The 56680-nt window shown below is 68.0% G+C and carries 56 protein-coding genes and 1 tRNA gene (1 of these 57 cut by a window edge); 22 read left to right on the top strand and 35 right to left on the bottom strand.

The genetic code is table 11. The annotated features are described in order from the left end of the window. Positions 1–465 carry the 5' portion of an alkyl hydroperoxide reductase AhpD gene (gene ahpD, locus AU072_RS06550; RefSeq protein ID WP_064413026.1) on the bottom strand. It extends 69 nt beyond the left edge of the window, so only the first 465 of its 534 coding nucleotides appear in the window; it begins with the start codon at positions 463–465; its stop codon lies off the left edge, out of view. 2 nt (positions 466–467) lie between these two features. Beyond that, on the bottom strand, positions 468–1055 hold the full coding sequence (locus AU072_RS06545) for a peroxiredoxin (protein WP_064394629.1): 588 nt from the start codon (positions 1053–1055) through the stop codon (positions 468–470). A 216-nt stretch (positions 1056–1271) separates the two neighbouring features. On the opposite strand from AU072_RS06545, the gene AU072_RS06540 reads away from it, so the two are divergent. The 3 genes from AU072_RS06540 to AU072_RS06530 are packed head-to-tail and all read left to right on the top strand — an operon-like array spanning position 1272 to position 3613. Then, on the top strand, positions 1272–1526 hold the full coding sequence (locus AU072_RS06540) for a hypothetical protein (RefSeq protein WP_064413025.1): 255 nt from the start codon (positions 1272–1274) through the stop codon (positions 1524–1526). A 23-nt stretch (positions 1527–1549) separates the two neighbouring features. Continuing rightward, entirely contained in the window at positions 1550–2809 is a 1260-nt protein-coding gene (locus AU072_RS06535) for an acyl-CoA dehydrogenase family protein (RefSeq protein WP_064413024.1), read from the top strand. Next, positions 2810–3613: a tyrosine-protein phosphatase gene (locus AU072_RS06530; RefSeq protein ID WP_064413023.1), complete on the top strand. Its 804-nt coding sequence runs from the start codon at positions 2810–2812 to the stop codon at positions 3611–3613. Positions 3614–3620: 7 nt separating this feature from the next. Here AU072_RS06530 and AU072_RS06525 read toward each other — a convergent pair whose 3' ends face one another. The 9 genes from AU072_RS06525 to AU072_RS06485 all read right to left on the bottom strand — a co-directional run bounded on the left by AU072_RS06525 (position 3621) and on the right by AU072_RS06485 (position 11937). Next, positions 3621–4784 carry an LLM class flavin-dependent oxidoreductase gene (locus tag AU072_RS06525; protein WP_064413022.1) on the bottom strand — a complete coding sequence of 388 codons (1164 nt, stop codon included), beginning with the start codon at positions 4782–4784 and terminating at the stop codon, positions 3621–3623. Positions 4785–4793: 9 nt separating this feature from the next. After that, positions 4794–5279 carry a DUF456 domain-containing protein gene (locus AU072_RS06520; RefSeq protein ID WP_064413021.1) on the bottom strand — a complete coding sequence of 162 codons (486 nt, stop codon included), beginning with the start codon at positions 5277–5279 and terminating at the stop codon, positions 4794–4796. Positions 5280–5288: 9 nt separating this feature from the next. Beyond that, positions 5289–6032, bottom strand: a complete 744-nt coding sequence (locus tag AU072_RS06515) for a methyltransferase domain-containing protein (protein ID WP_064413020.1) — start codon at positions 6030–6032, stop codon at positions 5289–5291. A 77-nt stretch (positions 6033–6109) separates the two neighbouring features. Further along, entirely contained in the window at positions 6110–6817 is a 708-nt protein-coding gene (locus AU072_RS06510; RefSeq protein WP_064413019.1) for a haloacid dehalogenase type II, read from the bottom strand. 2 nt (positions 6818–6819) lie between these two features. Next, on the bottom strand, positions 6820–7782 hold the full coding sequence (locus tag AU072_RS06505; RefSeq protein WP_064413018.1) for an NADPH:quinone oxidoreductase family protein: 963 nt from the start codon (positions 7780–7782) through the stop codon (positions 6820–6822). Between the two features lie 5 nt (positions 7783–7787). Next, a complete protein-coding gene (locus AU072_RS06500; RefSeq protein WP_064413017.1) occupies positions 7788–8651 on the bottom strand; it encodes an SDR family oxidoreductase in 864 nt (287 codons plus the stop codon). A gap of 61 nt (positions 8652–8712) precedes the next feature. Beyond that, positions 8713–10113, bottom strand: a complete 1401-nt coding sequence (locus tag AU072_RS06495) for an aldehyde dehydrogenase family protein (protein WP_064413016.1) — start codon at positions 10111–10113, stop codon at positions 8713–8715. A 192-nt stretch (positions 10114–10305) separates the two neighbouring features. Continuing rightward, a complete protein-coding gene (locus AU072_RS06490; RefSeq protein WP_064413015.1) occupies positions 10306–11241 on the bottom strand; it encodes a class I SAM-dependent methyltransferase in 936 nt (311 codons plus the stop codon). A gap of 60 nt (positions 11242–11301) precedes the next feature. Then, positions 11302–11937, bottom strand: coding sequence for a TetR/AcrR family transcriptional regulator (locus AU072_RS06485; RefSeq protein WP_064413115.1), 636 nt, complete (start codon positions 11935–11937; stop codon positions 11302–11304). Positions 11938–12082: 145 nt separating this feature from the next. Between AU072_RS06485 and AU072_RS06480 the strand changes: the two genes are divergently transcribed. Together AU072_RS06480 and AU072_RS06475 are read left to right on the top strand one after the other, a co-directional pair. Continuing rightward, positions 12083–12649 (top strand): TetR/AcrR family transcriptional regulator, encoded by a 567-nt coding sequence (locus AU072_RS06480; protein ID WP_064413014.1) that lies wholly within the window; start codon positions 12083–12085, stop codon positions 12647–12649. Positions 12650–12663: 14 nt separating this feature from the next. Further along, the gene (locus AU072_RS06475; protein ID WP_064413013.1) at positions 12664–14832 is read left to right on the top strand and encodes an FUSC family protein; all 2169 of its coding nucleotides are present in this window, start codon (positions 12664–12666) and stop codon (positions 14830–14832) included. On the opposite strand, the gene AU072_RS06470 is transcribed toward AU072_RS06475, so the two are convergent. Next, on the bottom strand, positions 14813–15781 hold the full coding sequence (locus tag AU072_RS06470) for a pirin family protein (RefSeq protein WP_064413012.1): 969 nt from the start codon (positions 15779–15781) through the stop codon (positions 14813–14815). The genes AU072_RS06475 and AU072_RS06470 overlap by 20 nt on opposite strands. A 95-nt stretch (positions 15782–15876) precedes the next feature. Here AU072_RS06470 and AU072_RS06465 point away from each other — a divergent pair, with 95 nt between their 5' ends. Further along, positions 15877–16146, top strand: a complete 270-nt coding sequence (locus tag AU072_RS06465; RefSeq protein ID WP_064413011.1) for a hypothetical protein — start codon at positions 15877–15879, stop codon at positions 16144–16146. A gap of 69 nt (positions 16147–16215) precedes the next feature. Here the strand turns inward: AU072_RS06465 and AU072_RS06460 are convergent, their stop codons facing one another. Beyond that, positions 16216–16524 (bottom strand): hypothetical protein, encoded by a 309-nt coding sequence (locus AU072_RS06460; protein WP_064413010.1) that lies wholly within the window; start codon positions 16522–16524, stop codon positions 16216–16218. A gap of 271 nt (positions 16525–16795) precedes the next feature. Here AU072_RS06460 and AU072_RS06455 point away from each other — a divergent pair, with 271 nt between their 5' ends. The 3 genes from AU072_RS06455 (at position 16796) to AU072_RS06445 (ending at position 19412) form a co-directional block, all read left to right on the top strand. Continuing rightward, positions 16796–17095: a hypothetical protein gene (locus AU072_RS06455; RefSeq protein WP_064413009.1), complete on the top strand. Its 300-nt coding sequence runs from the start codon at positions 16796–16798 to the stop codon at positions 17093–17095. A 104-nt stretch (positions 17096–17199) separates the two neighbouring features. After that, positions 17200–18582 carry an acyl-CoA dehydrogenase family protein gene (locus tag AU072_RS06450; RefSeq protein WP_064413008.1) on the top strand — a complete coding sequence of 461 codons (1383 nt, stop codon included), beginning with the start codon at positions 17200–17202 and terminating at the stop codon, positions 18580–18582. A 17-nt stretch (positions 18583–18599) separates the two neighbouring features. After that, the gene (locus AU072_RS06445; RefSeq protein WP_064413007.1) at positions 18600–19412 is read left to right on the top strand and encodes a DUF427 domain-containing protein; all 813 of its coding nucleotides are present in this window, start codon (positions 18600–18602) and stop codon (positions 19410–19412) included. Between the two features lie 12 nt (positions 19413–19424). Here AU072_RS06445 and AU072_RS06440 read toward each other — a convergent pair whose 3' ends face one another. Further along, entirely contained in the window at positions 19425–20903 is a 1479-nt protein-coding gene (locus tag AU072_RS06440) for a neutral zinc metallopeptidase (protein WP_064413006.1), read from the bottom strand. 90 nt (positions 20904–20993) lie between these two features. Continuing rightward, on the bottom strand, positions 20994–22169 hold the full coding sequence (locus AU072_RS06435; RefSeq protein ID WP_082681024.1) for an FHA domain-containing protein: 1176 nt from the start codon (positions 22167–22169) through the stop codon (positions 20994–20996). 647 nt (positions 22170–22816) lie between these two features. Here AU072_RS06435 and AU072_RS06430 point away from each other — a divergent pair. The 4 genes from AU072_RS06430 to AU072_RS06415 all read left to right on the top strand — a co-directional run bounded on the left by AU072_RS06430 (position 22817) and on the right by AU072_RS06415 (position 27864). Next, the gene (locus AU072_RS06430) at positions 22817–23632 is read left to right on the top strand and encodes a sensor domain-containing protein (protein ID WP_064413004.1); all 816 of its coding nucleotides are present in this window, start codon (positions 22817–22819) and stop codon (positions 23630–23632) included. A 30-nt stretch (positions 23633–23662) separates the two neighbouring features. Next, positions 23663–24397 carry a sensor domain-containing protein gene (locus AU072_RS06425; RefSeq protein ID WP_064413003.1) on the top strand — a complete coding sequence of 245 codons (735 nt, stop codon included), beginning with the start codon at positions 23663–23665 and terminating at the stop codon, positions 24395–24397. A 165-nt stretch (positions 24398–24562) separates the two neighbouring features. Continuing rightward, positions 24563–25768, top strand: a complete 1206-nt coding sequence (locus AU072_RS06420) for a DUF7373 family lipoprotein (protein ID WP_064413002.1) — start codon at positions 24563–24565, stop codon at positions 25766–25768. A 71-nt stretch (positions 25769–25839) separates the two neighbouring features. Next, positions 25840–27864 carry a serine/threonine-protein kinase gene (locus AU072_RS06415; protein ID WP_064413001.1) on the top strand — a complete coding sequence of 675 codons (2025 nt, stop codon included), beginning with the start codon at positions 25840–25842 and terminating at the stop codon, positions 27862–27864. 10 nt (positions 27865–27874) lie between these two features. Here AU072_RS06415 and eccD read toward each other — a convergent pair whose 3' ends face one another. The 13 genes from eccD to AU072_RS06350 form a co-directional block, all read right to left on the bottom strand. Next, a complete protein-coding gene (eccD, locus tag AU072_RS06410) occupies positions 27875–29401 on the bottom strand; it encodes a type VII secretion integral membrane protein EccD (RefSeq protein ID WP_064413000.1) in 1527 nt (508 codons plus the stop codon). Further along, a complete protein-coding gene (locus AU072_RS06405; protein WP_064412999.1) occupies positions 29398–30795 on the bottom strand; it encodes a MinD/ParA family ATP-binding protein in 1398 nt (465 codons plus the stop codon). Before AU072_RS06405 ends, eccD begins: the two co-directional genes overlap by 4 nt. A gap of 83 nt (positions 30796–30878) precedes the next feature. Beyond that, a complete protein-coding gene (locus AU072_RS06400; RefSeq protein WP_064412998.1) occupies positions 30879–31178 on the bottom strand; it encodes a WXG100 family type VII secretion target in 300 nt (99 codons plus the stop codon). 27 nt (positions 31179–31205) lie between these two features. Continuing rightward, positions 31206–31505: a WXG100 family type VII secretion target gene (locus AU072_RS06395; RefSeq protein ID WP_064412997.1), complete on the bottom strand. Its 300-nt coding sequence runs from the start codon at positions 31503–31505 to the stop codon at positions 31206–31208. 85 nt (positions 31506–31590) lie between these two features. Beyond that, positions 31591–32889: a PPE family protein gene (locus tag AU072_RS06390; RefSeq protein ID WP_064412996.1), complete on the bottom strand. Its 1299-nt coding sequence runs from the start codon at positions 32887–32889 to the stop codon at positions 31591–31593. Positions 32890–32936: 47 nt separating this feature from the next. After that, positions 32937–33230, bottom strand: coding sequence for a PE family protein (locus tag AU072_RS06385; RefSeq protein WP_064412995.1), 294 nt, complete (start codon positions 33228–33230; stop codon positions 32937–32939). Between the two features lie 167 nt (positions 33231–33397). Continuing rightward, positions 33398–35155, bottom strand: a complete 1758-nt coding sequence (gene eccCb / locus AU072_RS06380) for a type VII secretion protein EccCb (protein ID WP_064412994.1) — start codon at positions 35153–35155, stop codon at positions 33398–33400. Next, entirely contained in the window at positions 35152–37383 is a 2232-nt protein-coding gene (eccCa, locus tag AU072_RS06375; RefSeq protein WP_064412993.1) for a type VII secretion protein EccCa, read from the bottom strand. The genes eccCb and eccCa overlap by 4 nt, the downstream gene beginning before the upstream one ends. Next, positions 37380–38855: a type VII secretion protein EccB gene (eccB, locus tag AU072_RS06370; protein WP_064412992.1), complete on the bottom strand. Its 1476-nt coding sequence runs from the start codon at positions 38853–38855 to the stop codon at positions 37380–37382. Before eccB ends, eccCa begins: the two co-directional genes overlap by 4 nt. A gap of 2 nt (positions 38856–38857) precedes the next feature. After that, entirely contained in the window at positions 38858–40579 is a 1722-nt protein-coding gene (gene eccA, locus AU072_RS06365; RefSeq protein WP_064413114.1) for a type VII secretion AAA-ATPase EccA, read from the bottom strand. Further along, a complete protein-coding gene (locus tag AU072_RS06360) occupies positions 40572–41048 on the bottom strand; it encodes a hypothetical protein (protein ID WP_064412991.1) in 477 nt (158 codons plus the stop codon). The genes eccA and AU072_RS06360 overlap by 8 nt, the downstream gene beginning before the upstream one ends. Further along, positions 41041–41820, bottom strand: coding sequence for an ESX secretion-associated protein EspG (locus tag AU072_RS06355; RefSeq protein WP_120270967.1), 780 nt, complete (start codon positions 41818–41820; stop codon positions 41041–41043). Before AU072_RS06355 ends, AU072_RS06360 begins: the two co-directional genes overlap by 8 nt. A 56-nt stretch (positions 41821–41876) precedes the next feature. Beyond that, complete coding sequence (locus AU072_RS06350) at positions 41877–42203, bottom strand: type VII secretion target (RefSeq protein ID WP_064412989.1); 327 nt, start codon at positions 42201–42203, stop codon at positions 41877–41879. A gap of 503 nt (positions 42204–42706) precedes the next feature. Between AU072_RS06350 and AU072_RS06345 the strand changes: the two genes are divergently transcribed. Next, a complete protein-coding gene (locus tag AU072_RS06345) occupies positions 42707–44020 on the top strand; it encodes a MinD/ParA family ATP-binding protein (RefSeq protein WP_064412988.1) in 1314 nt (437 codons plus the stop codon). A 9-nt stretch (positions 44021–44029) separates the two neighbouring features. Here the strand turns inward: AU072_RS06345 and AU072_RS06340 are convergent, their stop codons facing one another. Then, positions 44030–44761 carry a helix-turn-helix domain-containing protein gene (locus tag AU072_RS06340; protein WP_064412987.1) on the bottom strand — a complete coding sequence of 244 codons (732 nt, stop codon included), beginning with the start codon at positions 44759–44761 and terminating at the stop codon, positions 44030–44032. A gap of 309 nt (positions 44762–45070) precedes the next feature. Here AU072_RS06340 and AU072_RS06335 point away from each other — a divergent pair, with 309 nt between their 5' ends. Beyond that, complete coding sequence (locus tag AU072_RS06335) at positions 45071–45361, top strand: WhiB family transcriptional regulator (protein WP_064348537.1); 291 nt, start codon at positions 45071–45073, stop codon at positions 45359–45361. A gap of 186 nt (positions 45362–45547) precedes the next feature. On the opposite strand, the gene AU072_RS06330 is transcribed toward AU072_RS06335, so the two are convergent. Next, positions 45548–47116: an acyl-CoA carboxylase subunit beta gene (locus AU072_RS06330; RefSeq protein WP_064412986.1), complete on the bottom strand. Its 1569-nt coding sequence runs from the start codon at positions 47114–47116 to the stop codon at positions 45548–45550. 96 nt (positions 47117–47212) lie between these two features. Between AU072_RS06330 and AU072_RS06325 the strand changes: the two genes are divergently transcribed. From AU072_RS06325 to AU072_RS06310, 4 genes are read left to right on the top strand one after another with little or no spacing between them, the layout of a single operon-like run. Continuing rightward, the gene (locus AU072_RS06325) at positions 47213–47629 is read left to right on the top strand and encodes an EVE domain-containing protein (RefSeq protein ID WP_064412985.1); all 417 of its coding nucleotides are present in this window, start codon (positions 47213–47215) and stop codon (positions 47627–47629) included. Between the two features lie 16 nt (positions 47630–47645). Continuing rightward, positions 47646–48611 carry a pirin family protein gene (locus tag AU072_RS06320; RefSeq protein ID WP_064412984.1) on the top strand — a complete coding sequence of 322 codons (966 nt, stop codon included), beginning with the start codon at positions 47646–47648 and terminating at the stop codon, positions 48609–48611. 7 nt (positions 48612–48618) lie between these two features. Continuing rightward, positions 48619–48951, top strand: coding sequence for a GNAT family N-acetyltransferase (locus tag AU072_RS06315; protein ID WP_064412983.1), 333 nt, complete (start codon positions 48619–48621; stop codon positions 48949–48951). Positions 48952–48978: 27 nt separating this feature from the next. After that, positions 48979–49782 (top strand): acyl-CoA thioesterase domain-containing protein, encoded by an 804-nt coding sequence (locus AU072_RS06310; protein WP_064412982.1) that lies wholly within the window; start codon positions 48979–48981, stop codon positions 49780–49782. A 50-nt stretch (positions 49783–49832) separates the two neighbouring features. Here AU072_RS06310 and AU072_RS06305 read toward each other — a convergent pair whose 3' ends face one another. The 5 genes from AU072_RS06305 to AU072_RS06285 form a co-directional block, all read right to left on the bottom strand. Beyond that, positions 49833–50792: a coiled-coil domain-containing protein gene (locus AU072_RS06305; RefSeq protein WP_064412981.1), complete on the bottom strand. Its 960-nt coding sequence runs from the start codon at positions 50790–50792 to the stop codon at positions 49833–49835. A gap of 127 nt (positions 50793–50919) precedes the next feature. Next, positions 50920–51399 (bottom strand): nitroreductase family deazaflavin-dependent oxidoreductase, encoded by a 480-nt coding sequence (locus AU072_RS06300; RefSeq protein WP_064412980.1) that lies wholly within the window; start codon positions 51397–51399, stop codon positions 50920–50922. Positions 51400–51403: 4 nt separating this feature from the next. Then, entirely contained in the window at positions 51404–51904 is a 501-nt protein-coding gene (locus tag AU072_RS06295; RefSeq protein WP_064412979.1) for a pyridoxamine 5'-phosphate oxidase family protein, read from the bottom strand. 59 nt (positions 51905–51963) lie between these two features. Continuing rightward, positions 51964–53142 carry a DUF7373 family lipoprotein gene (locus tag AU072_RS06290; protein ID WP_064412978.1) on the bottom strand — a complete coding sequence of 393 codons (1179 nt, stop codon included), beginning with the start codon at positions 53140–53142 and terminating at the stop codon, positions 51964–51966. A gap of 114 nt (positions 53143–53256) precedes the next feature. After that, positions 53257–53339: transfer RNA gene (locus tag AU072_RS06285), tRNA-Leu, on the bottom strand. 249 nt (positions 53340–53588) lie between these two features. Between AU072_RS06285 and AU072_RS06280 the strand changes: the two genes are divergently transcribed. The 3 genes from AU072_RS06280 to AU072_RS06270 form a co-directional block, all read left to right on the top strand. Continuing rightward, positions 53589–55061 (top strand): FhaA domain-containing protein, encoded by a 1473-nt coding sequence (locus AU072_RS06280; protein WP_064412977.1) that lies wholly within the window; start codon positions 53589–53591, stop codon positions 55059–55061. Between the two features lie 127 nt (positions 55062–55188). Then, positions 55189–55656, top strand: coding sequence for an FHA domain-containing protein FhaB/FipA (locus tag AU072_RS06275; protein WP_064394676.1), 468 nt, complete (start codon positions 55189–55191; stop codon positions 55654–55656). Further along, on the top strand, positions 55653–56680 hold a 1028-nt coding region (locus AU072_RS06270; protein WP_064412976.1), incomplete at its 3' end, for a PP2C family protein-serine/threonine phosphatase. The genes AU072_RS06275 and AU072_RS06270, both read left to right, overlap by 4 nt.

Genomic DNA, 56680 nt, shown 5'->3' with positions numbered 1-56680 from the left:
GATCGCCTCGAAGATCACCGTGCGCGACACGTCGGCATCGCGCAGGGTCTTCTCGTGCGCGGCGACACAGTGGCCGCATCCGTTGATCGCCGACACCGCCAGCGACCACAGCTCGAAATCCTCCTTGGCGACACCGGGATTGCCGATGATGTTCATCCGCAACCCGGCACGCAGGTCGTCATAGGCGCCGTCGAGCTGGCCCTTCGTGCGGTAGAAGACGTTGTTCATCCCCATGATCGCGGCCGCGCCGAGAGCGGCGTTGTAGGCCTCCTGGCTGAGGATGTCCAGGGCGTCCTCGGCGATCTCGCGCAGGAGTCGCTCGTTCTTGGTCGCCGCGGCGGTCGCCACCAGGGCGCCCCACAGCTGCTCCTCGGACAGCTCGGTGCTCTTGACGATGCTGCCGAAGTTCAGCTTCAGATCCTTGGCGTACTCCGGCAGCGCTTCCTTGATGTTGTCGATGCTCATGGTCACACCGCCTCTGCCAGCAGCTCGGCCGGCTTGATCGTGGGATCGCCCTTCTTCCAGTTGCAGGCGCACAGCTCGTCGGACTGCAGCGCGTCGAGCACCCGCAGCACCTCGTCGACGTTGCGGCCCACGGACCCGGCGGTCACCGACACGAACTGGATCTCGTTGTTCGGGTCGATGATGAACGTCGCCCGGTCGGCCACGCCGTCGGCGTTGAGCACACCGGTCGCCAGCGAGAGCTCACGCTTGAGGTCCGAAGCCATCGGGAACGGCAGCTTCTTGAGGTCCTCGTGCTGGGCGCGCCACTGGAAGTGGACGAACTCGTTGTCGACCGACACGCCGATGACCTTCGCGTCGCGGTCCTCGAAGTCGTCGTTGAGCTTGCCGAACGTGGCGATCTCCGTCGGGCACACGAAGGTGAAGTCCTTCGGCCAGAAGAAGACGATCCGCCACTTGCCCTCGTGGTCCTCGCTGGTCACGCGGGTGAAATAGTCGTCGGGCTGCTTGGCATCGACCTCAGAGAGGTCACCGCCGACCACCGCCGCCATGTCGTACCGGGGGAACTGGTCACCGATTGTCAACAATGCCATCGCGAGCACCATCCTTATCGCTTAGTTTGGATTCAGTCCAGATTACCTACTCGATACTCGACCTTTCTCGATGCGAAGGCAAGCTAAACGAACGTGATTGTGGCCACACCGCCACCCTGAAATAGGTTCGCTGTCAGCGTATTTCGGGGCCCGGTGGGACGCAGTCATCGAAGAGCGCGCGCACCGTCGCGACTACGACGTTGCTACGGTCGATGGATGTCGAACATCTCCGAGAACGACCGCATCGAGGACGTCACGCCCGGCGACATCGTCCTCGTCGACCGGGGCGCCGAATCCGTCCCCTGCAAGGTGGTGCACAAGGACGTCAACGACGGCACTGCCGTCATCACCTACGAGCTCGACGACGGTACGACGTTTCAGCTCGAGTACGCCGCGGGCGCCCGGGTGACCCGCAGCCTGGAGGCCAAGTGGGAGTCCGGGCAAAGCCCGACGCAGCACAAACCCGTCTGAGGAGGTGACATATCGTGGCGGGCATGGACTTCGCGATGTCGGCCAAGGCCTCCGACTACCACCAGCGCCTGGGCGATTTCATGACGGAATTCGTCTTCCCCGCCGAAGCCGAGTACCACCGCTACCGCGAAGAGGCGGGTCCGAAGGACCACACCGTCCCGCCGATCGTCGAGGAGCTCAAGAAGCTCGCCAAGGAACGCGGGCTGTGGAACCTGTTTTTGCCCGCCGAGTCCGGTCTGACCAACCTCGAGTACGCGCAACTGGCCGAGCTGACCGGCTGGAGCATGGAGATCGCGCCCGAGGTCACCAACTGCGCGGCCCCCGACACCGGCAACATGGAGACGCTGCACCTGTTCGCCAATGAGCAGCAGCGCAAGCAGTGGCTCGAACCGCTGCTGGCCGGCGAGATCCGCAGCGCGTTCGCGATGACCGAACCCGCGGTCGCCTCCAGCGATGCCCGCAACATCGAGACGACGATGCTGCGCGACGGGGACGACTACGTCATCAACGGTCGCAAGTGGTGGATCACCGGCGCGGCCGATCCGCGCTGCAAGATCATGATCGTGATGGGCCGGACCAACCCGGATGCGGCCAGCCACCAGCAGCAGTCGATGATCCTGGTGCCCACCGACACCCCGGGCGTCGACATCCAGCGTTCGCTGCCGGTGTTCGGCTGGCAGGATCAGCACGGGCATTGCGAGATCGTCTTCGACAACGCGCGGGTGCCCGCCGAGAACCTGCTCCACGAAGAGGGCAGCGGGTTCGCGATCGCCCAGGCCCGCCTGGGCCCCGGCCGGATCCACCACTGCATGCGCGCGATCGGCGCCGCCGAGCGGGCGCTGGCGCTGATGATCGACCGGGTGCAGACGCGGGTGGCGTTCGGCAAGCCGCTGTCCGAGCAGGGCGTGGTGCGCGAGTCGATCGCCAAGTCGCGCAACCAGATCGACCAGGCCCGCCTGTTGTGCCACAAGGCGGCGTGGACCATCGACCAGCAGGGCAACAAGAGCAAGGACGCGCAGGTCCTGGTCGCGCAGATCAAGGCGGTCGCCCCGCAGATGGCGTGCGACGTCATCGACCGCGCCATCCAGGTGCACGGAGGCATGGGAATCTGCGACGACGTGCCGTTGGCGCGGTTGTACGCCTGGCACCGCGCGATGCGGCTGTTCGACGGGCCCGACGAGGTGCATATGCGGACGATCGCCCGGGCCGAACTGGGCAGGGAGAAAAGCGCTTTCGCGACGGCGGCGACTGGCGGCCCCGCGGCGACGGGCGGGGCTCGGTAGGTGGCGGGCAACCCCGACGCCCTGTCAGGGGCGTGGAACTTCCGCGACATCGCCGAGGAGACCGGCATCAGACCCGGGCAGTTCTTCCGGTCGAGCGAGCTGAGCGGTCTGGACGAGACCGGCCGGGAGCTGTTGCGCCGCTTGAACATCACCGATGTCGCCGATCTGCGCTCGGATCGTGAGGTCGAGCGGCGCGGGCCGGGACGGGTGCCCGATGGCGTTGCGATACACCGGCTGCCGTTTCACGAGCTGGCCAAGCCCGGCGCCGAGGCCCCGCATGAGCAGAGCTTCCAGCGCATGATGACCGAGAAACCCGATGACGAGGACGTGGCGGTGGCGGCGGGGCGGTTCATGACCGAGGAGTACCAGAAGTTCCCCACGCTGCCCGGTGCGCACCTGGCCGTGCGCCAGGTGATTACGATGCTCGCCGGGCAACGCCCGGTCATCGCGCACTGCTTCGCGGGTAAGGACCGCACCGGCTTCACGGTCGCGACGGTGCTCGAGGCGGTCGGTGTGGAGCGCGACGCCATCGTGGCCGACTTCCTTCGCAGCAACGAGGCGGTGTCACAGCTGCGCGAGAGCATCCTCGAGTCCATTCGCAACCGGTCCGAGGACGCCACCGACGAGATCGTCACCTTCGCCGAGGCGCGACTCACCGAGGAGGTCCTCGGTGTGCGCGAGGATTACCTCGAGACCGCGCGACGTTCGATCGTCGAGAACTACGGCTCGGTGCGGGGCTACCTCGAAGCCGCCGGCGTCACCGACGACGAGGTCGTGCGCCTGCGCGCCGTCCTGCTCGGCTGAAACCCCGTCACTTCCCGCCTTTTTCGGCCTCGTACTTCTGATTCATGTGCTCGATCGCGGACAGCTGCGTCTGGGCCAGCTCCTGGCGCACATCGCGGGCGCGCTCCGCGGCGTCGAGCGTCGGCTGGGCCTGACCCTGGAAGTGCGGTATGACCTCGGCGGCGAACAGCTCCGCCGAGCGCTTGGTGGCGGCCGGGTTGGCCCATTCATGCCCCATCTGCAGCATGCACCCGAAGCCGCCGGACTGGTCCCACAGCCGCTGCACCTGGGCGCGGGCTTGTTCCGGCGTTCCGATGACGCCGGCGCCTGCGCCGTTGATGATGTCGACGACCTCGTCGATGTTCTCGCCGGGCACCTCCATCTGCGGGAACGCCGCGACCTTCTGGAAGTATCGGTACCAGTGCTCGATGCCGAAGCGGACGTCGGCGCGTGCCTGCTCCTCGGTTTCGGCGATGTGCATGGGGCACACCAGCGACCAGTTGCGGCGATCGACCGTGGTGCCGAACGCGGCCGCGCGTTCCTCGGCGATTCCCCAGTGATGCGCGAGCGCGTCGAATCCCTCGACAACCAGCGTCGCCCCGATCGACAGCAGCCCGATCCCGTGCTTGCCGGCCAGCCGCGCACCGGTCGGCGAGGCCACCGCGGCGACGGCCAGCGGGATGCCGTCCTCCGCATACGGCGCCAGTTGCAGCCTGGCGTCGTGGAGTTCGTGGGTGGCGGTCTTGGCCGAGACCGTTTCACCCTTGAGCAACCGCACGACGATGTCGAGGTTGGTCTCCAGGAGTTCGCGGGTGTCGGTGGGCGTCAGGCCGATCATCGCCGAGTCGGTGGGCAGCGAGCCGGGCCCCATGCCGCCGATGATGCGGCCGTGGGTGAGGTGGTCGAGCAGCATCAGCCGGTCGGCCGCCCACAGCGGGTTGTGATACGCCAGCGAGATGACCCCGGTGCCGAACCGGATCCGCTTGGCGCGCTGCGCGGCCGCCGCAATGAACACTTCGGGTGAACTGATGATCTCGCTTCCCGCCGAATGGTGTTCGCCGATCCACGCCTCGTCGAAGCCCAGCGCGTCGAGGTGCTCGATGAGCTCGAGGTCGCGCTGCAGCGCGAGCGTCGGGTTGGTGCCGGCGCGGTGGAACGGTGCGATGAAGTATCCGAAACGCAGCTTGCCCATGCCTGCAAGCTACTGCGTCAGGTACACCCCGATGACCCAAACGACGGTGGCGAGCAGCGCTCCGGCCATTTCGACGCCGACCGACAGGGCGACGCCCTTGAGCGCGTGCTTCGTCGACGTCCACGCCGCGCGCCGGTCGTGGCGGTTGGTGAGTTCGGCGAGATAGACACCCAGTACGAAACCGATCGCCAGCCCCAGAACGGGAATCACGAAGAAGCCGATCACGCCGAGCACCCCGCCCGCCAGCAGGCTCGGGGTGCGCACATCGGCCTCGCGCATCCGCCGCACCGGCCACGTGTACTTGATCAGCGCCGCTGCGCCGAGCAGCACCGTCGCCACGGCCAGCGTCACCCACGCGGTGGGCTCGCTCTCGACGACGGCCCACACCGCGATCGCCCCGAAGACCAGCAGCGTGCCGGGAAGCAGCGGCACCACGATGCCGACGATGCCGACCGCGATGGCCAACGCGACAAGCACGATCCCACCGGCGCTCATGCGTCGAATTTACGGGTGCTGGGCCCGCACCCACTGCATGTTGCCGATGGTCTTGGTGCGCACGCGCTCGAATCCGCGTTGTTCGAACAGGTCGCCCAGCTCGTCTTCGGCGAAGAAGCGCGCCCCGCCCCGCGACAACCATCGCAACGGCGGGGGCACGCTGCCGACGGTCGGCACCATGATGGCGATCCGTCCGCCGGGCCGCAGCACCCGGTGCATCTCGGCCACCGCCGAGGCGGGCTCGGGGATCAGCTGCACCACCGCCAGCGACGTCACCGCGTCGACGGTCGCGTCCCGGAACGGCAACCGCTGGGCGTCCGCGCGCAGGAATCCGACGTTGGGCCCGGCCTGTGCGCTGACGGCCCGCGCCAGCATCGGCCTGGAGATGTCGATGCCCAGCGCCAGCCCGTCGGGTCCGGCCGCGCGGGCCAGCGAGGCGGTCACGTTGCCCGGCCCGCTTCCGATGTCGAGCGCGACACCGCCCTTCGGGATGTCGAGCCACTCGATCGGCAACTGCCATGCGCCCACGAATCTGCGGGCAAAGCCCTGCGCGTAGTCGTAGAACATCGACCCCGGACCTGAGGCCCACACGGCCTGGATCAGACCCTTGTTCTCGGGCGGAGCCTGGTTCGGCGATGCCGCGTCGTCGAGCAGGTCCAGGTAGCCGTCGCGCAGATCCAGACGCGTCGGCGGATCGGCGAACAGCTCGACCGCCCGGCGCAGCGCCGGCGGCAGCGAGGATGCATCGGTCACGCTTCCACGCTACCCCCGCGACTTGTGAGTGATTCCGTTCGCTGTGCGAGCGTTTTCACTCACAAATCCCCACTGCGCTACGCCCCGAGCTGGTCGGCCAGATCGACGAAATCTGCTGCCATGACGTCAAATTCACCGTCTTCGATCTTCGAGGGGCGGCGTCGGCCGGCTCCGTATTCCAGCGGCCGATCCACGTAGGCCGTCATCAGGCCCGCGCGCTTCGCACCGCGCAGATCGCTGGCGTGCGCGGCCACCAGCATCAACTCGCCGGGCGCAACGTCGAGCAGCTCGGCGCACCCCAGATACGCCTCGGGATCGGGTTTGTAGTGGCGGAACAGCTCGGCGGAGATCACGCAGTCCCACGGCAGTCCCGCCCGCTTGGCCATGTTCGTCAGCAGCGAGACGTTGCCGTTGGACAGCGTCGTGATGAGGTAGCGGGCCTTCAATCGGGTGAGACCCTCGACAGCGTCGGGCCACGGGTCCAGGCGGTGCCAGGCCCGGTTGAGATGGTCGACGGCGGCGTCGTCGACGCCCTCGATGCCCGCCGCCTCCAGCAGCTCGACGAGGATCATGCGGTGCAGGCCGTCGATGTTGGTCCACGGCAGCTCACCGCGGCGCACCCGATCCATGGCGGGCGGATAGCCGGCCCGCCAATCGTCGGCGATCCCGGCCCAGTCCCGTTGCACGCCATGGGCTGTGCCGAACTCCTCGAGTTCGCGGATGATGCTCGACCGCCAGTCGACCACCGTGCCGAACGTGTCGAACGCCAACGCGCGCGGCGGCATCGCTACGGCTCCAGCACGACCTTGCCCAGCACCCCGCCGTCGGCGAGTGCCTGCAACGCGTCGGCGCCCTTTGACAGCGGATAGCGCATGGGCGGCGGCGGGCGAAGACCGGCCTCGACGAGTTGTGCCACGCCGAACTCGAACACCGACTGCGAACCGGGCTTGCGGTTCACGTACTCGCCGTAGCCCACACCGATCACCGCGACGTTGCGCAGCAGCAGCCGGTTCACCTTCACCGTCGGAATACCGCCCGCGGCAAAGCCGATCACCAGTAGCCGGCCCTCCACGGCGAGCACACGGATCGCATCGTCGAACGCGTCACCGCCGATCGGGTCGACCACCAGATCGACGCCGCGGCCGTCGGTCGCCTCCTTGACCGCCTTCAACCACCCGTCGGTCAACGGCAGCACGACATCGGCGCCCAGCGACTCGACGAACTCCATGGCATGCGGCCGGTGCACCAACGCGATAACCCTGGCGCCCAACGCCTTCGCGATCTGGATGCTCGCCACCCCGATGCCGCCCGCCGATCCGAGCACCAGCACCGTCTCACCTGGCCGCAGCGCACCGCGCTTGGCCAGCGCGAAGTACATCGTCTGGTAGTTACCCAGCAGCGCAACGGCTTGCGCGTCGTCGAGGCCGTCCGGAGTGGGCGTCAGATTGTCGGGCGAGACCGCCACCTGCTCGGCCCATCCGCCGAGCATGGACAGCGCCGTCACCCGTTGCCCGGGCTGGTATTCCGACTCGTACGGCGCCGAGCGCACCACCCCGGCGACCTCCATGCCGGGGACGAACGGTGGCTCGAGCCGCAGCTGGTATTCGCCGCGCAGCAGCAACAGGTCGGGGAAGCTGACCCCGGCCGCACCGACGTCGACGACAACGACGTCCTCGCCGCCGACATCATCGACGTCGGTGTAGACCAGCCCGGCGGGCCCGGTGAGTTCCTGCGCGACAAGCGCTTTCATCGAACTCAGCCGAGGCTGAACGTCGCCCGCTGCGCCGCCGACAGGTCGGTGATCTCGCCCCACTTCGCGGCGATGTCGTCGACAGAGGGAACCTCGGAGAAGGTGATGCCCTCGTTCTGGAACAGCGCGGTGCGCTGGACCTTGCCGCCGCCGACGATGAACACCGAGGCGGTGTCGGGCAGTTCCTCGGTCATCAGGTAGGCCACCACCGGCGCAACATATTCCGGCGTCAGTTTCTCGAACACCTCCGGCGGCAGGATGTCCTGCGTCATCCGGGTGGCCGCGATCGGGGCGACCGCGTTGGCCTTGATGTTGTACTTCGCGCCCTCCTGGGCCAGCGTGTTGATCAGGCCGACGAGGCCGAGCTTGGCGGCGCCGTAGTTGGCCTGGCCGAAGTTGCCGAACAGGCCGCTGGTCGAGGTGGCCACGACGATGCGCCCGAAGCTGTTCTCCCGGAAATGCGGCCAGGCCGCGCGGATCACGTTGTAGCCGCCGTAGAGGTGCACCTTGAGCACCGCGTCCCAGTTCTCGAACGTCATCTTGTGGAACGTGCCGTCGCGCAGGATGCCCGCATTGGAGACCACGCCGTCGATCTTGCCGAACTCGTCGAGAGCGGTCTTGATGATGTTCTCGGCACCCTCGGACTCGGCGACCGAGTCGTAATTGGCCACCGCCCGGCCACCGGCGTCCTTGATCTCCGCGACGACCTGGTCGGCCATGTTGTGGCCGGCGCCGGTGCCGTCACGAGCACCGCCGAGGTCGTTGACGACGACGCTGGCGCCTTCCTTGGCGAGCGTCAACGCGTATTCGCGCCCGAGCCCACCTCCGGCCCCGGTGACGACGATGACGCGATCCTGCACTCCTGGCATGGGGTTCCTTTCTGAACATTCCGCGGTTTCGGATCAGATGCGCCGGGCGCCACCGGAACCGCTAGAACAGGCGTTTGGCGAGCTTCAGCGCCTTCTCTGTATACGGGGGATAGATGAACGCACCGACATCGGGTCGGGTCGGCTTGGTCATCACGGTCTTCTTGTGACTGAACTGCTCGAAGCCGTACTTGCCGTGGTAGGCGCCCATGCCCGAGGGGCCGACGCCGCCGAACGGCAGCTTGTTGGTGGCGAAGTGGAACAGCAGGTGGTTGACCACCATCCCGCCCGCGGGCACCTCCTTGATCACCCGTTCCCTGATGCTCTTGGTCTTGGTGAACAGGTAGGCCGCCAGCGGCTTCGGACGCGAATTGACGAAACTGATTGCGTCGTCGAGTGATTGGACCGTCACGACCGGCAGGATCGGGCCGAAGATCTCGTCGGTCATCAGCGGTTCCGCCGGGTCGGGATCGACGACGACGGTCGGCTGGATGCTGATCTTCGACGCGTCCGAACCGCCGCCGACGACCACCTCACCCTTGGTCGCGGCCAACGCTTCGGTCAACCGCCCGAAGTGCCGTTCGTTGACGATGCGCTTACCGTCGGGATTCTCCGACTCGAACGTCGTCACCGCCTCTTTGATCTTGTCGACCAGCTTGTCGCGGATCTTCGCGTCGGCCAGCACGTAATCGGGCGCGATGCAGATCTGCCCGGAGTTGATCAGCTTGGTCCACGCGATGCGCTTGGCCGCGACGTCGATGTCGGCGTCGGCGGAGACGATCACCGGGCTCTTGCCGCCGAGTTCGAGCGTGACCGGCGTCAGATGCGGTGCGGCGCCCTCGTAGACTTTGCGGCCGATCTCGGTGCCGCCGGTGAAGCAGATGTGGTCAAACCCCTGCGCGATGAGCTCCTGGCTGACCGAGCCGTCGCCCTCGACCACCGCGACCGCGTCGGAATCGAGGTAGCGCGGCACCAGTTCGGCCATCAGCGCCGACGATGCCGGACAGACCTCCGAGGGCTTGAGGACCACGGTGTTACCCGCGGCGATCGCCCCGATCGCCGGGCCGAGCGTCAACACGAACGGGAAGTTCCACGCGCCGATGACCAGCACCGTGCCGAACGGCTCGTACTCGACCCAGCCGCGGCCGGGCAGCTGCGACATCTCCAGCAGCCGGTAGCGGCGCTTGGTCCACTTCTTGACGTTCTTCGCGGCGTCCTTGGCCTCACCCGCGGTGCTCGCGATGTCGGCCAGCCACGCCTCGAAGCGGTTGCGCCCCAGATCCTGTTCGAGCGCGGCGGCGATGGCCTCCTCGTTCTCGACGGCGAGGCGTTCGATCGCCTTGAGCTGGCGGATGCGCCACTCGATATCCCGCGTGCGGCCGGTCTTGAAGGTGTCGCGCAGGCGGCGCACGATGCTGGGGATGTCTTCGGTGGCTTGTTCTGACGTGGCGATATCGGTGGTCATGGGGAGTCCTTCCTGACCCGAGGAATGCCCCGATCCTAACCAACCGGTTGGGCCCCCCAGAAGGCCTCTCTCACTCCTTGTACGTGGACCCCGCGCAAGCGGGCGAGCGACCGTGTTCGTCCCTCGACACGCCGCGAATCAGCGTACAAACGCGGTCGCTCGCGCGAGCTTCGGTGCCCGACGCGCGGTAGATCAGACCTTGTGCGCGATGACGAACTCGGAGAACCCGTCGTCGTTCGTGTATTCCTCGGGAAGCACCCAGCGATCCAACCGGCGCATCTCCTGTTGCGAGGTCACCGCGGTCGAGCGCCAGCCGTGCGCGTCGAGCCATTCGGAGACGTCCGCACGGTCGGGATCGTTGTACATCAGCTCCGCGACGTCGACGGATTCCTCCATGCCGAGCTGCGCCCGGACCCGCTCGAAACGTTCCCGCATCTGCTCGCGCCGCTCCTCGGCCTGCACCCCGACCGTCTCCACCGAGACGCGGCTACCGGGCGCGCTGAGCGCGGTGATCTGCTCGAAGAGCCGGTCCTGCGCGTCGGCGGGCAGGTACATCAGCAGACCCTCGGCCAGCCACGCGGTCGGGGCGTCGGGGTCGAGACCCGCCTGCTGCAGCGCGGCCGGCCAGTCCTGGCGCAGGTCGACGGCGACCGCGACGCGCTTGGCGGTCGGCAACGCGCCCTGCTCGGCCAACCGGGCGGCCTTGTACTCGAGCACCTTGGGCTGGTCGATCTCGTACACCGTCGTACCCGCGGGCCACTGCAGGCGATACGCGCGGGAGTCGAGCCCCGACGCCAGGATGACGACCTGCCGGATACCCGCCTCGACCGCATCGGTGAAGTACGCGTCGAAGAAGTGCGTCCGCACCGCCTGGTAGTTGCCCATGTGCTCGAAGATCGCCGCGACGTCTTCATCCGCCTCGGCGACCTTCACGCGGGTCTGCGGGTCGAGCATGACGTCCCAGACACCGCCACCGGCACCCGCGACCAGCACTTTGGCGAACGGATCACGGATCAGCGCGTCGTCTCGGTCGGTCTCGGCGGCCCGCGCGGATGCCACCATGACCGCGGTGGTGCCCACGCTGGTGGCGATGTCCCAGGTGTCGTCTTCAGTGCGCAGCGAACTCATCGGACGCCAGGGTACCGAAGAACTTAGGCAGGCTATCGAGCAGTGGGGCAGGTCACGCCGTCAGGTCTGCAGACGCCACAGGTTGTTGGACATCAGCAGCTCGAACTGGCGGACCACCGCTTTGAGCTCGTCGTGGCTGCCGACGAATCCGGCGTAGAACCCCATGCCCCACATCACCGCGACCAGCATCTCGACCAGCGAGTCGACCTCGGTGTCGGTGGTGAGCTCGCCGCGCGCGATCGCGTCGTTGACCGCCCAGGCCACGAACTCGCGCGAGTGCTTGAGCGAATCGTGCTCCTCGTCGCTGAGCTCCGGATGGCGCTGCGCCTCCAGCACCGACGTCACCAAAAATGCTGCGGCCGAACGATCTTCGGAGTCAGCCTGCATCGCTGCGGTGAAGTAGGCCGACAATCTGGCGAGCAGACTGGTTTCGTCTTGTGCGCGCGCTTTCCCCGCGCTGACTATCGCGGCGTTGGTCTGCTGCACGACTTCGCGCCATAGAACCTGCTTGTTGGCGAAATAGTGGTTGATCGCGGGGCGGGTCAGATCCGCGCGAATCGCGATCGCCTGGAAGGTGGCGGCGTCGTATCCGAGTTCGCTGAAAACCTCGCGCGCGGCTCCTATGATGCGCTCACGCGTCTCGGCAGCCTTCGCTGCGGGAGGACGACCCGGACCTCTACTCGCCGTATGCGGCACGGTCAAATTGTGCCACACGTCACGTGGCCCTTCAGTCGTCAGCTTCCCCGGGGTTCCGACCTGCCTTTTATCAGCAAATTGCGGTTTACGCCGCCGAGAAATTCGACGTAGAGAATCGGCCCGCCTTAGAACTAATGTCCAGGTAATGGGGAGCGTCGTATCGCGGGACGGTTACTTCGACGTGGGTATCGAGATCCTGTCCGATCTGGGATACGGCGGTCTGAAGCTCGCGGAGGTCTGTCAACGCCTCGGCGTGACGACCGGGTCGTTCTACCACTACTTCCCGAACTGGCCCGCCTACACCAGGGAGCTGCTCGCGCACTGGACGCAGGAGCGCACCGTGCGGGTGATCGAAGCGGTGCGCAACGAGCCCGACCCGCGCTGCCGCATCGAGGCCCTGTTCCAGACCGGTCTGGATCTCCCTCATAGTGCCGAGGCCGCCATCCGGGTGTGGAGCAGGCTGGACCCGCATGTGCACGAGGTGCAGGTCGCGGTCGATCAGCAGCGCTTCGACATCTTGTACGAATCGGCGTTCGAAATCCTGCAGCACAAGAGGCAGGCGCAGCTGTTCGCCGAATGCGCGATCTACGTCTTCGTCGGTTATGAGCAGACGACGTTGCCGCGCGACCCCGAGGGGTTGCGGTGGATCTCCGGGGAATTGCGCGAGGCGCTCGACGACGGTCGGTTCGCGTCGGTCCCCGACGTCGATTAGCGCGGGCAGCGGGGTTGTCGCTCACTGAAGTCGTCGCCCCGGTGTGGCGCCACGCGGAGGACCGCCTGCGACGGCGCGATCCCGAACTCGACGCGCTGCGCCGTGCGATCCGGGCAGCCATCGTGTTGCCGATCGCGGCCGCGGTGAGCTTCGCGGTCGGCGGTGGGACCCAGACGCCGATGATCACGATCTTCGGTTCGGTCGCGCTGCTGATCCTGGTCGACTTCCCGGGAAACCGGCCGGCGCGCGCGCTGGCCTACCTCGGGCTGGCCGTCAACGGCGCCGTCCTGATCACGCTCGGCACCCTGGTGGCACCGCATCCGTGGCTCAGCGTCGCGGCGATGTTCGTCCTCGGGGTGGTGGTCACGTTCTCGGGGGTGCTCAGCGAGATCATCGCCGCCGGGCAGCGCGCCACGCTGATGACGTTCGTGCTGCCCGCGTGTACTCCCGCCGGGCCCATCCCCGATCGGCTGCTCGGCTGGTTCATCGCGCTCGTGTTCTGTGTGCCCGCCGCCCTGTTCCTGCTGCCGCCGCGCCATCACGACGAGCTGCGCAGCGGCGCCGCGCGCGTGTGCGACCGGCTGGCCGACTGTCTGCAGGGCACCACTCCGGCCAAGAACGTGACCCGGGCGATGAACCATCTGTGGGAGACGTTCCTGGGTGCCGACTACCGACCCGTCGCGCTCACCGCGGGCAGCCGCGCCCTGGTCCGGGTGGTCGACGACCTCGGTTGGCTGTCGGACCGGATCACCGACGGGACGGGACGACTCCTCGGCGAGATGAAATACCCGCTGATTCGGGTGCTGCGGGATTCGGCTGCCGTACTGCAGATCTCCGACGTCTCGACCCGCGCCGCCCGCACCGCCGACCTGGACGCGGCGCTCACCGAACTCCGCGAGATCGCCCAGGGCCGCTACCGGGAGGACATCCTCGAGATCCTCGCATCCTCCGACGACGCGGACGCGATCGCCGTGGGCCGCAACCTCCTTGGGCGACGCACGTTCTCGGCGACGGTCGGGGTCACCGGCCGCATCATCCGCAATGCCGCGGCCGCCGACGCCCGCCCCGTGTGGGCCCGGGTGCTGGGCCGGGGCCTTCCCAAGACCGGGACCGCGGACTGGGTGATGCCCGAGACCACCGCCGTCGCTGCGATCACCCGTGGGTTCCTGGCCACCCGGGCGGTGGTGTTGCGCAACAGCATCCGCACGGGCCTCGGGTTGGCGCTGGCGGTCGCCGTCACCCACCTGTTCCCCCTCGAGCACGGATTCTGGGTCGTGCTCGGAGCGATGTCGGTACTGCGCAGCAGCGCGCTGACCACCGGGACGCGGATGCTACGGGCCGTCGCGGGTACCGCGCTCGGATTTCTGTTGGGTGTCGGGCTCATCGAGCTCGTCGGCGTCGATCCGGTCGTCATGTGGATGCTGTTGCCGTTGGTGGCTTTCGGATCGGCCTTCGTTCCGGAGGTCGCGTCCTTCATCGCCGGGCAGGCCGCCTTCACGATGATGGTGCTGATCATCTTCAACCTGATTGCGCCGACGGGTTGGAGCGTCGGCCTCATACGCGTCGAGGACGTCGTGGTCGGTGCACTCGTGGGGGTGGTCGTGTCGGTCCTGTTGTGGCCGCGGGGTGTGGGTAACCGGCTGGGGCGGGCCATCGACGACGCGTTCGCCGTCGGCGCGACGTTCCTCAAGGCGGCGGTGCTGAGGGTGACCCGCGGGGCGTCGGAGGAGGCCACCGATCGGGTGCTCGCGCTGAGCCAGCAGGCACTACGGGCGACGCGGACCGTGGATGACGCAGTGCGACAGTTTCTTTCAGAGAGCAGCGGCCCGACCGATATCCGCGGGCCCGCGGTGCGATCGGCAAACCGGGCCGTCAGGCTCCGCGCCGCCGCCGAACTGATCGCCGACGTCGTTCCCCCGCCGCACGGGATTTATCCGCAGACCAGGCAGGTGCTCGAAACCCACGCCGAGGCGATCTGCGCGAGGGTCACCGGCGGTACGGTCCATTCCCCTCCGCCGCTCAGCGACGACTTCGTGACGTCCCTGCGGGCCGAGGCCACCGACGACGATCTCGCGGTATCCGCGGCAATGCCGTTGGTGGCCGTCGCCGCCCATCTCGGGGCGTTGAACCTGCTCTATCCCAAGCCCGCCCCCGCACCCTCGGCTAAGGGCGGTGAGGCATGAGGGCGTTCGGAGGGATCTGGCCGAACTTGCCGGCCTGGTAATCCTCGAGCGCCTCGATCAGCTCGGACTTGCTGTTCATCACGAAAGGTCCGTACTGGAACACGGGTTCGCGAATCGGAAGACCGCCGAGGATCAGCACTTCAAGGGCGGGACGGTGAGCGTCCTGGCTCCGGTCTGCTTGGACGCGGATCCGGTCACCGGGGCCGAGCACCGCCAGCTGCCCCTGCTGGATCGGGTGTGCCACGGGGCCGACCGTTCCGCGTCCGGACAACACGTAGACCAGCGCGTTGAAGTCGCGCCTCCACGGCAGGTCAAGCCGGGCTCCGGGCTGAATCGAGCTGTGCGCCAACGTGATCGGAGTATGCGTCGCCCCGGGGCCGACGTGGCCGCCGATGTCACCGGCAACGACCCTCACCAGCGCGCCGCCGTCGTCGGACGACAACAGCGTGACCTGGCCGCCTTCGATCGCCTGGTATCTCGGCGTCGCGAACTTGTCCTTGCGGGGCAGGTTGACCCACAGCTGGATGCCGTGGAACATGCCGCCGCTCTCGACGAGCTCGGCGGGTGGCGTCTCGATGTGCAGGATTCCCGAGCCGGCGGTCATCCACTGGGTGGCGCCGTCGGTGATCAGCCCGCCGCCGCCGTGGGAGTCCTGGTGCGCGAATCGGCCGTCGATCATGTAGGTGACGGTTTCGAACCCGCGGTGCGGATGCCAGTCGGTGCCTCGCGGTTCTCCCGGTTCGTACTCCACTTCACCCATCTGGTCCATGTGAACGAACGGATCGAGCTCGGCGGCCGAGACTCCGGCGAAGGCGCGGACGACGGGGAAACCCTCGCCTTCGAAGCCGCGCGGGCCCGTGGTGATCGACCGAACGGGCCGGTCGGTGTCGGACGGTCCGGCCACGGCGATGCGGGGAAGCGTGAGCGTATCGGCGGTAATCGCAGGCATACTCCGGTTAACCGGACTGAGGTCCGATTCATTCCCGGCGGCGCATCGACCTGTGCCAGGGCGGCTTGTCGTACCCTCGCGCTAGCCTTTCGTACATGCGTTCGAATCCAATCTCCGAAGTGCTCACCGCGCTGGAGTCGCTGTACCGAGAGCTCGCGGCCCTCCGGCTCGACGGTCTGACACGTACCGAGCTGTACGCGCTGATCGACCAGCTCGACAAGCTCGACAACCAAGCGGCGGCACTCGAACAACGGCTGTTCGGCCGGCTGCTCCTCGATCGGGGCGCGACGCCTCGGGACGTGGCTCGGCGTTTGCGAATCTCCCCCGGAGAGGCGCAGCGCCGGCTCGGTCAGGCCGCGTCGTAGCGATGAGCTGGGTCTACCGATCGTGGGAGGGCGCGAAGGCCCTCGACGCGTTGCCCATCGACGCCGCCGCTACTCCGCCTTGGGCTTGAGCGTCCATGCGGGGATCCAGTGCGTGACGGGTTTGCGGCGCGCGCCGTAGGCGATCTCGTAGGTGACCCACCCCCACCAGCAGCCCTGCTCGCACAACCCCCAGCACGTCAGTCGCCCTTCGACCACCGCATGCATCTGCAGACCGGCCGGGTTGTAGCCGCCGACGGCGTGCGGCTCGCGGGGAAAGACCGCGGCCAGGTCGACGAGCACGGCGATCGGCGGATCGACCCGCCGGAAGGCTTGCTGAACGGGTTGCCCGTTGTACCCGATGCCCTTCAGCTCACCCATTGTTCGATCATACGTTCGAAGCGCCGCCGCTGAATGCGGGTTGTCCGCGACCGCCGACACCACCGCTCACACGCGTCCGCGGCGGGCCAATTCGGACACCCGAACCTGGGCGATCGGCGGACCCTCGGCACGATTCCTGCCATCCGGCAATCAATTTCTGCCATCGGAATTAAAACCTTTGACCACGCGGTTTCCAAGATCAGCTGCAGCTACGAACCGCGACACATGCCACGGCTCGGATACGAAACGAACAACCGAAGAAGGCTCCGAAATGAAGAAGTTTGGTATCGCTACCGTCGCCGCTAGCGCCTTTGCCGCCGCCCTGATCGGACTGGCCTCGCCCGTCGCGGCCGCACCGTCCGGACCCGGAAACGCGCAGCAGACCATCAGCGAGCTGGAATCGCAGGGCTACCACGTGATCGTGAACCGCATCGGCAACGCCCCGCTGGACAAGGCGTCGGTGGTGGCGGTGCGCCCCGGTCAGACCTACACCCAGACCGACAGCCTGGGCGTCGGCGGTGACCGCAACACCCGGGTGATCAACAAGACGATCTACCTGGACGTCAAGTAGCCACCCCGCGAGACGGGCCCCCGGATGCACCCCCTGGCATCCGGGGGCCGTCCATTTCAGCGAACAAGTGTTTCGGATTGCCGAAGCGCGGCTAACTCACTTTCGTGGCTTTCGACCTCACGCCCACCGAGGCGCAGCACGACCTGGCGCGACGGACCCACGAATTCGCCGAGCAGTGCGTCCGTCCCGTAGCGCTCGACTACGACCAGCGCCAGGAGTTCCCCTGGCCCGTTCTCGAGGAAGCCGCCGCCCGCGGCTTCTACAGTCCTCTGTTCTATCGCGACCTCATCGGCGACCCGACCGGCCTCTCCCTGCCGATGTTCATGGAGGAGCTGTTCTGGGGGTGCGCGGGCATCGGCCTGGCCGTCGTGATGCCCGCCCTCGCGCTGTCGGCGATCGGCCAGGCCGCCTCGCCCGAACAGATGCTGCAGTGGGCGCCCGAATGCTTCGGCACGCCAGGTGATCTCAAGCTGGCGGCGCTGGCGATCTCGGAGCCCGAGGGCGGCAGCGACGTCCGCAACCTGCGCACCACGGCCCGCCGCGACGGCGACGACTGGATCATCGACGGCCACAAGATGTGGATCGGCAACGGCGGCATCGCCAACGTCCACGTCGTCAACGCCGTCGTCGACCAGGAACTCGGACACAAGGGTCAGGCGCTGTTCATCGTCCCCGGCGGCACCCCGGGACTGGAAATGGTGCGCAAGCTCGACAAGCTCGGCTGCCGTGCCTCACACACCGCGGAGTTGAAGTTCAACAGCGTGCGCATCCCCGGCGAGAACCTGCTCGGCGGTCAGGAGAAACTCGACTACAAGCTGGGCAAAGCCCGCGAAGCCGTCGAAGGTGCCAAGCACTCCGGCTCGGCGACGCTCGGCACCTTCGAGCAGACGCGGCCCATGGTCGCCGCCCAGGCCCTCGGAATCGCCCGGGCCGCACTGGAATACGCGACGGAGTACGCCAACCGACGGGAGGCGTTCGGCGCCCCCATCATCGACAACCAAGGCATCGCGTTCCCGCTCGCCGAACTCGCGACCACGCTCGACGGTGCCCGCCTGCTCACCTGGCGGGCGTCATGGATGGCCGCCAGCGGTGTCCCGTTCGAACGCGGCGAGGGCTCGATGTCCAAGCTTGCCGCCAGCGAGGTGGCGGTCCGCGCCACCGAACGTGCCATCCAGACGATGGGTGGCTGGGGTTACATCAAGGATCATCCCGTCGAGAAGTGGTATCGGGATGCCAAGCTGTACACCATTTTCGAGGGCACCAGCGAGATTCAGCGGGTCGTCATCGCCAATGCGCTCGGCGCCGCCGACGGGAAGCCACCGCTGCACTTCGACCTCGAACCCACCGGCGGGCCGATCAACAAGATGTTCGGCCGCGGAACTCCGCTGCGGGGTCGGGCCGCCGATGCCGCGCTTTCGGCCAAGGATCGGGTGCCCGCGCCGATAATGCGGTTGGCGATGAACGTGTTGCGCCCGCCGCGCAAGTAACCGATACGAGGTGCCCGATGGCTGTGCGGATGGCCGACCTGTTGCGCGGAAGCCTCGACGCCCTTCGATACGAACCGACCGCCAAGCGCATCCGCGTGGCCCTCGCCGGTGAACCCGTCGCCGACACCTGCCGCGCCGTCCTCGTGTGGGAGCCGAAGCGCATCCTGCCGACATACGCGGTCCCGCTTTCCGCGCTCACCGGGCAGCTGGTGCCTGCGGGCGCCGAGTCCGGCGACGACGACGCGGATCGTCCCGGCGTCGACCGCGCGGTGCTCGATCCGACGGTGCCGTTCGGCACCCATTCGTGTCCCGGCGCCGAGTTCGACGTCATCGCCGGCGAGGACACGGCACCCGCAGCGGCCTTCCGACCCGAGGATCCCGACCTCGCCGGCTATGCGGTGCTGGACTTCGGCGCGTTCGAGTGGCACGAGGAGGACGAGCCGATCGTCAGCCATCCGCACGACCCGTACCACCGCATCGACATCCTGACGAGCAGCCGCCACGTCCGCATCGAATCGCACGGCCAGCTGCTCGCGGAGTCCAAGCGCCCGCTGCTGCTGTTCGAGACGCATCTGCCGGTGCGGTACTACCTGCCGCGCGAGGACGTCGTCGCCGACCTCGTCGACAGCGACACCATCTCCTACTGCGCGTACAAGGGCCGGGCGTCGTACTTCTCGGTTCCCGACGGGCCGCCCGACGTCGCGTGGACGTACCGCGATCCGCTGCCCGACGGCGAACGCGTCCGCGACCGCATCTGCTTTTTCGACGAGCGCGTCGACGTCACCGTCGATGGTGTGCGCCGGGAACGCCCTGCAACCCAGTGGAGTTGAGCGCCGAGCGATTCACGGGAAGCGGGTGTAACAGGCGTCGGCGTCTGGCTTCGTCAGACCCGACCGGAAGGCCATGATGCGGGTGAAGCCGGCCATGACGGTGTTGCCGTTGACATCGCTTGCCGCCAATCCGTTGTTCAACAGCCCGGCGACCGCCTCGTCGAGGTCGCCCGCGGTCAACATGATGGTGGCGCCCGACGGCAGCTCGACCTCGGAGATCATCCCGTGCTGCGCCACCCCGGTCAGGCAGGCGGTCCTCAAGGCGGACGCAGCCGAGTCAAGGTCGGCCTGTCGCTGGTGTTGCAACGCGAGCGCATAGCGAGAGGTGAGCACCGAGATCGCGGTGTTGTCACCCTGGACGAGCACGCCCTCCGCGGTATCTGCTTGAGTGCCCAATGCCTGCAACTTCGGCAGATACACCGAAATGGTGTTGGTCGCAGGGCAATACGACACCGGCTCGGTCACCTTGGCATCTGCACACGACTGCGCCGGCTGCATCGACAACGTGGGCGGCTGCGCGGGGGTGAACTGCAGGTTGAGGGCCTCGATCACCGTCTTGATCAGCTCCTCGTCGAGCGGAGCCTCACCGGTCTGCAGCGCGCCGCTGTCATCGACATCGAGAACGATCGGCAGGCCGGCTCTACTTTGTTCGATCGAGTCCAAATCGATTGCCGCGCAGGCTGAGAGGCCATCGACGAACCCCGTTTGGAATGCGCTGACACGATCCAGCGCGGTGCCGTGTCCGCCTTCGATCATCTCGACGTCCTCGGGGGTCAGGATCGGGTCGCGGATGGTGATGACGCCGGCGAGCACCCTGTTCAGCCCGTCGCCCGTGTTCATCTCGAAGCGTGGCGACGATCCCTCGGCGACCCAGCGGGTGTAGCTGCCGGCGAAGCAGTCGGCTTGCTGTTCGCGAACAATGGTGGGGACGGTGCGGTCGACCAGGCCTGCCATGTTCTGCACTGCGTGGCCGTACTCGTGCGCGATCAGCGCCGCAACCGACATGTCGCCGAAGAACTTCTGTCCGGTGGGCACCAAAACGCCTCGGTCCCAAGCGATCAGGTCGCTGCGGGGGCAGAAGAACGCGTTGGGTGACTCGTAGAGGATCTGACCGCACAACACCGGGCCGAACGGGTCCTCGGAGTCGTAAGAGGCGAGGTTCTCGACCGGTTCGAACGTCCCGTCCAGCGCCTCGCTGTAGTGCTTCTCCCAGTACTCGACGAGATCGTTGACCGCCAACAGCGCCATCCGGTCCACGGGTCCGTCATCGCTGTAGCGGACCTCACCGGTGGGCTCACCCGCGTCGGGTCGCAGGCCGCTCGGGCCGTCGGCGACGGTCAGTCCGCCCACGGTGTTGGGGTTGTACAGGCTGGACACCGCCTGCCCCTTCACCTCCGAGCAGCCGGAGAGCACCACGGCGCTGACCGCGGCCAATACCGCAGCCGGCAACCACCCACGGCGACCGCGCCGCGCTTCACCGGTAACCCTCATGGCCTCCCTTTCGGCCTGCAGCCTTGTCGATCTGATGCTAACGGCGCTGGAAGGGGCCTCCCGACACCAATTTGCGCGGTCGGCGCCCCGTCACCGCTCTGCGGGCCGCTCGAGCATGTCGACGAACCGCTGCAGGGTCGCCGCGACCGGATCAGGCACCGTGATTTCGGACTCTGCATTGGTGACGTCGGATGCCGATACGCCGGCGGCATTGGCGGCTTCCTGCACCGTCAGCTGGCGATGGTGGCGGGCCATGTAGAGCCGCTGGCCGAGTGTCGCCGTCGGGGCGGCCGCGGCGCGCCGCACGAGATCGGTGTACGCCTGCCGAACCTCACCCAGCGTGATCGCCAGCTCGGGCCGGCCGGTGGCGGTCCGCGCGGCGTTGGTCAGCGATGTCTCCAGGCGGCGCAGTTCGGCCAGCAGCGCGGCCGCTTCACCGGCGAAACGCGGGTCGTCGCCCATGGGCAGCAGCGCGGCGCGCGCATAGATTCCGCGCAGCGCGATGTCGGCCGCGTCGATGGCGATCGCCACCTGAACGGTCGGCGTGATCGCCTCGGTGGTGTCTTCCTCGGGAACCGGCTCCCCCGCCCTGATCCGCGCGAGTGTTCCCGGCGCCCAATGCAAGTACTCCTCGATCTTGGCGCGAGTGCGTTCGCGTGGCCAATGCCTGCCGCGCTCGAATTTGACCAGCACGCTTTGGCTGATGACGTGGTCGTCGGTGAGTTTGCGCTGGGACAGCCCCAGTTCCTCACGCCGCGCTGCCACGGCGGCCCCTGCGCGCGCGATGTCGGGATCGGGTTGATCGCCGGGATCGCCGGGATCGCCGGCTGGGTCGTCAGTGGAGTGCTCGGTGGCGTCCGCGTCGTCGCGTTCCTGCTCGTCGGTGGGCGGGCCCTCGAACGTCTCGGTCCCGGCGGCTGGCGTGCGCGGCCGAGGGCTCACCCGAACCAAGATGCCTTCGGGGTTGCCCAGATATGCGCTGACCTCGCGGTCGAGGACGACGGAATCGACACGCTGTCCTCCGACATAGGTGCCGTTTCTGCTACCGCAGTCGACGAGGTTCCAGTGGTCGCCTGCGGGTTCGATCCGGACATGCGTGCGGGAGATCCCCGGCTCGCTGACGCGGATCTGCGCGGGTAATTCGCGCCCGATCGTGACCACTCCATCACCGGGGTGTGCGGTGTAGTCGCTGCCGGCGACCGTGATCACCAGGGAGGGTAGATCCCCGGTTGTCGCGCCGAGGACCGTTGGCCTTCCCTCATCCATGAAGCCTCCTCGCACAGCCCGTTGGGGGTGGTCAGCGAAGGGACGCCAATGCGATCGTTTGACGCCTCGACGCTATGGTTTCGCCGCGAATCCAGCAACGATGTGTGCCCATCGTATCCCGCTGTTCACGCTGCTGAAGCCGCCAATCTTCGCAGTGGGCACGCGAGCCGGAGAAATTTGTGCACTGGCGGTGCGATGGTTCATGCGATGATTTTTGGGTTGGCCCAGCCCGTGTGGACCGACCGACGTAGTGGGCGCAGAACACCGAATGGTGAGGGGCGGATATGAACGCGAACGACCCGGACAGCGGGCCTCGCGGTGAGGAGACGACGGACTGGCCGATCGGTCAGAACCCGCCGGCACAGACGCCGCCGGAGGAGGAGGCCACCCGGCCCACCCCGGCGAGGCCACGCGGCTTCCACGAGGAAACCACCTTGGACGCAGCGCAATTCCTCCGCTCACAGCAGCAGCGACCCCCGTCGTCCGCTCCTCCGAGCGGTCCTCCGCCGGTTTCGTCGGGCCCGGCCGGGCCTACGCCTTGGGCGACGCCACCCCACCAGCCCGGACCGGGCGGGTACGCTGCGCCCTACCAGCAGCCGGCGCCCGGACCCACCGCATTTCAGCGCCCGCCGGCCATCAATCCCGTAGTGAAACCCACACTGGCGGAACGGGTTTCGAAGCATCGCTGGTGGGTCATCGGCGGTGCCGCAGCCCTCGTCGTCGTTCTGGTCATCGTGCTCGTCGCGGTCAGCGGCGGGAACGACAGCTCCTCCGACGACGGGCCCCCGACCAGTCCGGCGCAGGTGCCCGCTGGTCCCACCACCACCGTGCCTGCCACCCCGACCGCCGCGCCGTCGCAGCCCCCGGCTGCCCCGCCACCACCGCCACCCGGGCCGGTCCTCGCCGTGGAAGCGCTGCCCGGACTGCTGCTGCCCCCCGAGCAGGTCAGCCAGCGGATGAACGCCCCCGGCATGGCAGCCGGGCCGGTCGTACACCGACTGCTGCCCGGCGCGGCCACGCCTGAACGCTGCACCGGCGCATGGGGTCCCGCCTACGAGGTCACCTACCGCGGATCGGGTTTCACCGGCGTGGCCGTGCAGGGGATAAACGCCGACCCGACGCACAAGGTGGTGCAGGCCGTCGTCTCGTTCCCCGATACGACCTCGGCCAAGGAGTTCTACATCGCACAAGGTGTTGCGTGGAATGTCTGCAAATCCGAACACATCAGATACGAGTACGGCGGTGTCACCGAGGCCGACATCGGCGTCCCGGCGTTCACCGGCGACATCCTGTCGGTGATGATCATTCCCACGACCTCGAAGACCGCCGGTCAGCAGTGTGAGCGCGATATGACCGTGCGGGGCAACGTGGTCGTCGATGTCCGTGCGTGCTCGCCGACCGTCGGCAGCGCGGGGCTCTCGATCGCAAGAGCGATCGCAGACAAGATCGCCCCGGCGCCATAGCCCGACCGATGATCTGAAGGGAACGCAGCAATGGGATCCATCCACGCCGGTGTGGCCGTGTGCGCGGTTGTGGTGTTGGCCGGGTGCTCGGCTACCGTCGACGGGGATGCCGGCCGGGCCGAAAGCCCCGTGCCGACAACGCAATCGGCGCCGGCGACCCCGTCGACGACTACCGCCACGCCGACACCGACGCTGGTGCCGGCGGCAGCGGGAGGCGACTTGCTGCTCAAACGCAGCGAACTCGGCGCCATCATCGGCGACACCGATCTCGTCGAAACGCAGGCCTACACCGAGGCGCAGCGGTCGAACGTGGACATCGAGCCGTGGCCGTGCCGATCGCGCGCGTTGGCCGGCGAGACCGGGGTCTGGGCGAAGAAGCCGACCGTGGTGGGCAATGCCAATCGCGGTACGCAGGGGCAGGCCGTCACACAGATGGTTGCCGTCTTCGAAAACCCCGCCGACATCACGGGTCAAGGTGAGGCGATGTGGATCATCGAACACGAATGGCGCAACTGCCCCGACGGCGACATCTTCTTCATCGAGCTCGGCCCCGACAACGTCCAGCGTTGGGTGCCCTATCCGGTCACCACCGGGCCCGACCGCATCGGCACGACCTTCCAGCGCGACGGGCTGCCACGCAACTGTCACCACGTGGTCGCACACCGGGCCAACGTGCTTGTCGATGTCGTCGTCTGCACCGACGGTGACAGCACGGCCCCGGCCAACACGCTCACCGATCGCATACTGGCCAAAGTGCCGTCGTAGCCTCGTTACCGCATACCGCAGCGGTAGGTCGCAGTGAGGCGATCGAGCGCGTCGTACGGCACATGTGCCGCTAATGTACGGCTTATGAGGTTCTTCCCGCACCGACCGACAGCGGGCCCATCCAGTGTCACCTTCAGCGCGCCACTGACGCATGGGTGGCCACGCGTGGGCTTCGGCGCGAGCCTGGTGACTGCGCTGCTGACCGCCACAGCGTGCACCTCCGTGGTGGACGGAACGGCGCAGCGGCCACCGGGGGAATCATCGCGGCCCTCGGTCGACGTGGCTCTGCTCGACACCGGCAATTACGCCACGCAACCCGTCCCTCCCATGGGTGTCGCAGGCAGTCCGGCAAAGGGCGGGCTGATCGAGGCCGGGCGGATGGCCGAACACGTCGTCGGGCCGTGGGAGGTCAACCCCGAACTCTCGCACTTTGTCATGCCGACCAGCATCGTGAAAGACGTTGCGGCGCTCAAGATGCTGCTGCCCGAAAAGGTCGCGGCGGCCGCGGCCAAGCACAACTTCGTCACGGGTTTCAGCTCGGCCCGGCGCACCGAGCCCGATCGCGCAAGCCTCGTCAACGCCGTGTTGCGGTTCCCCGATCCCCAGGCAGCCGCAGCCGCGGCCGCCGAGTTCGGCGACATCACATTGCAGCCCGACCTCATGGACTACGTGCCCCAAGCCCGACCCGTCTCCGTGCGTGAGCACCCCGAGACTCGCGCCTCCACGTACGACCTGCCTCAATTGGGTTCACCCATCATGGAAACCAACGTCAACGCCTACACGGCGCACGGGCCGTTCGTGCTCGTTCAGTCGGCGGAATCCCCTGACGGGGTGGACCCGACCGCCGACATGGTCGCCAAGACGCTGGATCAGCAGATCGCAGCGATCGACGCGTTCACACCTACCGCAGTATCGGAGCTCGCCAATCTCCCGGTGGATGCGAGCGGAGTCTTGGCGCGCACGGTTCCAGAAATCAAGGAGAACCCGCCTCCCGGTGTGAACCAGACCTACGGTCCGCACGCCGCTCCGCACTTCCAGACGTTCCCGCAGACTTCGGCGGAGTTGTTCGCCGACACGGGAATGGATGTGTGGTCCAGGGGTAGAGCCGCGGTGTACCGCGTCCGCGACGAGCAATCGGCTGCCAACATGCTCGAGCAGTTCGCGACCGAGTTGACAAACGCGAAAGGCCAGGCGGTCGCATCCGTCCCGAACATGCCCGATTCGCGCTGCATACGGCGCGAGGCGCAGCTCAGCACCTATGTCACGTGCTTCGCCGTCGCCGACCGGTATGTCATCGAAGCGGCCTCACCGCAGCCGACCGATGCTCATCAGCTGACCGCCGCGCAATACGTCATGCTGACGGCCCCGTGAGCAGGCCGGCTCCAGCGACCGGTCCACGGTCGGAGAATACGCTGAACCGAACATAGCGAGGGAACATACAGATGGCGCTCGGCGTGGGCTCGGTAGTGGCCGGTTACCGTATCGAGGCGGTTCTCGGCAGGGGCGGTATGGGCACGGTATATCGCGCCGCCCACCCCACCCTGCCACGCTCGGACGCTCTCAAGGTGTTGTCGTCAGACCTGTCCTTGGACAAGCGCTTTCGCGACCGGTTCCTTCGCGAAGCCGAGTTGGCCGCAACACTGGATCATCCCCACATCGTGTCGGTCTACAACCGTGGCGAAACCCCCGATGGACACCTGTGGATCGCCATGCAGTACGTCGATGGCAGCGATGCGCACCGCGAGCTGAAGGCCGGACGCATGACGCCGGCGCGCGCGCTGCGCATCACCGCAGCGGTGGCCGACGCGCTCGACTATGCCCACCAGCGCGGCTTACTCCACCGTGACGTCAAGCCCGCGAACTTTCTGCTGGCGGCCAACGATCAACGAATCTTCCTGGCAGACTTCGGAATAGCCAAGCGTAGCGATGAGGCGGCGGGGCTGACGCAGACCGGTATGGTGATGGCCTCGATCGCCTACGCCGCACCTGAAACCCTCACCGGCGAACGCGCCGACCACCGCGCCGACATTTACGCCCTGGGCTGCAGCCTGTACACGATGCTCACCGGTCAAACCCCGTTCGCCCGCCCGGGCGCCGACGTCGGGGCGACGGTGGCCGGCCACCTGTCGGCGCCGCCTCCGAAGGTCACCGACCGGATACCCCACGCGCCGCCGGCGATCGACGCGGTCATCGCCAAAGCGATGGCCAAGGATCCGAACCACCGCTTCCAGAACGCCGGCGACCTCGCAGCGGCCGCCGCCGCGGCCCTCGACGACACAACCGTTCAATTGAGGACCACACCGGCCCCCACGCGACCGCCGGCCGAGTGGGGGCCACCGGTCCCCACCGGTGGTCAGCCGATCGGCCCACCGCCGGGGTACCCGACGCCCGGTGGGCCGCCGCGCGCTTCGGATGCGATCACCTATCCGAGCGGTTGGGCGCCACCACAGCACCCACCACCGATACACCCCGCGCAGCGCGGACGTGGAGGCGGCCGACTCAGTCGCCGCCGAAAAGGGGCTTTCATCGCCGCCGCCGTCGCGGTGCTCGTTGTCGCCGCAAGTGTCACCGGTGTGGTGCTGTGGGATCGCGGGCCGGACGAACCGGCCTACCAGGCACAGACATTCACCCACCAGTACGGCGCTACCGAACTCACCGCCCGCCCGCAACGGGTGGCAGCGGTGAGCCCTGGTGACGGCGATGCCGTGCTGTCCCTGGGTGTGCAACCCGTGGTGATCGGCTCTTCGACCAATGCGCTGCCGAGCTGGGAGAAGTCGGCACTGACCGGTGATCCGACCGTGCTGACCGGATTCACCAACACCGCCGCGGTCGCCGACGCGGCGCCCGACGCCATCATTGCCACCGGCCCCATCGACCAGGCCACCTACGACAAACTCGCCGCCATTGCGCCAACGGTGACCAGGCCGAAAGACCAAGCGGCCGAACAATGGACGTGGCAGAACCGGCTGGTCTGGATCGGTGAGATCCTCGGCTACGAGGCGAAGGCCAGGGAACTCATCAACGACATCCGTTCGCAGCAGGACGATCTGAAGAATCAGAACCCATCGTGGATCGGCAAATCCGTCGCAGCAGTGATCAACGCGGATACGGGGGTGTCGCAGATGCTGACCCCGTCCACAGCCGCCGACTACCTCGAGGCGCTCGGACTGCGCTACAGCCAGGAGCTCGTCCGCGCCGGAACCGACACCGGCGACACGCGGCCCATGCCCGACCCCACCGGTGTCTACCGCATCGAAACCGACGTACTCGTGGTCATCCGCACCGACAACCGGGCCGGCGGAGGCGGGTTCGAGGGCTTACCCAGGCCTTTCCTCGGCTATCAGGGAAAGATGGTCGTGGTGGATGAAGCCGACACCATCGCCGCGCTCACCGGCGCCGGGGGTTACCTCGCAAGCCGGTATCTCGACGCCAACTTCGCACCGGCATTGGCCCGCGAAGTGCAATGATCTCGCGCTTCTAGAAGCGCAGATTGCGCAGCAGGTCGTACACGCCCGCGATCCACAGCAGCATCGGGATCACGGCCGCGATCGCCGCACCGTCGAGCAGTTCGAGAATGCGTTTGGTGACCGGCGAGATCCGGTGCACGCCCGCGGTGGCCCCGACGACGATCAGCGCGATGATCCCCGCGAGCGCGTAGACGGCCAGCACCAGCCACGACTTGTCCGGATACCAGAGGCACAACCGAACCATCACACCGGTCGGAATGGCCACGACAGCCGTCAACAACGCCCAGGCACACCATCTTTCGGCATAGAGCCGAGACCGGAAGCCACAGATCACCGCGGTCAGTCCCGCGACGATCATACTGTGCACGAAGAAGTGGCCTTGTGTCACAACGGTGATCGCGCCGACCGACAGCACCAGCGCTCCCGCCGCGATGAACCCGATGAGCAGCCGCCTGGCCAACTGGCTGCGCTCGTGCAGGCGCGCAGCGGAATCGGGAACCGACGCGATGATGGCCTGCCAGGTCGGCGACTCCTCCTCGCTCCCGGACGCCGCGACCGGGTCGAGCAGTTCGTCGTTGGAAACGGTCTCACCCGGTGCGGGTATCGGTGGCAGCGCAATGCGGGCAACCGCGACAGTCAGTTTGGCCGCGTTGGTGACCACGATCAAACCGAACGCGAGCGCTCCAGCAGGCACCCAGTGCTGCCAGCCGTAGCCGAACGCGATCGCCGCCCCCGTCGCCGCGATCGACGTCACCGCCAGAAACGACGCCAACTCCGCGCGTCGGCGCGGCCCACCCCGGGTGGCCAGCGTCAGCAACAACACCACCGCGGCGGCGCCCGCGATCTGCGGCGCACCCAGTCCGGCGGCGCCGCGCGGTAACGGCACCGCCAGGGCCACCGCCCCCGCAAGGGTAGGTAGCGCCGCAATCAGCAGGCTCTCCGCGAGGTCGACGTTGCGGTAGCGGTTGGTCGCCAGCGCACTGCCGCCGAGCAGACCCAACCCCAGCACACCGAGCGCGACCGCCCACCACCAGTCGTGTCCGGCCCGCGACCACGCCAGCAACACCATCACGGTCATGACGATCGACACGACCGGAATCGCCACCCCGACAAAGCGGTTCAACGCGGACCGGTCGAACTCCGGCGACTCGTCCAGCACGGCGATCGCGTCGATGACGTCCTCGACGAGCGGCCGATAGCGCTCGGTGCGGCTGACCGACACCAACGTCAACAACGACCCGTCGACAACACCTGCGTCGTCCAGGGACTCGTTGAACTTCAACGGTGGGGCGCCGGGCCTGGCGAACGCCCACACCCCCTGCGCCTTGAAGTCGAAGCCGCCGAGTACGTCCTTCGGGGTGTCCTCGAGAAGGTCGGCCAACACGGCCACCGTCTCGTCGATGTAGGTCTCGATGGGCGCCGCCGCGGGCAGCACCAGATCGGTCATGCGACGGCCGGTCAGGATCGTGACCCGTGTGGTAGACGGCCGCCCGGGCGTGACGCCCGACGCGGATGGTGCTGCGGCCGTGGAGGTCACCGCCGTTCGAGCCTGTCGAAGTCGTCGGACAGGGCGGCGGCCAACTCGATGGTGCGCCGACGGAATGCCTTGCCCAGCAAGTCCAGCTGAATCTCGGTTCCCGCCGCGATGTGCTTGTCGTACGGCAACACGACCACCCGCCCCGGTGGAACATGGCGCTCGAACTGTGCGACGAGGTCTTCGACGTCGATGTTCGGCTTACCCGGCACGGTGTGGTTGATCACCACGCACGACCGGCTCAGCAGATCCTGGTATCCGTTCTGCCGCAACCAGTCCATGGTCATCGCAGCCTGCCGCGCACCGTCGATGGAGGCACTCGCGACAATGACCAACCCCGAGACCGTCGACAGGACACCGCGGGCAGCGGGCTGAAACAGCCCCGCGCCGCAGTCGGCGAGGACGAGGTTGTAATAGCGCGACACGATGTTCGTCACGCCCTTCCAGTCCTCGTCGTTGAACTCGCGACGCGCTCCGCTGTACTCCTCGCTGGAGAGCACCTCGAGGTTCGCCGCGTTCATGCTGGTGTAAGCGCGGATGTCGTTGTAGCGCGCCAGATCCTTGTCGGAGAGAAGATCCGCCACGGTGGCCGCGGACTGGCGTCCGGCACGGTCGGCGAGGTTGCCGCCGTCGGGATCGGCGTCGACGGCCAGGATCCGGTCCCCTCGCACCTTGCTCATCGCCGAACCGAGGGCGACGGTCACGGCGGTCTTGCCGACGCCACCCTTGAGCCCGAAGACGCCGATTTGGTAGGAGTCCCTGGCATTCCGCCGTATTCGGCTGTGTAGCTCCATCTCGTAGAGCTCATCCGGCGACAGGCCGAGATTGATGCGCGTCAGCAGGTAGAGCAGGTGCCGCCAGCCCCGCTGCGACGGCATCTTCACCGCCGACTTCACCCCCACATGGGAGAGGGCGTCGATCGCGCGGTGGTTGCCGATGGTGGCAGCCGATGTCTGAGCCGGCGCTACGAAGGCTCCGCTCGTCTCGGGCTGGGGCTCTGCGAAATGCTGGCTGGGTGCAGGGGCGGTCGCGGGCCGCGGCATCTGTGGCGGCGCCGAGCGCGCCTGCTCGAACCGCGCGCCCGCCGGTGCACCGCTCATCGGCACCCTCATCATCGAATTCGGTTGTGGCGGCGGCGTTGCCGACCGTGCGGCCGGCATCTGCGTGGTGATCTCGTTCGGCTGCGGCGGCGGCGCCTGACCCACTTTGGTCTGTGTGACGGGCATCGTGGGCCCCGTCATCTCGACGGGAGCCTGGCCGATGGGCGGCGGTGTCGCTGCGGGTGCCGGTGCCGAGGGCGTCGATCCGGTGGCGTCGTCGCGATCCACTACGTCGTCGTCGGCTGTCTGGACAGCGTCTCCCGCGGAGTGGAAAAGCCGGTCATAGTCTGCCGACATGGGTACCTCTCTTCAGTCAGTGATTCAACGCACGAGGTGGGCAAGACCCCCCGAAGGACGAGCTTGCCCACCCGCGTGCAGCGTCAAGCTCCGAACGAGCTCTCGATGAGCCTGTCCGCCTGGAACATGGTTCCCCCGGTGCCGCCGGCCTCCTGGATGGTGGCGGCGAGATTCTTCAGTGCGGCGTTGAGCTCCGCCGATGCGGTGTCCCAACGCATTTGGACGGCCTGGTAGGCCTCGGAGCTGGCGCCGCCCCAGACGGCCGCCAGTGCGGTGAGGGACCCCTTGCCCTCTGTGAGCAGACCTTCGGTCTGGGCGACGGCGGCGCTCAACTCCGATGACGAACCGTCGATCGCGGCGTAGTTGTAAACCTTCTCAGTCATGTCATGTACTCCGTTCGTGTCAGTGGGTCAGAACTGCATTGCCGTCGACAGCGTGGACGCCCCGTCGTCGTCGGTCGCGGCATACTGAACGCCGGCGGTGTGGATGTTGGCCGAGATGTCGGTCAGCGTCTGGACCTGACGATCGGCCGCCTCCTGGAAACGCAACAGGGCGTGCTGGGCTGCCGTACCGGCGTCACCCTGCATCTGGACATGCAGGGAGCCGGCCGTCGCCTCCACGTAGCGGATCACGGCCTGCAGTTCCCCACTGATCCGTTCGAAGTTCGCTGCCTCCTTGGCGAGGACAGCAACGTCGGTATTCATTGCCATGCTGGATACTCTTTCTCTCTTCCTCTGTCCTCACCATCGATGGCGAGTCTTTCCGGTCGGGTGACCGGGAAGTCTTGGTGGACGATCACCAGTCGTCGTCCTCGTCTTCGCCGAGGTCCTGGGGTAGGACCCGCGGCGCCGTCAACCCGTTCCTGCTGCCACCGCTGCTTGCCCGCTGGCCCATGTGCCCCATCGGTCCGGTACCGCCACCGCCTGCGCCGACCGGTGCGAGACCCGCGCCGTTTCCGCCTGCCGCGCCGCCCGCGCCGCCGGACGCCGTGGTCGGCTGGCCGATGAGTTCGGCCATCAACGGGGTGCGGGCCATCGTCCCGCCGGCACCGGGCAGCGACGCGGCACGCACGAGGCCGGCGCCGGAGGTCGCACCGGAACCGCCCGCGAGCGGATGATTCGACAGCGGGCTGGCCCCGACCAGACCCACCTGCGTCTTCTCGCTGCCCAGACTGCTGCCGAGCTGGGTGAACAGCGACGTGACCTGCTGCAACGGCTGGGTCATCTGCTGCACCGGCTGCATGACCATCTGCATGCCCTGCTGCGGCACCTGCGCCAGCGTCGAGCCCAGCTGCGACGCCATCTGCACGCCCATCTGCATGCCCTGCTGTGTCATCTGATTGGGGCTCGCCGCCCGCTGGGCGAGGTTCTCCGATTTCTGGACCTGCCCCTGGGCCTGCTGGGCCGACATGCCGATCTGCGCGGTCGCGCGTCCTCCCTGCAGCACCGCCGACTCCATCGAGGCCTGCACACCCACCTGGGCGATCACGGCGTTACGCATGGCGGTCATCGGCGCCGACGCCGCCGCGTGCCCGACCGCGACGGCCGCGCCTGCGGCGGCCACACCGGGAATGACGATCGGCTTCGGTGGCATGATCGGTTCGAAGAGCAGGTTCAGGGCGGTCTCGGCCTGGTAGACGTCCATCGCCCCGGCCGCCTGGTTCCACATCCTGACGAAGTAGTCGAACTCGTTGATGCCGATCGGGACCGTGTTGACGCCGAGGAAGTTGGTGGCTTCGAGGACCGCGTGGGTGATGTGGTTCTGCTCGATCTCGGCGAGCGGTGGCGTGGTGGCCATCGCGAGGCTGTAGGAGTTGGCCTGCGCGGTCGCCTGCAGCGCGCGCTTCTGGGCCTGGGCGGACACGGTCCGCAGCCACGCGACCATCGGCATCGTGGCGGCCACGACCCGCTCACTGGCCGCACCGCTCCATACCGAGGTCAGGGAAACCAGGCTCGCGGCCAGTTCGTCGGCCTGCGTCTCCAGCGAGATCGCCAACGCCTCCCACCCCGCGGCGGCCTGCAGCATCGGCGCCGCTCCGGCGCCGGCCATCAACCGGGCGGTGTTGAATTCTGGCGGCATGGCATGCCAGAACATCGTCTAGGTCTTCCCTGGTCCGTCGAATAAAGGGGTGGTTGCCGCGATCAGAACGTCGCGGCGTTGGCGCCGTCCGCGGCGGTGTAGATTCCGGCGCTCTCGATCACGGCCGCGCCCATTCGAGCCAACTCTTCCTGGGCGACCGTGTTCATTGCCAGCGTTTCCACGCCCTCGGCGGCGAACGCGACCGCCGCCTGCGCCGACACTTCGTCGGCACCGGCCGGTACCAGCGCGGTCACCGCGGCACCCGCCGTCGTTCCCGCGGCGAGGCCCCGGGTGCCGTTAGCCACCACCTGTGCCCCGACTCCCACGGCGCCGGGATTGTGCATCAACGGTTCCATTTGCAGATCTCCTCGTCGGTCATGAATTCAATGCGTATGAACTTGTGCACACTCGGACACCGCTGTCCGCCAGCCAGGAACCGGTCCCCCGACCTCTTTGCTATCGCATCGCCACTGAATTTGCTGGCGCGTCTCGAATCATCTTAAGGGCGGTCCGGGGGTGCTCTTTACACAACTTCTTCTGGGGGGTCCACATAAGCCGCCTGGATGACCTCCTTCCCATCCGGTGAGACCAGAAATCCCTGGCCGGGGGGACGGCGCTTGAGCCGGACCTCACTCGAGGGAAACTCCTGTTTCTCCCCCGACAAGAACAGCGTCGGAGATCCGGCGCCGTACGCGGCTCCGACGAACTTGTCCATGGTGGCGCGGTGCGCCTGACTCATCTGGCAGGTGACGATGATGTGCAGGCCGATATCGGCGGCCGCGGGCAACAGCGGGAACAACGGAGCCATCGGCGGCACCACACCGCTGGCGGCGACGATCATGTGCCAGTCGTCGACCAGCAGCACGACATCCGGCCCGCTCCACCAGGACCGGGCGCGCAACTGGGCCGTGGTGAGGTCCGCAGGCGGAAGGCGGCGCTGCAGGTTGATGGCGAACGCCTTGATCGCCTCTTCCAGGCTCGCGTTGTTGCGGTTGATGGCGCCCGCTGCCAGCAGATGCGACTGCGGCACCGCGTCGAGCAGACCGGACCGGTAGTCGGCCAGCATGAACCGAACTTGGTCCGGGCTGTTGCGAGCGCAAATCGCTTGTGCGACAGCATGTGCGATCCGGGTCTTACCCGACTTGGGGCCACCGAAGATCAACATGTGCGGAGTGGTGTGCATCTGGTTGTAGGCGACACCCATGTCGGATTCGCGCAGTCCCAGCGGGATCGTCCACCGGGTGCGGTAGTCGGCGTCCGGGCCGGGCGGGTTGGGATCCAGGTGGTGCAGGTAGATGCGCTCGGGCAGGACGCGCACCTTGGGCGCCTGGTCGGTGTGCCGCGCTGCGATCACCTGAACCGCGTCGGACATGGCGGTGACGAGGTTGTCGGCGCTGTGCACACCGTCGAGGCGGGGCACCCCGATCATCAAGTGGTGCTTCTCCATCGACACCGCACGGCCCGGTCGGTTGGCCGGTATCTCGCGGGTGATGCGGTCGATCTGGGTCTCATTGACATCGCCCAACCGGAACTCGATCTTCGTGCCCAGGTAGTCGCGCACGCGTGCTTTGAGCTCGGTCCAGCGCGGCGTGGAGATCACCGTGTGCACACCGAATTGCAGGCCCTGGCCGGCGAGATCCTGCACGACGGCCTCGAGGTCGCCGAACTCCGCGACGAACGCCGGCCACCCGTCGATGACCAGGAACACGTCGCCGAACGGATCGGCCGCCAACGGGTGGTTCGCATCGTCGCGCATCTCGCGATACGCCGCCATCGATCCGACGCGGTACTGTTTGAACATCGCTTCGCGTTGCCGCAGAACGCCTTTCATCTCGGCGACGACCCGGTTGACCCGGTCGGGCTCCGAGCGTGTCGCGACGCCGCCGACATGCGGCAGGTCCTCGAGGTAGAGCAGCCCGCCGCCGCCGAGGTCGACACAGTAGAACTGGACCTGCCGGGGCGTATGCGTCGCGGCCGCCGACAGGATCAGCGTCTGCAGGAAGGTGGACTTGCCGGTCTGTGGTGCACCGCCGACGGCGATGTTGCCGCCGGCCGACGAGGTGTCGATGCCCCACACCTCCTGGCGGTGCCGGCGCGGTTCGTCCATGATGCCCAGGCCGAAGCGCAGCGGCTGGCGCTGGTGGTCGTTGGCGATCAGTTCGTTGACCGGTGTCGGATCGGCCAACGGCGGCAACCACATCCGATAGGCGCGGGTTTCGCCGGTGGTGAGCTGGTCCAGCACCACCTCGCGGAGCACCCGCTGGTCCGGTTCGATGCTCATGACCTCACCGCCGTCTCCGGGATCGGCGCCGCGGTGAAAGGACGGATCCGCGGCCGGCTCGGCCGTCTGGCCTGCGGCCTGACTTCCCCGTCGTCCTGTCGCCCCGATGTGGGGACATAGTTGACGCCGGTGTAGACGCTGTGGAACTTGACCGGGTCCTCCATGCCGACGCGAAGGAAGCCCACGCCGCTCTCTTTGTTCGTGATGTACTGCGCCTCCGGTGTGCCGATCACGGCTTTCGATTCGGCGGAACTGGTCGTGCGCAACGCGATCCGGTACGTGAGGTTGGGTTCGAGCTTGTCGATGCGCACACCGCCGGTGTTCAGCGACTGCGTCGCCAACAGCAGGTGCACCCGCAGCGAGCGGCCCACCCGGCAGATCCGATCGAACAGTGCGATGAAGTCGGGATGGTTCTGCAGCAGCTCGGCGAACTCGTCGACGACGACGAAAAGGGTTGGCAGCGGCGGCAGGTCGGCGCCGCGTTCGCGATGCTTCTCGTACTCGGCGACGCCGGACAGCGCACCGGCCGCGCCGACCTGCATACCGGCCTGGCGCAGGATGGACTGCCTGCGGTCCAGTTCGCCGCTGAGCACCTCGCCCATGCGGCTGACCAGCTCGGCTTCCTCTTCCATGTTCGTCACGACGGCGGCGGTGTGCGGCAGCTTTTCCATACCAAGGAATGTCGAGCCGCCCTTGAAGTCGGTGAGCAGCAGGTTCACCTGGTCGGGGTGGTGGGTGGCGGCCAGCGAGAGGATCAGGGTGCGAAGGAACTCCGACTTCCCGGAACCCGTTGTGCCGATGAGCATCCCGTGCGGGCCGGCGCCGAACTCGGCGCCCTCCTTGATGTCGAGGTACATGATGTCGCCGGTCTTGAGTTCATGGCCGAATGGGATGCGCAACCGGTCGCGGTCGGTGTCGCTGAACATGCGCCACCGTGCCGGGGTCACCTCCTCGATCGACTGTGCCCCGACCAGTTGATGCCATTCGGTGGCGACCTTCTTGTGCACGCGGACGCTCTTGTCGATGATCGTGCCGGTGATCGACCAACCCGCCAGCTTGCGCGCGATGCGGGCGGCCTGGTCCGACGTCAAGTGGTCGACCCTCGAGGTGATCGGCCGGAAGGTCTGATTGGGCAGCCGATCGTCGGCGGTGCCGTCGGCCGCCACGCGGATGCGGTACGCCGATCCTCGGTGGTTGCCGAGCGTGATGACGGTGACGCCGGCCCGGCCGTCGACCGGGAAGCCGGCCTTGCCGCCCGTGAGGTCGAAGACGACGACATAGGGTCCGCTCGGCGCCGCATCGGCGGTGTGGGGGCCGCGTGCGGTCAGGTCGCTCAGGCCGTCGGGCCGGGTGAAGATCATGCGGGTGGGACCCGCGGCGTCCGTGTCGGTCTGATGCTGCAGATGCGGTAACCACTTGAGCCAGGACCAGTTCGGGTCTTCGGGATTGTCGATGAGCACCCGCATCTGCAGGAGGTCCGGCGGGTGGAACACCGCGAGATGACAGACCATGGCCGTGAGCAGACCCGCCGCGCCGTCGGGATCGCCGCCGATGGCGATGGTCGGAAACGTGCGCAGCTGCAGGAGTTTCGGGCAGTCATGGATGAGTCCGTGGGTGCGCAGGAACTTCGTCACCCACATGTGGCTCACGGGTTCCAGGTGCGGCTGCGGCGTGCCCTGCGGACCCGCCAGTTCTCCGCCGACCGCGGGCTTGAGCAGTCGGTCGACCGCAGGCTCCGTGCCCAGTCCGATTCGGGTCGCGGCGAAGAAGTCGGCGTTGGTCTGCCGGGACCACTGGCGGTTGCCACCGATGAGCGACAGCAGATCCTCTGGGTGCGGCGCGTGATAGTTGAAGAACGTCACCTGAGCGGCCGCCGACGAGGTGACCCGCGTGCGGAGCCCGGCCAGGTAGCGGAGATATTCCTTACGGTCGGCATTGATTTCGGGAACGCGTTTGCCGCCGGGGCCGCCCCCTGCCATGAACCCGACGGTCGCCATGATCATCATCAACGGCATCATCAGCATGTACGGCGAGAGTTGCCGGATGCCGGTGAAGATCATGATCGCGATCATGCCGAGCATGCCGCCGCCCATCACCCACGGCAGCGCCTTCTGGATGCCCGATGGCGGGATCTCGACGCCCAGGTCTTCGGGCGGTGCGACGTTGATCTCACCCGGTGTCAGCCGCGGTCCGCGCTTGATGATCGGGGTGAACTTTTTGGTGGTCATCCGCCGCCTCCGGACGGGGCCGCGGCCGGTTGCGCAGTTGAGTCGCCACCGATCTTTCGCGGGTTGGGGTTCGGGGGCAGGGTGTCGTGTTCGATCAGTGCCGCTTCTTGCGACAGCACCGGACCGTCCACCAGACGTCCCACCACCTGCCACGGCGCGGTGGTCGGACCGGTCAGCCCGAGCGTCTTGCCGGTGTCCTCGTTGGGCAGCCCGTACCGCACACCTTGGGGGTCGATGTAGTAGAGGCTCTCGCCGTACCGCGGATCGGGCGACTGCAACTGGATGTACTGACCGCCATCGATGTAAACCGTTGCATCACCGCCGATCTGCTTGATCCCGGTGCCCATCGCCGATGGTGGGATGGGCAGTCGCCGCCCCGCGATCACCGTCGTCTTCGGCGCCTGATCACCGGGCTCGCGCTGCCACGCCCAGCACAACGTCGGGGCGTCCTCACGCAGCAGGATCTCCAAGGGTCTGTCGGGTAGTGGTGAGGCGAAGACGTGTTCGGGGATCCGCGCGACCACACTGGCCTCCACCGACGGCGGTGTGACGAGCCCGAACGAATTCGTCGCGCGCAGCGCAGCGGCGGTGGTGTCGTTGATCTGCGCGACACCGTCGGGCAGCACCACGAAATGCTGTTCACCGTCCTCGGTCAACGCCTTGAACACCGCGCCCACCACGAGGTTGGGCGGCAGCCCGACCGAATTGGGGGCCCCGAAGGACGGGATGTCGGGGAGACGCCACGGACCCGCGTTGGGAAGCGCGTTGAACAGGCCCCTCGAGATCGGCGTCGCCCTCGCCGTCACCGGGATGCCGACCGCCGAGGTGAGCGCGCGATCAGCGAGATCGATGTCGTGTCTGCCGCTTTCGGTCACCAGCCAGGTGTCGTTCTCGTAGGAGACCAACATGCCCTGGTCGGGGCGTATCGGGGCGACCGAGGCATCGGCGACCAGGGGCCGCACGATGATCGACGACTCCAGGTTCGGCGCCACGCTCTGCGGCTTGGTGACGGTGTCGCACAGTGTCCACATCGAGTTCGCGGCGCCGACCGGCGTTGCGTAGGGCGCGCCGGGGATCCCGATCGACTGCCCCTTCGGCATGCGGTTCAACTCGTCGGATTTCACCGCCACCGGGGTTCCGGCGTTGCCGAGGACGAGTCGCGCCGACGTCAGGTTGTACACCGGCCGCAACTGACCGCTACCCGGGAGCATCACGTAGAGCTGGTTGGTGCTGCGATCGACGAGAAGCGTGTCGTTCCCTTGCTTCCCGAGCGGTTTGAAGTACGCCAGCAGGGCGGCGCCCAGGCAGATGAGCACCGCGATGACCACGCCCGCGGACACGGCGCGGCTGTAGAACTGCAACGGGTCGTCGAACATCCGGGTGTCCCGGCGCACGATCGCGTGCTCGACGCGGCGCAGCAGGAAGCGCCAACCGCTGACCTGCACCTTGGTGGTGAGCCGGAATCCCGCCATGTCTAGTCGCCGATGCTCAGACGTGCGTGCACCGCGCCGATGGCGGCGGCCATGTCCTCACCGTTGATCTCGCTGAGTTGTTCGTCGCCGAGGCTGTCGATGTCGAGCGAACGGGCCAGCCGCATGTCACGGTTCTGTTCGCCGGCCTCGACCAGCTGGCGGGCGTAGCGGCCGTTGCCCGCGATGTCGAGCGCGGGTTTGCCGTTCAGTGTGCGGCTGCTCAGCAGGGTGGCGGCCTCGAGCACCTGCTTGGCGGCCTGCTCATCCAACGACGAATCATTAGCGCGGGCAATGACTTCGGCGATCTCGACGATCTCGTCGGGGGTGTACGAGTCGAACTCGATACGGGTGGCGAATCGCGAGCGCAGACCGTCGTTCGATTCCAGAAGGCGGTCGATGTCGGCGCTGTAGCCGGCGATGATCACCACCAGCCTGTCCCGGTCGTTCTCCATCCGGGCGAGCAGCGTGTCCAGCGCCTCGGTGCCGAACGGGTCGGCACGGCCGTCGCGTTCCTGCACCAGGGTGTAGGCCTCGTCGATGAACAACACGCCACCGAGGGCGCGGTCGATGGTGCGGCTGGTCTTGACGGCCGACTGCCCTTCGTACTCGGCGACGAAGTCCTTGCGGGAGGATTCCACGAGTTTGGGTTCGGCGGTGACGCCAAGGCCCGCCAGGATGTTGGCGACGACGCGAGCGATCGTTGTCTTCCCCGTGCCGGGCGGTCCCGCGAAGATCATGTGCTTCGACGTCTGCGCGACCTTCATACCGCGCGCCGCGCGGATCTTGGCCATCTGCGTCGCGGCGCGGTAGGCCTCGATCTGCTCCTTCACCCGCGTCAACCCGATCTGACGATCGAGTTCGGCTTGCGCGTCGGCGAGCAACCGGTCCCGACCGGTCGTGTCGGCCTCGACGCTGCCCGGATCCCACGGATCCCTGCGCGCGGCGATCAGCTCCGCGGTCGTCGTGGTGAGCCGGTATGACGGATCTCGGAGTGCTTCAACGACTTTGGGGTCGGGATGGGTGGCCTGCAACCACTCCAGCAGCGCGACCGCCGACTCTTCGTTGCCCTGGCTTCGGCGGGTCATCGCCAGGAACCACGCGATGGCCGGTGCACACGCCTCCCCCGCCGGTGAGGAGTTGGACTCGGTGAGCCGTCGCTCGGCCTCGGTGAACAGCCCGAGGTTGGCCGCCGCGACGCCGTGCGCCACGCCGGCGGCCGCGGCGAGGAACTTGTCCGGCCACGCTGCGGCGCCGCGGACCTGTTCGATCACATCTGTCCAGCGCTCGGCGGCGGCGTAGATCACGGCCTTGATCCAGGACACCAGGTGCTCGGCCCCGGCGGCCGGGGCGTCTTCGAGAGCCTCCATCGCGTCGGCGTAGTTGCCGATCGACGCCTCGTTGGCGGCGAAACCCATGGTGATGGCCAGCGGCGAATTCACCGGGTAGGTGATGTCGCCGAACGGCCCGCCGATCGGCACCCGCGCGTTGAGGCTGTTCATCGAGATCTCGGCCGAGCCGGCGAGCTGACCGAAGTTGGCCCGCGAGTACCACGCGCGGAACAACGTGACCCGGTCGGTGTCGCCGCAACGGATGCGGCCCACCCACGCATCACAGGCCGATTCGTCGAAAGTGGTGATCTCCGTGAAGATCTCGAATGCGCGCGCGGGGGTGCTGGCCAACATGCCGACCGCGCTTCCGAACAGGCTGGAGAGGTGCTCAGTCATGGTCACCGGCATATCTTGTCGTGAACACGCGGGTGCGCTCGGCGCGGGCTTGTTGCGGGCTCGGAAGGCCGAGATCACGGGCGAGGAAGTCGCGGGTCGCCGCGTCGTCGTGGCCCTGTTGGCGCATGCTCTCGAGCATGCTGACGTACTGCGTGCTCTTCGCGTCTTGACTGGCGAGCCCCGCGATGACGACGACCTCTTCGGCGAGCTTGGCTTCCGTCAGCCCGCTTGCCTTCGGCGACAGCTCGATTCGACTGATCCGGCCGTCGAGGAAGGCGCTGACGGAGACGGTTCCCGGCGGATTGGTCACGGTGACAGGCACCGGGGGTTCGGCGCCGCCGGTTCCGACCGGGCCGTAGACATCCAGTGCGTCGAGCACGGAGTCATCGGATACGACCGGCGGGCTGAAGTCGAGCGCGGCCAAGTCGTCGCGCTCGTCGTCGGGATGGCGTTCGGACGTCTCATCCACCGTGCGAAGCCTCCGCGGGATCGAGCGTGGCGTGCTCGAACCACGTTCGCGACGGCAGGAATTCGATCAATCCGTCAAGTGCGCGCTGCAGGTTATCGGTGCTGCCGGGCAGGAAGCTGCCGTACAGTTCACCGCTGACCCGCCGGGGAATCGACACGATCCGCCCGTACTTGGAGTCGAGCACGCCCGCCGCGACGTCGGCTTGGGTGAACGTGCCGCCGGGATGGCGCTCGATCGCGGTGATCTCCGCCCAGCTCGCCGGGTCGGCGATGATCTCGGCGTAGGCGCGGGCCGACGAGGGCCCGATTCCGTAGGCGGCGATCTGGTTTGCGTCGCGGCACGCGGCGAGTTTGCTCGCCACGCCCGTCAGCGGTTCGACGTCGCCCGGTGTGGCGGTGCCCAGCACCGCCGCCACCATGCCGGCCAAACCGACCTGGGGAGCCACTCGCTGCAATACGAGCATGTCGCCGTCACGGGCCGCGACGACATGGCGGTCACCCTTGCGACAGACCACGAATCTGATCAGCTTGCCGCCGACGTCGCGTCGCCACCAGCGAGCCTCCAACGTGCGGTCCGCCCGGCTCAATGTGTCGACCATCGCCGCCACCTCCGGGTGCGGATGGCCGAAGACGTCGAGTACGCTCTGCGCGGACAGGTCGCGGGCGACTTGGTCCCACACGCGGTCGCGCAGTTCGGGCTGGGGGATGTTGGGACGGATACCCAACGCGGTGGGGAATTCCATCAGGCCCAGCCGGTCGGTGATGACCAGCATGCCGTCGATGGTCACCTCGACGCCCACGACGTCGTCGATGTGCGTGGCTTCTGCGCTCACGGCTGATCCGTCCGCATCTGGGTGCTCAGCGTCGAGGCCGCCGCCTCATCGGCCCGGTCGTAGCGGGCGGCGGCGTCGGTCAGCTCGCCGGAGAGCGCGGTCGACGATTCCGCGGCCGCGACGCCCGCGTGGTCTCGCGAGGTCAGGACGGCATCGAGCGCACCGGCGGTCGGGGCCGCGATCGTGCCGTGGGTGTTCGCGATCGCCGCCGGCAGGTGGTCGGCGATACGACTCATCGCCAGCGCGTCGGTGGCCGTGCGGTCATGCCGGGCGGCCAGATCGTCGAGGTGCGCGGCGGAGACCCGCAGATCGTCATCGGACATCGCCGTTCACCCTTCCCTTCGTCGTGCGGTGACAAGCATCTGCCGGCACCGCCCGTTTGCGCACAGACCGAGAGCCTTTTGCCGCGAACCCCGTCACAAGGCCGGAACCGAATACGCAGGCCCCGTCGCCGCGAGCTAGCGTACCAGCGGTTGAGCACCCCCAATGTCACCAATTTTCGGCTCCTCGGGGTCCGTCCACGGCCGCGCACAGAGCGTCCCAGTTAATGTGCAGGGTTCCATCCCAGCGGCATAAGCGTACCTATGCCGCTTGCAGCAAACTGTGTTGATGCGCTTGGTCACCGTTTGGCCGTGCTGAAGCCGCGAGCAGCCGCTGCCCCCGGCAAGCGCGTGCGACCGCAGCTCGATCGCTCAACCATCGGCTCGCGAAGGGGTCCCCGCGAATCTCGGCCGGTGTTAGCTGAGAGAGCAGACGAGGGGTATCTGGGACCGTGGTTGATACTTGAGCCCGGGGACCGACCGACAACTTCTTTGAGGAGATCGCATTGAGCGAGCGCGATGACGCATTGCGGAAAGAACTCGGCTGGGCGAGCCCCGATGAGTCCGAGCCGGAGCCGCCGCCACCGGCGTCCGAACCCGAGCCGGCGCAGCCGCCGCCACCGGGTTTTCCGGATCCGGAGGCGCCGCGCGCCAGTTTTCGCGAACAGCCGTCCCGATTCGGCCCGCCTCCGGACTCGCTCCGCGACACCGGGCCGGTGCCCGCTGCGCCGCGCCCCGACCCACGGATGTGGGGCCATCCGACCAGACAGCAGCAGCCGCCGCCTCGCCCTCCGCAGCAGCCCGGCCAGCCGACCACTGCCGGTTGGCCGGGACCCGGCCCGCAAGGCCAGGCCGCAGTCCCGCAACCGACGGGCTCCTACGCCGAACGGATCAGACCCGACGAACTGGTGCCTCCGCGTAAGCCCGCGCCCACCCGGGGCTGGCGGTTCGCCCTCTACCGCGCCACCCTCGGACACCTGAACCTCGGGCCGGGGCCGGACGAGGTGCGCCAGGCCGAGTTGGAGGCGAAGATTCGCGGCGCGCTGCGGGGTCACTACAAGATCGGCGTGATGGGCAAGGGCGGGGTCGGTAAGACGACCGTCTCGGCGAGCATCGGCTCCGTATTCGCCGAGATACGGCAGGACGACCGGGTCGTCGCGATCGACGCCGACACCGCGTTCGGCAAGCTGGGCAGCCGCGTCGACCCCAAGGCCCCGGGCTCGTACTGGGAACTGGCCTCCGACCAGCATCTGGAGACCTTCGCCGACGTCCGCAGCCGAGTCGGAAACAACGCCGCCGGGCTGTTCGTGCTCGCCGGTGAAGGCACGCCCGCGCGCCGCCGCGTGCTCGACCCGGCGATCTACCGGGAAGCCACCTCTCGGCTGGACCGCTACTTCACGATCTCGATCATCGACTGCAGTTCGACGATGGACTCCCCGGTCACCCAGGAGGTGCTTCGCGATCTGGACGCCATGGTCGTGGTGTCCTCACCGTGGGTCGACGGCGCGGCCGTGGCAGGCCAGACACTGGACTGGTTGGCCGCGCGGGGGCTGACGCGACTCCTGCAGCGCACGGTGATCGTGCTCAACGACTCCGACGGGCACGCCGACAAGCGCACGCGTTCGATTCTGGCCCAACAGTTTTCGGGTCAGGGTCAAAGAGTCATCGAGGTTCCGTTCGACGGGCATCTTCGACCAGGCGGTGTCATCAACGGGACATCGGAGATGTCTGCCAAGACCCGGCGGCGGTTTCTCGAGATCGCCGCCGCGCTGGCCGAGCACTTCCCCACCAGCGACGACCGCAGCCGCGAACGCTACTGATTCGCCGGCTCAACTGAGCTCGTCGACCAGTGCGGCGATCGCCTCGGCGGCCACCGCGGGAATCTGCTCTCCTGCCTCGGCGTGCGCGATGTCGTCGTCGGAAACCCCTGCCGCCTGGGCGGTTTCGGCGATCGTGAGGTTCGCCCGGCGTCGGGCGGCGTAGAGGCGCTGACCGAGTGTCGCGCCCGCGGATCGCGCCGCGCGCAGCATCAGCTCGTCGTAGCGCGTACGCACCGCGCTCAACGCCTTGATCAGCGGCGGAGTCACCCTGCCGATCCGCGCCGCCCGCGCCGCCACTGCCTCCAGCTGACGCAGGTCGGCCAGGATCTTCGCCGCCTTCGCGCCGAACTCGGGATCCGAGGATTCCGGTAGCGCCGCGATGGCCGAGTCGAACGTCCTCGCGGCGGTGATCACCGCCTCGGCGATCAACGGCACCTCGTCGCTGCGCGGCGTCTCCGCGGGCCGCTGCCCCTCGCCGACCGGTTCTCCCCGGCGGAGCCCGGCGATCGTGCCGGGCGGCCACCGCAGCACCTCTTCGAGCTTTGCTCGAGTCCGCTCCCGCGGCCAGCTTCGGCCCTTCTCGAAGGCGATCAGGGCACCGGCGTTGATGATGCCGTCCGCCGCGAGGCTGCGTTGGCTGATGTTGAGTTCGCGACGTCGGGCCGCGGCGGCCGCGCCCGCTCGAACCATGCCGGGATCGAGCGCCTCGGTCGATCCGTCGATCGACTCCGGATTGGTCATGGGCGCGGCGGGTCCTCGATGGCGGGGATGAGAAGTCGCCGTAATCGTATCCCCCGTTATGTTGCGCGCTACGGCTTGGGGCGGCGTGGCGGCTGGAAAATCGTATCGATGCTGCGGTTCCAGCCCGTCTGCGGCGGCCCGCGCTACGTCTTTCCAGGGGCGTTCTGCCGCGTTATCGGCTGGTCAGCGCGTTGCAGGGTCCCCGCGGCACAGCGCGGGGGTCTGTAACTGTTGCGTCGCTACGGTTTGTGCGCTACGTTTTCGGCATCGCAGCCGACGGGCCGCACACAGCGCAGAGGAGCATCACGAATGAACACGACTGAATGGGACGAGACGCCCGTCGGTGCCTGCACCCGGGATCCGGAGCGGTGGACCACATCGGCCGACGAGCAGGCGAAGGCCATTTGCCGCGCATGCCCCCGCCGCTGGCTCTGCGCCCGGGAGGCCTGCGAGCTACCGCGCGCCGAGGGCCTGTGGGCCGGGATCTTCGTACCCGAGGCGGGACGTGGCCGCACGTTTGCTCTGCGGCAGCTGCGGTCGTTGGCAGAACAGCACGGCCACCCCGTGCGGGCTCGCCGGTTCTACGCGGAATCGGCCTGAAGGCGGATCGGCCCGCCGCCGGATCGGGGGGTCGGCGGCGGGTTCGACCGTCAACCGGAATATCTCTGGCGAGCGCGCGGTTGATGGACGCGACGGTGCCGGGCATGCCCCGGGCCCCAATCGCAATCGTCGCTTCGAGCGACCACTCGCCGAGAGGCGCAGGCGGCACCGTCCCCTTCTTCTGCCCTACCAGGTGTCGACGAACCGTCGGCCCTGACCGCGGGGCGCGTGCGCCGTGGCCGCGGTCAGCGCATTGATCACGACGTCGCGCGTTTCGGCCGGGTCGATCACGTCGTCGATCTCGAACAGCGCAGCGGCGTTGAGCGCCTTGGCGTTCTCCTGCGCGGCCGCCGTCGCCTGCCGGACCCGTTCCTCACGCTCGTCCGCGTCGGCGATCGCTTCCAGTTCCTTGCGCATTCCCAGCCGGACCGCGCCCTCCAGTCCCATCGGTCCCAGGTGCGCCCCCGGCCACGCCACCGTCAGCGCCGGTTCGTGCAGGCTGCCGCCGGTCATGGCCTGCGCGCCCAGTCCGTAACCCCGCCGCAGGATCACCGCTATCAGCGGCACCTCGAGCGCCGCGCCCGCCACCAGCATCCGCGACGCGCGGCGCACCAGCGCCTCGGACTCGGCCGCCGGACCGACCATGTAGCCCGGGCAGTCGACCAGGGAGAGCACGGGTAGCCCGAACGCATCGCACAACTGCAGAAAGCGGGCCGCCTTGTCGGCGGCGGCGGCCGTGATCGCGCCCGCCATCACCATCGTGTTGTTCGCGATGATCCCGACCGCGCGGCCGCCGATGCGGCCCAGCGCCGTCACCATCTCCGGTGCGAACTTCGTGCGCAGGAACGTCACCGTGCCCTCATCGGCCAGCGTCTCGATGATCGGGGCAACCTGGTAAGCGCGGCGGGCACGCTCGGGAACGACTGTGCGCAAACGTGTTTGGTCCGCGACCGGACCCGGTTCGGTCGGGCCTTGACAGTAGCCGAGCAGCCGCTTCGTCACCGCGACCGCTTCGGCCTCATCGGCAACGACGACGTCGACCACACCGTTGGGGGACTGCACGCTGATCGGTCCCACCTCGTCGGGCGGCACCTCACCGAGCCCGCCGCCCGCGATCATCGCGGGCCCGCCCATACCGATCGACGTGTTCTCCGTCGCCACGATGAGGTCCGAACATCCGGCGATGACGGCGTTGCCCGCGAAGCAGCGGCCATGGACGACGGCGATGCGCGGCACCACGCCCGACAGCGCCGCCCACAGCTTGAACGCACGCGCATCGAGCGAGGACACCGCCGGATAGTCGGTGTCGCCGGGCCGCCCGCCGCCGCCCTCGGCGAAGAACACCGTCGGCAGCCGCATCCGCTCGATCAGCTCGAACAACCGGTCCTTCTTGCGGTGCCCCAGCGCGCCCTGCGTGCCGGCCAACACCGTGTAGTCGTAGGACAGCACCGCGCACGCGCTGCGCTCGGGACCGAACAGATCGCCGTTGATCCGCGCCGTCCCGGCGACCAGACCGTCGGCGGGGGTGCGCGCGATCAGGTCCTCGAGATCGCGCCGGCGACGCTGCGCCGCGATCGCGAACCGTCCGTACTCCACGAACGAGCCCTCGTCGACGAGGTCGGCGATGTTCTCCCGAGCGGTCCTGGCGTTCGCCTCGTGTCGCCTGGCGACGGCATCCGGCCGCGACGCGTCCGCGGTGAGTTCGCGGCGCCGCAAGAGCTCGGCATGGTCGTCGCGCACCGACTCGTCACCCACGGCGTCCGATGCTAATCACGAGCCGTCGACCCGAGTTATCCACAGGCGCTTCCCGCAGCACCGAGAACTGTCGCCCGCCGCGCTTAGCGTGCCGGTATGACGAACTGGATCAACACAGTGAGCCGTGACCACGTCGAACTCGGCGTCCGCGGCCGCTTCACACAGGCGAATCACGGCAAACCGACGATGCTGCGCAGGATGGCGCGCGGCGATTGGGTCGTCTTCTACTCCCCACGCACCATCTACCCCGACGGCGAGCCGCTGCAGGCGTTCACCGCGATCGGACAGATCGCCGACGACGAGCCCTACCTCGACGCGGCACCGGAGGCCGAACGGTGGCGGCGCAACGTCGACTTCCTCGAGTGCACCCAAACCCCGATCCGTCCGCTCATCGAGCACTTGGACTTCATCGAGGACAAGTCGCGGTGGGGGTACAAGTTCCGCTTCGGGTTGTTCAAGATCGGCGACGCCGACCTGGAGGTGATCCGTTCGGCGATGACGGGATCGTGTTGAGGCCTACTGTGAGGTGATGAGCAACACCGACCCGGCGCCTGCCGAAGTCACCTGTGCGGCAGTCCCGTTCGCGGGTGTGCTGCATCCGCGGGAGGTGCCGCTGGGTGGGCCGCGGGCGATCCGGGTGCGGCGGACGCTGCCACAGCGGGAGCGATCGCTGATCGGTGCGTGGTGCTTCGCCGACCACTACGGTCCGCACGACGTGCGCGGCGGGACGGGAATGGATGTGCCGCCCCATCCGCACACCGGGCTGCAGACCGTCAGCTGGTTGTTCAGCGGCGAGGTCGAACACCGCGACAGCGGCGGCGCTCACGCGCTGGTGCGGCCCGGCGAGCTCAACCTGATGACGGCCGGAGCGGGTATCTGCCACTCGGAGGTGTCGACGAGCGCCACCACGATCCTGCACGGTGTGCAGCTGTGGGTGGCTCTGCCCGACGAGGCGCGCGACACCGCGCGCGGCTTCGAACACTTCGTCCCTGCGCCGCACGCAGTCGGGGACGCGACGCTGAGGGTGTTCATCGGCGAGCTCGAGGCCCAGCGCTCCCCCGTCGAGACGTTCACACCGCTGCTCGGCGCACAGGTCGACCTCGAACCCGGGGCGGACGTGACGCTGGAGGTCGATTCGACTTTCGAGCACGGCGTCCTGCTCGATCACGGCGACGTCGCCGTCAACGGCACCGCGCTCGAGGTCGCCGATCTGGCGTTCCAGGCGGCCGGGGCCGAGAGGTTGCATCTGGCAAACCGCGGCAGCGGGCCCGCGCGGCTGGTGCTGCTCGGCGGGCCGCCGTTTCCCGAAGAACTGGTCATGTGGTGGAACTTCGTCGGCCGCAGCCACGACGACATCGCGACGTACCGCAGACAGTGGGAGGACGGCGACGAGCGGTTCGGCGCCGTGCAGGGCTACCGCGGCGCCGTGACGCGGCTACCCGCTCCCCCGCTGCCCAACGCGACATTGCGTCCGCGGCGGAACCCCGGGGTATAGAGACACCATGACGACCGACAAAACCGGCGCGCCCACCGAGGTCACCGCCGAAGCCGACCGCTACACCATCTCCGTCGACGGCAAGAGCGTCGGAATCGCCGAGTTCGCCGACCGAGACTGTCAGCGGGTGTTCACCCACACCGAGGTCGACAGCGACTTCGAGGGCCGCGGCCTGGCGACGATCCTGATCGGGGAGGCGTTGCAGAAGACCCGCGACGACGGGCTGCGCATCGTGCCCGTCTGCAAGATGGTGGCGTCCTACGTCGAGAAGCACGACGAGTTCTCCGACGTCGTCGATCCGGTTTCCGACGACGTCGAGCAGTGGCTGGCGAATCGTTAGTTCGACTACCCCGCTATCGTCTTCGCGATGGCGACGGCGTTCTTCACCCCGGATGGTGATGCGTTCGTGCCCACGCCGATGGCGCGGGGCCCGTGGGGACAGACGATCAGCGGCAACTACGCCGGCGGTCTGCTCGGGCACGTGCTCGAACGCGATGCCGGCGACCCGGATTTCCAGCCGGCCCGCCTGACCGTCGACCTGTTCCGCCCGGCCGCACTGGCAGCGGTCCGGGTGGAGACCGCCGTCGTCCGGCAGGGCCGCCGCCTCAAGCTGGTCGATGCGCTGATGACGCAGGGCGACACGACCGTCGCCCGGGCGACCGCGCTGTTCCTTCGCCGCGGAGAGCAACCCGCAGACGAGGTCTGGACGTCGCCGGTCACGATGCCTGCGCCGCCGCCCACACCGGATCCCATCCCCCGCGAACTGTCGACGCTGGTGTGGACCTATGGTCGGGACGAGCGCGAACCCGGGCCCGGCGAGGGCCTGGCGAACTGGCAGCATTCGGGTCCGAAACACTTGTGGGTCCGCGACTTTCGGCCGCTGGTGGCGGGCGTGGACCTGACGCCGTTCACCCGCGCCGCGATGGCAGGCGACATGGTCAGCTCGTTGACCCATTTCGGGCCCAGCGGCCTGCAGTGGATCAACGCCGACTACACCCTGACGTTGTCGCGCCTGCCGAAGGGGCCCTATCTCGGGCTGGCCGCGCTGACGCACTTCAGCGACGCCGGAGTGGCCACCGGCACCGCGACCATCGTCGACGAGTTCGGGCCGATCGGCAGCGGCGTGGCCAACGCGCTGGCGAACCCCGGCTTCACCCCGCCCCGCATGTAGTCCGCCAATGAGAAACACCCCGCGGGGTGTTTCCGGTGCCATCCAAAAGGTCAGCTGATGCCAACGACCTCCTGAGCGATATCGGCCAGGCGCGTCTGCGCCGCCGACACCAGCCGCTGGCGGTTCTTGTGCATCTCCTCGTAGGCAATGATCGTGCGGATGTCGGACGGATCGTCGAGATCCTTCACCGCGGCCACCGCGTCGCTGAGGTTGAGGTCGTCGTACCCGGCGATCGGCAGCTCGTCGGCGTCGACGACACCGCTCTGGGCGCGCGCCTTGTGCAGCGCATCGGCCGCGTCGTCGGCACCTTCGCGGCGGACAACCTTCTCCGCGCTGCGCAGGGCACCGTCGCGCGACGCCCCGAGCGCCTTGAGGGTGATCTCGCTGGCGCGCTGGGCACGCTCGCGCAAGTCATCGACGGCCGGGCCGGCCGACCGAAGCAGCTCCGCGAGCCGCTCGACCGACTGCGCCGACCACTGCCCCGGCAGGTTGACCAGCTTCACCGCGGTACCCGCAGCAGCCTGCAGCGGCGTGCGCTGCAGCGCGGCCGGGCCGCCGAGTGCATCCTCGGCCAGCACCGTGGTCAGCCAGTTCACCGTCGCCGAATGCGCGGTGATCAGGCGATCGGCGAGGTCCTGGACAGCCGGTTCCTTGGCAGCGACCGCGAGCGCCTTGACGTACCGGGCGCGGTCGAGCAGCTGATCCTCAAGCGCCAGGTCGCCCAGCAGCGCCTCATCGAACGGCTGTGCCTGCTCGGTGAGCGCCTTCACCGCGGCGGCGGCGCGGCCCAGGAACGGGCCGATCGTGTCGGGGAAGCCACCGAGATCGCGGATCGCCTTCTCGATCGCCTCGGCGCGGATCCGGCCGTTCTCGGCGTTCTGCGTCAGTTCGCGACGCACCGCCTCGGTACGGGCCTGTGCGATCCGGGTCTCGGCGACCTGGATCTCGGTGTGCGTCAGGTCAAGGATCGTGCGCAACTGCGCGATCAGTGTGGTCTTGGTGGTAGTCATAGATTTTCGCCCCTTAAGCGTTGACGGTTTGGGTCGGCGCTGGGGTGCACCTGTCCAGTTGGCTACCCGGTGTGCGGGTGAAGCCGAACGCCTTCGGGGTGTGAGATGGATCGCAGTCGGCGTGTCGTCAGCGCGGCTGAAGGATGACCACCGGAATCTCGCGGTCGGCCCACGACTGGTAGGTGTCGAAGTCGGCGTAGGCCTCGACCAGCTTCGGCCACAACCGCGCCTTTTGCTCGGGCGTCGCGGTCACGGCGCGAACGGCCCGGCGGTCCGAACCGATCTCGATGTAGGCCTCGGGGTTGGCCACCAGGTTGCGGTACCACTGCGGATCGGTGTCGCGGCCACCCTGGGACGCCACGACGATCACGTCGTCACCGTCGTGGATGTACACCAGCGGCGACACCAGCCGTCTGCCGGATTTGCGCCCGATGTGCTCGAGCAGCAGCGTCGGTACGGGCTTCTTGAAACCCGCGCCCACCCGCCACGTCGCGCCGATCTTCCCGCCCGAGCGGCGGTACACCCACACGTGGGCTTTGCCGGCGTACTTCATGATCTTCGTGACGACGGGCGAGTTCAGCTGCTTGGGCTTGTTGTTCGGGTCCATGGGATCAACCTAGGTACTGCGCCGTGCTGCCACCCAGCGGCATCGCGGGCATACCGAGCTTGCGATGGTCCCAGCTGCGGGTGCGCAGCGGCACCACCCGTACACAGATGCGGTTGTTCATCATCTGGTCGACGAACGGGCGCATGTCCTCGGAGTACGGTCCGGTGTAGCGCTCCCAGACGCTGATACCTACGCGCAGAACGGTTTCCGGATCGTCGACGATCTCGGCCCTGCCGTCGATGGACACGCCGCGCAGCGTGTCGTAGGTGTGGCCGTCCTCGATCATCACCGTGACCGTCGGGTTGCGCCGCAGGTTGACCGCCTTCTGCGACTTGGCCTTCGTCTCGAACCAGATCTCGCCGTCGAGCACGGCGTACCACATCGCGACCAGGTGGGGCCGCCCGTCGGGCAGCACCGTGGCCATCGTGGCGGTGCGACTGCGTTCGATGAATTCGGCGACCTCGTCATCGGACATGACGATCTTCGCGCGTTCGTTCTTGCCCACGGCCCGATCTTGTCAGGTCGCGGGGGCGACGACCGCCACCGGGATGGGGTTGAGCGTGGCTAGCTCATCAGCATGATGTACTGCGCGGCCGTCATCTGTTGGGCCGCAAGCAGAGTCGGGGCACTGGTCTCGATGGTGTACCGGTCGGCGGTGGCCAGGCAGTAGAAGGCGCCCTCGTTCGTCCGCAGGCAGCGGCTGCCGGGCATATCCGGAACCGGGTTGGCCGGCTTGGCCGTCGCCGACACCTCCTCGGCGAACTCCTCGACCACACCTTCGGCGCCTGCGCCGTCCTCGGTTTCGTAGACGGTCGTCCCTGCCATCGCGACCAGGTCGACGCCGGTGTCGGAGAACAGCTTGGCCGAGCGCACCGGGTCGGACTGGAAGTGCAGCGCGCCCCGCCGTTCGTAGGTCCCGCCCTTGGTGAACGTCGGGTCGCGGCCGTCGAGCGGGAGCGTGCGGGCCAACAGGCCGGTCGGATCGATCGAGATGTCGGCCAGCTCGCTGGGGTCGGTGGCGCGGAACTTGTCGATCTGCGGCGCCTGCAGGTCGAGGCTCTCGGTCACCAGCCGGGCAGCGGCGTCGATGCCGGCGGTCGCCTGGGCCAGCTGCATCAACACGTAGGGTCCGTGCGCGGTGAACGACCGCACCGCACCGAATTTCCCGATGTTGCGATCGGTGCCGGTGTGACTGCTGGCGCGCGCCTCGGGATGGCCGGGGATCTCCAGCTTCGGTGACGGCCCGTCGGTGCCCTGCGGCTGCGATACCGCGTCGCCCATGTCGTCGGCCGCGGCTTGGGCGGCGCGCTCGTCGGCGAAGCGCAGCACCGCGTTGAGCAGTATCTGCTTGTTCTTCTCGGTGCGCGTCGTGGCGAAACCGGTGACGAAGTCGTGCCGGGCCGCCGCCGCGGCGACGTTCATCGGGCCGATCATGGCCAGCGCCTCGGCGCGGGGCAGCACCATCGCGCCCAGGCCGAACCACTCCGTCAGCGCCTCGTCGACCTCCCACGGGCCGATGACGTGGTTGGCCAGTCGCTGGCCCTCGAGCACGACGCCGAGCATCGGGTCACCCGCGACGCCCAGCGGATCCCGCGGCGCCGTGGGAAACCGGCCCGGGTCCAACCGGTCGAAATCCAGCGCGGGCCCACCGGCGGCCCTGACCGCGGATCCCTCGATGGTCGATGTGCACGCCGTGGCAAGCAGCGCGACGACAGAGATGAGCGCAAGGATCGCGTTCCGCATGTCTGTGGAAAGTACCCGCGCCGGGTCGGCCGGAGATTCAGGCGTGCCGACGCCGCGGCGGACGTCATAGAAATGAGACGAGCCACCGAAATCCGGTGGCTCGTCTTCATTTTGTGGGCGAAGGGGGACTTGAACCCCCACGTCCCGAAGGACACTGGCACCTGAAGCCAGCGCGTCTGCCATTCCGCCACTCGCCCCAACAACCGGGGGAGCCTATCACGCACAACACCCGGCTCCCCAACCGTACCGGCTGCCCCCTGGCGGCGTTCGGCCGATCGTGATCCGGGGTCCTGAGCTGCGGCGATCCGATTCTCAGAGTTCTGTTGGTCCCGCTGTCGGGCGCTCGGCCGATACCATGCACGTGAACAATGTGGCCAGCCGACACGCTGGCTCCCGTCGCGGTGAGCAGGGCCGACGGATGACGACCGAGTGAGGCGGGCGGTGACATGGGTCTAGTCGACCGCTTCGAGCGCAAGCTCGAGTCGACGGTCGGTGATGCCTTCGCCCGGGTGTTCGGCGGTTCGATCGTCCCGCAGGAGGTCGAGGCGGTGCTTCGGCGGGAGGCCGACACCGGAGGGCGCGAAGTGCTCGGCGGTCAGGTTTTGGCACCGAACGACTACGTCATTACCCTCAGTGTGCCTGACTATCAGAAGGTGAGCGCCGATCCAGACCTCACGTCAGCGACTTTTGCCAAGCACTTGGAGGGATACATCCGTGAGCAGGGGTGGCAAACGTATGGTGATGTGGTCGTCAGGTTCGAACAATCACCCACCCTGCACACCGGACAGTTTCGCGCGCGTGGAGCGGTCAATCCCGACACGACCACTGGCCAATCCGCACCACCACCCCATGTACGTGCGTCCAGCGCAGAATCAGGAGTACCACCGATGAGCGACAACCCGACCTACCGCGGCGGCCAGGGGCCGGGAAGACCCGGCGACGAGTACTATGACCGTCCGCAGGACCGCCCGCAAGACGATCGCTACGGCCGCCCCGACGACCGCGGCCCGTACCCCCCGCCCGAGCAGGGCGGCTACCCGCCGCAGGGTGACCCCTACGCCCCGCGCCCGGGCGGTTACCCCGACCAGGGCGGTTACCCCGACCAGGGTGGCTATCCCGACCAAGGTGGTTACCCGGACCAGGGCGGCTACCCCGACCAGGGCTATCCGCCGCCGTCATACGAGCAGCGCCCCCCGGCCGGTTACGGCCCGCCGCAGGGCGGCTATCCCGACCAGGGTTACCGCCAGGCCCCGGGCGGCTACGGTCCCCCACCCGGCGGGCAGCCCGGCTACGGCGCACCCGACTACGACTACGGTCGTCCCCCGGCCCCCGGCCGCCACGAGGAGGGCGGTTACGGCCGTCCCGAGGGCCGTCCCGAACCCCGGCCCGCCTATCCGGATCAGGGCGGCTACCCGGATCAGGGTGGCTACCCCGACCAGGGCGGCTACGGCGGCCAACCGTACGGTCGTCAGGACCAGGGCTACGGCGCCCCGCCGGACTACGGCCGCTATGGTGACGCGCCCGCCGGCTACGCCGAACCGGGCTACTCCGAGCCCGCAGGCGGCGGCTACGACTACGGTCAACCGGCCGGTTACGGCGGTGGCTACGGCCAGGCCGACTACGGCACGAGTGGCGCGACCGTCACGCTGCAGCTCGACGACGGCAGTGGCCGCACCTATCAGCTGCGTGAGGGCACCAACGTGATCGGTCGCGGTCAGGACGCACAGTTCCGGCTGCCCGACACCGGGGTGTCCCGGCGGCATCTGGAGATCCGGTGGGACGGCCAGGTCGCGCTGTTGTCCGACCTGAACTCCACCAACGGCACCACCGTCAACAACGCGCCCGTCCAGGAGTGGCAGCTCGCGGACGGCGACGTGATCCGGCTGGGGCACTCCGAGATCATCGTCCGCGTGCACTGAGCGCCTGGCGGGGCGGAGAAGCTGTCGCTTCCCCCTCATGTCGGTAACCGTCCAAGTATCGTGACGGTGCCGAGGCTGGCTGCGTTGCCGAGGCGGTGCAACGGGATGGAGACGGAGAGGACGTCAGATGCAGGGGTTGGTACTGCAACTGACGCGCGTCGGATTCCTGTTGCTGCTATGGCTGTTCATCTGGTCGGTGCTGCGAATCCTGCGGACGGATCTCTACGCCCCGACCGGTGCCGTCATGGTCCGCCGCGGGCTGCCGTTGCGCGCGTCGCTGCTGCCCAACCGAGCCCGCCGTAACGTGGCCCGGCATCTGGTGGTCATCGAGGGTGCGCTGGCCGGCACCCGTATCACGCTCGGCAGTCAGCCGGTGCTGATCGGGCGGGCCGACGACTCGACGTTGGTCCTCACCGACGACTACGCCTCGACGCGCCACGCGAGGCTGTCGCCTCGAGGTTCGGAATGGTACGTCGAGGACCTAGGATCGACCAACGGCACATACCTCGACAGGGCGAAGGTGACGACGGCGGTACGCGTTCCGATAGGCACGCCGGTTCGGATCGGCAAGACGGTAATCGAGCTGCGCCCGTGACCCTGGTGCTTCGATACGCCGCGCGCAGCGACCGCGGCCTGGTCAGGGCGAACAACGAGGACTCGGTGTACGCCGGCGCCCGCCTGCTCGCGCTGGCCGACGGTATGGGCGGGCACGCCGCGGGCGAGGTGGCCTCTCAACTGGTGATCGCCGCGCTGGCCCACCTCGACGACGACGAACCCGGCGGCGACCTGCTGAGCAAGCTGGACGCCGCGGTGCGCGAGGGCAACTCCGCGATCGCCGCCCACGTGGAAGCCGACCCCGAGCTCGAGGGCATGGGCACCACGTTGACGGCAATTCTGTTCGCGGGCAATCGACTTGGCTTGGTGCACATCGGCGACTCGCGCGGCTACATGCTGCGCGACGGGGAGCTGACCCAGATCACCAAGGACGACACGTTCGTCCAGACGCTCGTCGACGAGGGCCGCATCACCGCCGAGGAGGCTCACAGCCATCCGCAGCGGTCGTTGATCATGCGCGCACTGACCGGCCACGAGGTCGAACCCACCCTCATCATGCGCGAGGCGCGGGCAGGCGACCGTTACCTGCTGTGCTCTGACGGCCTGTCCGACCCGGTCAGCCAGGACACCATCCTCGAGGCGCTGCAGATCCCCGATGTCGCCGAAAGTGCCGACCGGCTCATCGAATTGGCGCTTCGCGGCGGCGGTCCCGACAACGTCACCGTCGTGGTGGCCGACGTCATCGACAACAATGCCTACGACTACGGCCAGACCCAACCGATCATCGCCGGTGCGGTATCCGGTGATGACGACCAGCCGCCGCCCAACACCGCCGCCGGTCGCGCGTCGGCCTTCAACCCGCGACGCAACGAAGCCAAGCGCGCGCTACCGGAACCGGAGGAACCGCCGCGACCGCCCAAGTCGCGGCGGCGAATGTTCATCGCCGCCGCCCTCGTCGTACTGGTCGTCCTGGCCGGACTGGCCGTCGGCCGCGAGATCATCCGCAGCAACTTCTACGTCACCGCCCACGACGGCGTCGTCTCGATCATGCGAGGTGTGCCCGG

It is taken from the genome of Mycolicibacterium novocastrense (assembly GCF_001499835.1).
Taxonomy (GTDB): Bacteria; Actinomycetota; Actinomycetes; order Mycobacteriales; family Mycobacteriaceae; genus Mycobacterium; species Mycobacterium novocastrense.
This window is presented reverse-complemented; position numbering and strand designations above follow the sequence as displayed.

Excerpts from the sequence above, each read along its gene's own strand:
- AU072_RS06545 (WP_064394629.1), bottom strand. The coding sequence starts at position 1,055 with ATGGCATTGTTGACAATCGGTGACCAGTTCCCCCGGTACGACATGGCG.
- AU072_RS06540 (WP_064413025.1), top strand. The coding sequence starts at position 1,272 with ATGTCGAACATCTCCGAGAACGACCGCATCGAGGACGTCACGCCCGGC.
- AU072_RS06535 (WP_064413024.1), top strand. The coding sequence starts at position 1,550 with ATGGACTTCGCGATGTCGGCCAAGGCCTCCGACTACCACCAGCGCCTG.
- AU072_RS06525 (WP_064413022.1), bottom strand. The coding sequence starts at position 4,784 with ATGGGCAAGCTGCGTTTCGGATACTTCATCGCACCGTTCCACCGCGCC.
- AU072_RS06520 (WP_064413021.1), bottom strand. The coding sequence starts at position 5,279 with ATGAGCGCCGGTGGGATCGTGCTTGTCGCGTTGGCCATCGCGGTCGGC.
- AU072_RS06510 (WP_064413019.1), bottom strand. The coding sequence starts at position 6,817 with ATGCCGCCGCGCGCGTTGGCGTTCGACACGTTCGGCACGGTGGTCGAC.
- AU072_RS06505 (WP_064413018.1), bottom strand. The coding sequence starts at position 7,782 with ATGAAAGCGCTTGTCGCGCAGGAACTCACCGGGCCCGCCGGGCTGGTC.
- AU072_RS06500 (WP_064413017.1), bottom strand. The coding sequence starts at position 8,651 with ATGCCAGGAGTGCAGGATCGCGTCATCGTCGTCACCGGGGCCGGAGGT.
- AU072_RS06495 (WP_064413016.1), bottom strand. The coding sequence starts at position 10,113 with ATGACCACCGATATCGCCACGTCAGAACAAGCCACCGAAGACATCCCC.
- AU072_RS06490 (WP_064413015.1), bottom strand. The coding sequence starts at position 11,241 with ATGAGTTCGCTGCGCACTGAAGACGACACCTGGGACATCGCCACCAGC.
- AU072_RS06480 (WP_064413014.1), top strand. The coding sequence starts at position 12,083 with ATGGGGAGCGTCGTATCGCGGGACGGTTACTTCGACGTGGGTATCGAG.
- AU072_RS06470 (WP_064413012.1), bottom strand. The coding sequence starts at position 15,781 with ATGCCTGCGATTACCGCCGATACGCTCACGCTTCCCCGCATCGCCGTG.
- AU072_RS06465 (WP_064413011.1), top strand. The coding sequence starts at position 15,877 with ATGCGTTCGAATCCAATCTCCGAAGTGCTCACCGCGCTGGAGTCGCTG.
- AU072_RS06460 (WP_064413010.1), bottom strand. The coding sequence starts at position 16,524 with ATGGGTGAGCTGAAGGGCATCGGGTACAACGGGCAACCCGTTCAGCAA.
- AU072_RS06455 (WP_064413009.1), top strand. The coding sequence starts at position 16,796 with ATGAAGAAGTTTGGTATCGCTACCGTCGCCGCTAGCGCCTTTGCCGCC.
- AU072_RS06445 (WP_064413007.1), top strand. The coding sequence starts at position 18,600 with ATGGCTGTGCGGATGGCCGACCTGTTGCGCGGAAGCCTCGACGCCCTT.
- AU072_RS06440 (WP_064413006.1), bottom strand. The coding sequence starts at position 20,903 with ATGAGGGTTACCGGTGAAGCGCGGCGCGGTCGCCGTGGGTGGTTGCCG.
- AU072_RS06435 (WP_082681024.1), bottom strand. The coding sequence starts at position 22,169 with ATGGATGAGGGAAGGCCAACGGTCCTCGGCGCGACAACCGGGGATCTA.
- AU072_RS06425 (WP_064413003.1), top strand. The coding sequence starts at position 23,663 with ATGGGATCCATCCACGCCGGTGTGGCCGTGTGCGCGGTTGTGGTGTTG.
- AU072_RS06415 (WP_064413001.1), top strand. The coding sequence starts at position 25,840 with ATGGCGCTCGGCGTGGGCTCGGTAGTGGCCGGTTACCGTATCGAGGCG.
- AU072_RS06405 (WP_064412999.1), bottom strand. The coding sequence starts at position 30,795 with ATGTCGGCAGACTATGACCGGCTTTTCCACTCCGCGGGAGACGCTGTC.
- AU072_RS06400 (WP_064412998.1), bottom strand. The coding sequence starts at position 31,178 with ATGACTGAGAAGGTTTACAACTACGCCGCGATCGACGGTTCGTCATCG.
- AU072_RS06395 (WP_064412997.1), bottom strand. The coding sequence starts at position 31,505 with ATGGCAATGAATACCGACGTTGCTGTCCTCGCCAAGGAGGCAGCGAAC.
- AU072_RS06390 (WP_064412996.1), bottom strand. The coding sequence starts at position 32,889 with ATGTTCTGGCATGCCATGCCGCCAGAATTCAACACCGCCCGGTTGATG.
- AU072_RS06385 (WP_064412995.1), bottom strand. The coding sequence starts at position 33,230 with ATGGAACCGTTGATGCACAATCCCGGCGCCGTGGGAGTCGGGGCACAG.
- eccCb (WP_064412994.1), bottom strand. The coding sequence starts at position 35,155 with ATGAGCATCGAACCGGACCAGCGGGTGCTCCGCGAGGTGGTGCTGGAC.
- eccCa (WP_064412993.1), bottom strand. The coding sequence starts at position 37,383 with ATGACCACCAAAAAGTTCACCCCGATCATCAAGCGCGGACCGCGGCTG.
- eccB (WP_064412992.1), bottom strand. The coding sequence starts at position 38,855 with ATGGCGGGATTCCGGCTCACCACCAAGGTGCAGGTCAGCGGTTGGCGC.
- eccA (WP_064413114.1), bottom strand. The coding sequence starts at position 40,579 with ATGACTGAGCACCTCTCCAGCCTGTTCGGAAGCGCGGTCGGCATGTTG.
- AU072_RS06355 (WP_120270967.1), bottom strand. The coding sequence starts at position 41,820 with ATGCTGGTCATCACCGACCGGCTGGGCCTGATGGAATTCCCCACCGCG.
- AU072_RS06350 (WP_064412989.1), bottom strand. The coding sequence starts at position 42,203 with ATGTCCGATGACGATCTGCGGGTCTCCGCCGCGCACCTCGACGATCTG.
- AU072_RS06340 (WP_064412987.1), bottom strand. The coding sequence starts at position 44,761 with ATGACCAATCCGGAGTCGATCGACGGATCGACCGAGGCGCTCGATCCC.
- AU072_RS06335 (WP_064348537.1), top strand. The coding sequence starts at position 45,071 with ATGAACACGACTGAATGGGACGAGACGCCCGTCGGTGCCTGCACCCGG.
- AU072_RS06325 (WP_064412985.1), top strand. The coding sequence starts at position 47,213 with ATGACGAACTGGATCAACACAGTGAGCCGTGACCACGTCGAACTCGGC.
- AU072_RS06320 (WP_064412984.1), top strand. The coding sequence starts at position 47,646 with ATGAGCAACACCGACCCGGCGCCTGCCGAAGTCACCTGTGCGGCAGTC.
- AU072_RS06315 (WP_064412983.1), top strand. The coding sequence starts at position 48,619 with ATGACGACCGACAAAACCGGCGCGCCCACCGAGGTCACCGCCGAAGCC.
- AU072_RS06310 (WP_064412982.1), top strand. The coding sequence starts at position 48,979 with ATGGCGACGGCGTTCTTCACCCCGGATGGTGATGCGTTCGTGCCCACG.
- AU072_RS06305 (WP_064412981.1), bottom strand. The coding sequence starts at position 50,792 with ATGACTACCACCAAGACCACACTGATCGCGCAGTTGCGCACGATCCTT.
- AU072_RS06300 (WP_064412980.1), bottom strand. The coding sequence starts at position 51,399 with ATGGACCCGAACAACAAGCCCAAGCAGCTGAACTCGCCCGTCGTCACG.
- AU072_RS06290 (WP_064412978.1), bottom strand. The coding sequence starts at position 53,142 with ATGCGGAACGCGATCCTTGCGCTCATCTCTGTCGTCGCGCTGCTTGCC.
- AU072_RS06280 (WP_064412977.1), top strand. The coding sequence starts at position 53,589 with ATGGGTCTAGTCGACCGCTTCGAGCGCAAGCTCGAGTCGACGGTCGGT.
- AU072_RS06275 (WP_064394676.1), top strand. The coding sequence starts at position 55,189 with ATGCAGGGGTTGGTACTGCAACTGACGCGCGTCGGATTCCTGTTGCTG.